We start from the raw sequence: 57,671 nt of genomic DNA on the forward strand, positions 1-57,671 counted from the left end.
CCTCTCCTCTCCCGTCCCCCCCCCACCCCGGCCCGCCTTCACCCCGAGCCGCGCACCCGGCGCGGGTGGACCGCCCGGCGCCCGGCCCGGCGGCTTCGCGCGGCCCCGGACGCCCCGGCCCCCGCCCACCAACGAGCAGATCCTCGCCCTGGCCGCCAAGGAGCACGTGCCGGCGCGCATCGCCAAGGGCGAGCTCGAGGGCAAGATGAAGTGCCGCATCTGGCGCAAGCTGCACGCCGAGGAAGCCAAGCGCTTCGATCAGGTGTACGCGCTGATGGGCCAGAACCCGGGCCTGTCGCTCGCGGACGGCTTCGGCGTGCTGCAGAGCGGCCTGACGGTGGCCGAGTTCCTCGCGCGCAAGGAGCGCACCCAGCGCAAGGCCGCCGTGAAGACGGCCCGCGGCGAGGTGGATGACACCTCCATCAGCGCCTTCATCCAGGGACTCGTCGAGGCGAAGACGGAGATGGCCATGGTGCTCGGCGAGCGCACCGTGCTCGACACCGTGACGAGCGTGGAGCCCATCTCCTTCGTGCTGGGCCGCAGCGGCCGGCAGGAGAAGCTCCAGGTCGTCATGATGACGCGCCGCTCGGACTGGGAGCAGCTCATGCCCCACCTGGAGCGTGACCCCAAGCTCACCCAGAAGCCCGCCAACGTCGCGCGCCAGCCCGACAAGCGCCCCTTCTCCGACCCCCGCCCCTTCCTCGCCCACCAGGGTCAGTCCGTGCGGCTGACGCTGCGCAACGGCATCCAGCTCGTCATGCCCCTGCGCGTGGTGGGCCGCTTCGACCTGCTGCTCGGCGAGGATGGACACGAGGTCTTCGTCCCCCTGCACGCCCTGGTGCGCTTCTCGGCCGAGGACTCGCTGGACGACCCCGGCGCCGAGCCCGGCGAGAACTCCTAGCCCCCAAGGAACCCGATGCCGTTCTTCTCGAAAATCATCAAGCCCCTGCTCGCGCTCGCCCTGTCCGCGGCGGTCCTCGGCGCCGAGCAGGGCTGTACGAAGGCCAGCGCGCCCTCCGCGTCCGCCGCGCCGGAGGCGAAGCCGGGTGAGCCGCGCACCATCGCCCTCACCATCACCGAGAAGGGCTACGAGCCCAGCCCCATCACCCTCCAGCAGGGCCAGCCGGTGAAGCTCGTGCTCACGCGCACCACGGAGCACACCTGCGCGACGGAGATCGTCCTCGACGAGTACAACATCAACACGCCCGTGCCCCTCAACCAGCCGGTGGAGGTGGCCTTCACCCCCACGAAGACGGGCAAGCTCGTCTATGGCTGCGCGATGGGGAAGATGATCAGCGGCGTGTTCATGGTGGAGTGACGCTCAACGCTCCGGGCACGAGCCTGGGGGCGTGAGCGCCGCGGCCCGGTGGCGCGCGAGATGGAAGGCGGGCCAGCCCCCCTGGTCCCGCTCGGGAAAGCGGCAGAACATCCCGTGAAGCTCCGGCGAGAAGACGCTGTCGGGAACCTGGGCCAGGTGCGCGGCCATCTCGGGCGCGGCGTCCTCGGAGAGTGACCAGGCCAGGTATGACGCATCCCAGGACGTGCCCTCGGTGGAGCGCGCCAGGTTGGCCCGCGCGATGAAGGCATCCGGGTTGAGCACGTTGAGCGCCGCGAGGCCGACGAGTGCCCCCGCGAAGGCGCCCATGGCGAAGCGCTCCGGCCGCCACCACAGCGTCACCACGCGCCAGACGAGCACCCCCGCCAGCGCCAGCATGAAGACGTGCGTGTACACGCGCAGGTGCGTGTAGCCATAGGCGGACTCGTAGAGCGCCATGCGCTGGACCGCCGAGGCGAGCAGCACCAGCACCAGCCCCACCATCGCCGAGCACGCCGCCCGGAAGGCGGTGACCTGCCCCGCCCCGTTCAGCCGCGTCCAGCGCTCCAGCACCAGGCTCAGCCCCAGCGTCATCACCGACACCGCGAGCAGCTCGAAGAAGCCTCGCCGGGCGTACTCGGAATAGGTGAGTCCCGAGGGCAGCCGCGCCCCGCCCCACATGAAGGCGAGTTGCAGGGAGACAAAGGCCAGGAAGAGCACGTCCACCGCGCCCAGGAGCGTGAGGCTCTCGATGAAGCCCAGACGACCCACGGCCGGAGCCGCCTCGAGCACCCCCGCCTCCCGCTCCCGCCGCCGCCGCAGCGCATGCGCGAGCAGACCCAGCACCCCGAAGGCACTGCCCGCGGCGAACACCCCTCGCGCCAGCGTGTCCACCGAGAACACGTTCCACACGAAGGAAAACCCCCGATCCACCGCCACCGAGAAGACCTCGTCCGCCGAGGAGAGCAGCGCGGTGAAGAGAATCAGGATCGGCAGGGACAGCAGGGCGCCCCGCGCCACCGGCAACAACTTCGGGAGCTGGCCGCGCAGCGGAATGCGCTCCACCTCCGAGCGCACCACCGCCGGAGGAAGGAACATGGCCTGCCACGCGCCGCCCAGCACGGTGGAGACATAGTCGCCCAGCCCGAGCCGCTCCACGCGGCCCGCCGCCCAGAAGTGCACCAGCAACAGCAACAGCAGGCCCGAGGCCAGGACGTTGAGCGACGTGAGCAGGGGGCTCGCGCGCACGAACACCATCCCGGAGAAGAACAGCCAGGGCACGAGCAGCCAGGCGTTGGGGCGTGCCCGCTGCCAGCCCTCGCGACCGCCCAGTGCGAGGAGCGCCCCCAGCAGCAGCAGCGCGAACAAGGGGAAGGACAGACCCAGTGCGGGTCCATCGAAGAGCACCTCGGCACAGACCCCCAGGCCGAGCGCGGCGAGCAGGGTCGCTCGCGGCCGCCGCAGACGGGGAACGGCCTGGGGCGAGGGTGGAGACACGACGGGCAGCGACAGTCCGGTGGCGGGGATCGACATGCGAGGGCTCCAGACAGGCAATCGAGCGAGAGTCCCCAAGATGGACTCCTGGCGGGCCGCCGTGCGGATCTTCACGGCGAGTGGTCGATTCCCCTCCACCAACGGTCGCTTCGCCGGACCCCACACGCCCGGTTTCTCGGCATCACCCCCGAAGGCAGGTAGGCTGGGCGCTTCATCCCATGAACGGCGCGGCGGAACTCTTCACCCGGCACGTGTTCCTGGACCTCGAGACCACGGGATTGGATCCCCGCGTCGATGAGGTCATCGAACTCGGGGCCCTCTTCATCGAGAACGGCCGGATCACCGACCGCTACGCCCAGTTCTTCGCCGCCTCGCGTCCCCTGCCCCTCACCATCCGTCGGCTCACCGGCATCGAGGACGCACAGCTCGCCGGGCAACCCCGCCTCGCCCACAAGGCCGCCGAGCTGCGCGAGCGGCTCGCGGGCTGGACGGTGGTCGCCCACAACGCCTCCTTCGAGAAGGGCTTCCTCCCGGACATCCTCGGCCCCCTGCGCGCCCCGGTGCTCGACTCGTGCGAGCTCATGCACTACCTGCACCCGGAGCTGTCCAGCCATTCGCTGGAGTCGCTGCTGCGCTGGGCCGGCAAGGGCCCTCGCGAGCGGCATCGCGCCATGACGGACTGCGAGGCCACCCACGCCGTGCTCGTCCATGCCCTGGAGGGCTGCGTGCGCGACGGGCGCGCCGAGGATCTCGCCGATCTGCTGGAGACGCTCGATCCCCGCGCCGCGCTGCGGCTGGCGCAGATCGAGGCGGGCGAGGCGGGCGACGAGCTGGAAGGCTCGAGCGACGTGGACGCCGCTCCGCTCGTGTCGCTGCTCACCGGACTGTGGACGCTGTGCCGCTCGCGTCCCGCCGCCCTGAAGCTCTCGGGCTCGGGATTCCTGCCCGGACGGCCCGAACGCCAGCGCGCCAATGGCTCCAAGCCCCCGGACGAGCCCCCCGGCGAGGACACCCCCGTGCAGCCCGTACGCCCCGAGGAGGTGACGGCCCTGCTCGGCCCCGACGGCGCCCTGCAACACACGCAGGAGGGCTTCGCGGTGCGCCCCGCCCAACTGGAGATGGCCCAGGCCGTGGCGCGCACCCTGTCCGAGGGCGGGCAGCTCGCGGTGGAGGCCGGCACCGGCACCGGCAAGTCGCTCGCGTACCTGACGCCCGCCGCCCTCTTCACCGTGCGCAACGGCCGCAAGGTGGGCGTGGCGCCTCATACCAAGACGCTCCAGGATCAGCTCATCGAGAAGGACCTGCCCCGGCTGCACCGCGCCACCGGGGGCGCCTTCTCCTACGCGCTGCTCAAGGGCCAGACGAACTACCTCTGCCGCCGCCGCGCGCTCGACATCACCCGCGTGGAGCCCGGCATGGGCCACGCCGCGCGCGCGCCCCGTGCCTACCTGCGCGCCCTCCTGCGCCGCGGCCCCGACGGAGACCTGGACCGGCTCAGCCATTGGTTCCGAGATCGCTTCCCCGTGCTGCTCGCGCTCGCCCCGGCGGTGCGCTCGGAGGCGGCCACCACGCTCGGCGAGCGCTGCCCGCACTACCACCGCTGCTACTACCACTCGGCCGTGGCCCAGGCGCGCGAGGCGGACGTGCTCGTCATCAACCAGTCGCTCGCCTTCGCCTGGCCCGCGCGCTACCCGAAGTTGGATCACCTGGTGCTCGACGAGGCGCACGAGGTGGAGGACGTCGCCACCACCGCGCTCTCCTCGGAGCTGTCGGACATGGCCTTCATCCGGCTCGCCGAGCGGCTGCACGGACGCGACGGTCGGCGCGGCCTCTTCGCCGAGCTGCGGCGCGCCCTCTTCGCCTCCCGGCGCGGGGAGGCCCGCACGCTGATGAGCGAGATCGAAAGCGCCCTGACCGCGGTGGGCACGGCCGTACGCCGGCTCGGCGAGAGCGTGATGCACCTGTGCGAGCCGGCCGCCGCGAGCGCCTCCGAGGCCGACGACGAGTCCTCCTATGCCCCGGAGCTGCGCATCACCCCCGAGGTGCGCTCGAGCGCGCCCTGGATGCCCGTGCGCGAGGGACTGCTCGAGGTGCGCGAATGCCTTCAGGCGCTGCACAAGCGGCTCACGGTGGGCGTGGCGGAGGTGCTGCCGGACCTGGGCGTGAAGATGCCGCCGCTGGAGCGAGAGCTCGCGGGAGGAGTGGCGGAGGTGCAGGAGTTGGCCACGCTGACCTCGGAGCTGTCCGACGATCCCGCCGAGGGCCGGTGCTACGCGGCCACGGCGGTGCCCCGCAAGCAACGCTGGACGCTCATCGCCCAGCCGGTGAACGTGGCGGCCTACGTGTCGCGGGACTTCGCGCAGCACAAGCGGGCGCTCGTGCTCACCTCGGCCACGCTGAGCACGGGCACCGAGCGCATGCCCTATGTGCTCGGGCGGCTGGGGCTGGACGGACGCAACGAGGGAATCTCCGCCCCCCGGATGATGCGCGCGCCCACGCCCTTCGATCTGCGCACGCAGGCGCTGGTGGTGCTGGTGACGGACGCGCCGCGCGCGCACGAGCCGGCGTTCATCGAGTGGGCGGCGATGCGCATGTCCGGCATGGCCAAGGTGATGGGCGGACGGGTGCTGGGCCTGTTCGCCTCCACGCGGCGCATGGAGCGCGTGGCGGATGAGCTGCGCCTGAAGCTGGAGCCCCAGGGCATCGAGGTGATGCGGCAGTCGCGCGGGCACGGACGCTCGCTCGCGGCCCGGCAGGAGAAGGACACCGGCACGGTGCTGCTCGGGACCAAGAGCTTCTGGCAGGGCGTGGACATCCCCGGCCGGGGCGTGGGCTGCGTCTTCATCGACAAGCTGCCCCTGGAGCCCGCCAGCCGCCCGCTCGTGGCCTCGCGCGAGGAGACGCTCGCCCGGGGACGCAACACGCACCTGGGCTTCCTCTCCTACCGCCTGCCCCGGGCGCTCCTGCAACTGCGCCAGGGCGTGGGCCGGCTCATCCGCTCGCATGGGGACCGGGGCGTGGTCATCATCGCCGACCCGGGTCACCCCAGCTACCGCCAGGCCCTGCTCGACGCGCTCGCGGGCTATCGCGTGGTGATGCTCCCCTGGAGCGAGGCCCGCGTGCGCCTGTTCTCCGCCATGGACGCGATGGGACTCATCCGCGGGCCGTGACGCCTTCGGCTCACCCCGCGCTCACGCCTTGTCCAACACGCCGTTCTGGTAGTCCTCGATGGCCTGGCGGATCTCCTCCCGGGTGTTCATGACGAAGGGGCCGTGCTGCACGATGGGCTCGCGCAAGGGCCTGCCCGCGGCGACGAGCACCGCGCTGCGCTGATTCGTCGCGCGCAGCCGCAGCCGCTTGCCCGACCCCAGCAGGGCGAGCTGTCCCGCGCGTACCGTCTTCGGCTTGCCCTCGGGACCCAGGTGCACCTCGCCCTCGTGGACGAACGCGAACGCCGTGTGCTCGGGCGGCAGCTCCACTTCGAACGGTTGATCATCCTCCAGGCGCAGCGTGAAGAGAATGGGCTCGGTCGGGCGCTCGCGCACGGGGCCCACCAGCCCGCTCACTCCGCCCGCGATGAGCCGCACGTGGCTGCCGGCGGCCGACAGCTTCGCCTCGCTCAGGCGCTCGGGCACCAGGTCCTGGTAGTACGGCGGGCACAGCTTCTCCTTCGCCGGCAGGTTGAGCCAGAGCTGGAAGCCGGACATCAGGCCCCGGTCCTGCTCGGGCATCTCCGAGTGGATGATGCCGCGCCCCGCCGTCATCCACTGCGAGCCCGCCCCGAGGATGAGCCCCGAGTTGCCCCGGCTATCCCGGTGCCGCATGCGGCCCTCGAGCATCACCGTCACCGTCTCGAAGCCCCGGTGCGGATGATCGGGGAAGCCCGCCAGGTACGCCCCCGGCTCGTCCGAGTGGAAGCGATCCAGCATCAGGAACGGATCGAGGTGGCGCAGCGCGGGCTGGCCGATGACGCGGGTCAACCGCACGCCCGCGCCGTCACTCGTGGGCATGCCTTCCAACGTCTGGAGCACGCTCCGGTCCGACGTGGCGATGAACGCGGGAGCGCGCGACTCACTTCCAGAACGGCATCCCGCCGCCACGGCCACCGTGGCCAGCATCGAGTCGACGAGGAACCGTCGGCGCGTCATCGTCATGGCGTGTCTCCCTGTCCATCCACGGACCCTGTCGTCGCACAGAGCATCTCAATGGACCGGACGAACTTGTCAAAGGACCTGGATTGCGAGCGTAAGAAGGCCACGTCAATGCCCCGAGTTTCACTCAACTGATGGGTCGTAGGCAGATAGCCGGGAACAAGGAGCCTCATGGCCTTCTTGGCATCACGGATCTTCTCTGGCTTGTAGATGCCCAGAGACCCCAGGTCGATCATCCCCCGCGCGAGAAGTAACCAGGTCTCATACTCACGGACCGCCATCACCGCGAGGCTGTTGGGCAGCAGCTTCCGCATGCGCTCCGAGGCATCGGGGCCCCACGTCGCGGCGCAATCATCATCCTCGTCACAGAGCAGGAGCGCCGCCTGGGCCTTGCGAGAGCGGACCAGCTTCATCGCACGGATGAGTCCTTCGTCCCGGGCGGGACGCTTCGGCCCCAGAGGCCGCCCGTCCACGAACTCCGAGCGTGGCTGACGAATGGGCTCCTTGTCGACGAACCACCCCGTCACCCCGAGATGGCCCATCACCAGATAGCACAGGCTCGGGATGGCCTCGACCTCACCGTGCCCCTCGACGATGCAGACAAGGCGGTTCACGACTCGGTGCCGGGAGAGCCGATCACATCGGGAGGTTCGCCCTCGATGCGCAGGGGCTCGCTCCTGATGAGTTCGGAGAGGCTGAAGAGCCCCTCGTTCAACACTTCGCGCTGAGCGTTCGCCAGCGGTCCTATCCGAGTCAGTCCATCCCGGTACCGGCAGACCAGGATCTCCTCGTCCCGCGCGGCATCGAGGAACTCCGGGCTGTGCGTCGTCACCAGAACGGCGCCTCGAGCGGAAGCCTCCTTGAGCACCTCATAGAGCACCGCAGCTGCGGCAGGGTGAACAGAGACTTCGGGCTCCTCGATGATCAGGCACCGACCCGGGGGCATCGTCCGTGCGGCGACGATGATGCCCAGCGCGCGCAGAGCCCCATCCGACATCTCGCGGATTCCAAAGCGAGCGTCTCCACCCGATTGCCGCTGAACGAACTCCACGAACAGGAACTGCCCGGCCTCGGAAACGGAGAGGTCCACCAACTCCGGAACCAGCCGTCTCATCGCGAGGAGAACCCCCTCGAAGGCAACTCCTCCCTCGGCCTTCAACCGCCGCAAGACCCCCGCCAGATTGCTTCCATCCTCTTCGAGTTCCGTGCTGGAGCTGACCAGATGGGGAGCCCGCATCTTGCTCAGATCCAGTTGGAGCCTGCGTGAGGCAGATGGCGAAGGCGTGAGCGGCTTCGACTGGCGGGCGAAGAGGGAAATGCTCGTGGTCGGAACAAACCCGTCCAAGCTCATCCACCCACTACCGATCCGCTCTTCTCCAAACCGGGGAACCAGTTCCTCGAGGTCTTCATCCTCCCTGACCAGAAGCTGCCCTCGACCCCCTTTGGTGCTGAATATCCACTCCGACCCAAACCGCCATTCCGTGCCGGAGTCTGGGAGCAACGAGAAAAACTGCTCCACGAATTCTCGATCCAGGTCCAAACGAGAATCCGCTCTACGAATCGTGACACTCGTCTCCTCGGTGTTGGGGATGCCCCACCGCCGGATCGAGGCGATGCCACCGCGCCGCTTGATGGCGGCCTCCGCGTCGAAGGAAATCTCGGTGGCGAGGAGCAGGGCGTCGGCGAAGTTGGACTTTCCGCTGCCGTTGGCGCCCACCAGGACCGTGAACGGGGCGAGCACCACGTCGGCCTTCTCGATGCTCCGGTAGTTGCTCAACGAGACGCGTTGCCACATGCGGCGTTCTTCGCGCCTCTCCCCCACCGAGTCAATCCAACTTCTTCACGTGTCCCACTCGAACGTGTCCGCGGCTTCCTCGATGATGCGGGGGGCCAGCACCTTGAGCAGATCCTCCGGCTTCGCCCCGCCCGCGTGGAGCTCCACGTCCCCGAGCAGCGTTTGATCCGGGTAGCTGATGCACGCCATCGTCACCTGCAGTCCTCCGCTCTCGGTGTCGTGGATCTCCGCCTGCAACCGGAAGCCGCGCACGCCGAACTTGCGCAGCACCCCCTGCGCCGCCGCCTTGTTCTCCCTCGCGGGGGCGACCATCGCGCCCATCTGCGCGAGCTTGCGCCTCATCCGCGCCTCGGTGGAGCGCAGCACTTCCGGCGACAACTGGCCCGTCCTGTCCTTCACGTCGACGAGCTGCACGTAGAACCGGGGAGCCTGCTCCTTCAACGACTGCAGCGTCTTGAGCGACGCCAGGATGGCCGCCCGTGCCGCCGAGTCCGGCTCGCCCTTGCGCGCCTTGAGGCACTCCACCCCGGCCACTTCCTTCAGCACGCCCAACGCCTGGGCCGCCGCCGCGCGCACCTGCTCGCTCGTGTCCTTCAAGCCCTCGCACAGGGGCCCGAGCGCCTCGGGATCATCCGAGGCCCCCAGTCCCGACGCGGCCCGCGAGCGCGCTCCCGGTTCCATCCCCTGCCCGAGCTGTCGGCTCAGGGAGGCCGTCCGAGCATCCACCTGGGCCACGGCCGTGGACGCGGCCCCCCAGGACAACAGCGCGATCAAAGACAGTGCACACCGCTTGACGGAATGACGCATTCGAGCCCTCCGTGCCCCGCGAGGTGCGGGGCCCCCCGGCTCGTCCAGTCTACCTCCATTTATATGCGGTCGCGGAATCGGCGATCACCCGCGGAACCAGCGCCGCGAGGATCTCTCCCGGCTCGCCCTCCGAGCCCTGGACATCCACGCTCCCCAGCAATTGCTTGCCCGGATAACGCAGGCACAGCACCACCAGCATCAGCCCTCCTGTGGGGCCCGGACGCACCTCGGGAACGAGCCGGTAGCCGGACAACTTGCGCTTGCGCAACACGTCACGCGCCCGCGCCTCGGTCTCCTTCTCCGGCGCCAGCTCCGCACCCACCTGGAACAAGGCGCGCCGCAGCCGGGCCTCGGTCAGCTTCACCAGCTCCGGCGACAGTGTGCCCGTCGTGTCCTTGAGCGGCGCCAGCATCACGTACAGCCGGGCGGGTCGTGCCTGGAGCGCGCGCAGCGCCTTCAGGGCGGACGTCAGGGCGGCCTGGACCTGGGGGTCCGTCTCCTCCTTGCGCGCCTCCAAACACACCACCGCGCCGGGCTCCGCCAGCTTCTCCAGGGCCGAGGCCGCCGCTGCCCGCACCTCGGGGCTCTCGTCCGCGAGCCCCGCGCACAAGGGCGGCATCGCCTCGGGATCATCCGACTCGCCCAACAGCCGCGCCGCCTGGAGCCGGTGCGCCACCACCGGGCCCTGCTTCAGCGTCTTCGCCAGCGAGGCGGTCTGGGCATCCGCCTGTGCCAGCACGGAGGGGGGAAAGGCGAGCAGGAGGAAGGCGACAAGGTGGGAGGAGAAGCGCATGGTGGGAAACCGAGCGTATCGCGGCCCGCAAGAAACACAGCGGCCCCGCCACTTGTGGCATATACCCTCACCATGTCCTCTGCCCTGTCCGCCTCCCAGATCCGCGAGGCGTTCCTCCAGTTCTTCGAAGGGCGCGGTCATCGCCGCGTCGCGTCGTCGTCCCTCGTCCCCCAGAACGACCCCACCCTGCTGTTCACCAACGCGGGCATGGTGCAGTTCAAGGACGTGTTCACCGGCCGCGAGAAGCGCGACTACAGCCGCGCCACCACCTCGCAGAAGTGCGTGCGAGCAGGCGGCAAGCACAACGACCTCGACAACGTGGGCTACACGGCGCGCCACCACACGTTCTTCGAGATGCTCGGCAACTTCTCCTTCGGCGACTACTTCAAGGCCGACGCCATCGCGTACGGCTGGGAGTTCGTGACGAAGACGCTGGGGCTGGACACCAAGCGGCTCGCCGTCACCGTGTTCAACGGCGAGGGGGGCGTCCCCTGGGACGAGGAGGCGTTCGAGCTGTGGGCGAAGCAGGGCGTGCCCCGCGAGCGCATCTACAAGCTCGGCCTCAAGGACAACTTCTGGGCCATGGGCGACACGGGCCCGTGCGGCCCCTGCTCGGAGATCCACTTCCACCAGGGTGATGACATCCCCTGTGCCGAGGTGACCGCGGGCCGCGCGTGTCAGGGCGTGGCGTGTGACTGCGACCGGTGGCTGGAGATCTGGAACCTCGTGTTCATGCAGTTCGAGCGCAAGGAGAAGGACGCGCCGCTCATCCCCCTGCCCAAGCCGTCCATCGACACGGGCGCGGGTCTGGAGCGCATCGCCTCGGTGGTGCAGGGCAAGCGCTCCAACTACGACACGGATCTCTTCCAGAGCATCATCTCGCGCGTGAGCGAGCTGGTGGGCAAGCGCTACACCCAGGAGGATGGCGCCTCCATGCGCGTCGTGGCGGACCACGCCCGCGCGGCCGCCTTCCTCATCGCCGATGGCGTGCAGCCCTCCAACGAGGGCCGCGGCTACGTCCTGCGCCGCATCATGCGCCGCGCCATCCGCCACGGCTCCATCCTCGGACTCAACGAGCTGTTCTTCTTCAAGGTCGTCGATCGCGTCATCGAGCTGATGGGGGACGCCTACCCCGAGCTGCGCGACAGCCGCACCTTCCTCATCGAGGTGTCGCGGCACGAGGAGGAGAGCTTCCGGCGCACGCTCGATCGCGGCATGAAGATGATCGACGAGAGCGTGGCGAAGCTGAAGCAGGCCGGCGAGAAGAAGCTGTCGGGCGCGGACATCTACTACCTGCACGGCACCTACGGCTTCCCGTGGGACCTGACGGAGATCATCCTGCGCGAGCGCGGCTTCGAGGCCGACGTCGAGGGCTTCTGGAAGGAGATCGAGAAGGAGGCCCTGAAGAACAAGTTCGCGGGCTCCGGCGACAAGGCGGTGGGCGCCGTCTACCAGCAGGTGCTCGAGCGCGTGGGCCAGAGCGAGTTCCTCGGCTACGAGGGCGTGGGCCACGAGGGCGAGGGCTCGGTGCGCGCCATCCTCAAGGGCGGCGCCGAGGTGCCCGAGGCCCACGCGGGTGACGAGGTGGAGCTGGTGCTCGACCGCACGCCCTTCTACGGCGAGTCCGGCGGACAGATGGGCGACACCGGCCGCATCGTGGCCCATGGGGGCAAGACGGTGGCCCAGGTGGCCGACGCGCAGCGCCCGGTGCCCGGCCTCGTCGTCCACAAGGCGAAGGTGACCGAGGGCACGCTCAAGACGGGCGACATGGTGCAGGCGAGCGTGGACGGCGAGCGCCGCTCGTCCATCCGCGCCAACCACTCGGCCACGCACCTGTTGCACCGCGCGCTCAAGCTGGTGCTCGGCGAGCACGTGAAGCAGGCCGGCTCCGTGGTGGCGCCGGACTACCTGCGCTTCGACTTCTCGCACTTCTCGCCCATGACGCCCGAGCAGCAGGATCAGGTGGAAGACCTGGTCAACGGCTGGGTGCGCGAGAACACCGAGTCCCAGACGCGCATCATGAGCCTGGAGGAGGCGAAGAAGTCGGGCGCCGTCGCCATGTTCGGCGAGAAGTACGGCGAGACGGTGCGCGTCGTCACCGTGCACCCGCAGACCACGGAGCTGTGCGGCGGCACCCACGTGCGACGCAGCGGAGACATCGGCCTGTTCAAGCTCGTGAGCGAGAGCGGTGTGGCCTCGGGCGTGCGGCGCATCACCGCCGTCACGGGCCTGGGCGCCCTCCAGTACGTGCGCGAGACCGAGCGCGAGCTGAAGAAGGTCGCCGAGATGCTCAAGACCTCGCCCAAGGACCTGGTCAAGCGCGTGGAGGCCACGCAGAAGCGCGTGAAGGACCTGGAGCGCAAGGTCGAGGAGGTGTCCGTGAAGGCCCAGACGGGCTCCAGCAAGGATCTGCTCGAGCAGGCGCGCGACATCCACGGCATCAAGGTGCTCGCCACGCGCGTGGACCAGGCGGACGCGAACGTCATCCGCGGCATGGCCGACCAGCTGCGCGACCGCATCAAGTCCGGCGTGGTGCTCATCGGCGGTGAGAAGGACGGCAAGGTCGTCCTGCTCGTGGCGGCCACCAAGGACGTGGTGGCCCGGGGCATCCACGCGGGCAACCTGCTCAAGGAGCTCGCCAAGGAGGTCAACGGCCGCGGCGGAGGCAAGCCCGACCTGGCCCAGGGCGGTGGCGAGGATCCCTCGCGCATCCCCGCCGCCTTCGACAAGCTCTACGAGCTGGTCCAGGGAACCACCCTCGCATGAGAGCCCCCACCCAGGCGCTCCTCCTGCTGCTCTGCGCGGCCGCTCCGTTGGGCGGCTGCAAGGAGAAATCCGTGGACGGTCCCTCCGAGGACCGCACCCTGGAGAAGTTGCGCCTGGAAGTGGACCGCGTGAACCAGGGCGGCGCCCCCTCGGCCCCGCCCGGCACGCCCACCGATCCCCACGCGCAGCTCGCCGACCTCGCCGCCGCGCAGGACTCGGACGCGGTGAAGCCGCTCGCGCTGGCCTCGCGCGAGGCCGTGAGCGTGGACACGCTCGAGCTCCAGCCCACGGGCCTGGAGTCGATGCACTCGCTGCGCGGCGCCGGCAAGGTGGCCCTCACCACCTCGGACCTCTTCGTGCGCGTGAAGCTCGAGGCGCGCAACACCGGCGCGAAGGCCGTGGACGTGCCGCTGTCGGCGGCGAAGCTCGTGGACGCCGAGGGCCAGGAGTACCCCATCCCCCGCGATGCACAGGCCGTGGGCGGCACCCGGAAGCTGGACCACACCTGGGAGCCAGGGCAGAGCGAGTCGCTCGACCTCGTCTTCGAGGTACCCCTGGCCGCCGTCACGCCCGGTCTGGTGCTCGTGTTTCCATCCCGCGGCGGCAAGGACACCCGCCTTCCGCTGCAATGAAGCCCTCCGGGAGACGGTGACGCACGGTGACGGTCGAGCCCAAGCTGCTCCCGCTGCGCATCCGCCTTCCGTACGCCACGGAGGAGGAGTTCATCGTCCGCTACGGCGCCTATGTCGCCCGGGGCGGCCTCTTCCTCGCCACGCGCGCGCCCAAGACCGAGGGAACCAGGCTCCTGTTCGAGCTGGTGCTGGCCGACGGCGGACGCCTCCTGCGGGGCGAGGGCGTGGTGGTGAAGTCCCAGGCCGACGGCCCTCGCGCGGGAATGACGGTGCGCTTCGTGCGCCTGGACGTGCACAGCAAGGCGCTCATCGACCGCGTCATGGACCGCAAGGGCCAGGGCCCGGCGACGGCGAAGCCTCCCTTCGCCCCGGACTTCCCCACGCCGGAAGAAGCTCCGGCCGCGCCCGCAGCGCCAGCCCCACCGCCCGCCGAGACGACTCGGAAGGGACGCCCCGTCATCTCCGCGGAAGCCCTGCGCCGGCAAGCCGAGCGCATGCCCATCCCGGGCTCCTCCAGGACCCCGTCCCGCGAGGGAATTCCCACCGTCGCTCCGGTCAGCGCGGAGCCACTCCCCGCCCCCGAGCCACCCGTTTCCTTCGCGCCCGAGCCTCTCGCGCCCGTGGCTCCCGAGCCGTCCATTGCCTTCGAGCCCGAGCCCCCCGCGTTCGTGGTCCCCGAGCCGCCCGTTCCCCTCGCGCCCGAGCCTCCCGCGCCCGTGGTTCCCGAACCACCCGTGCCCGAGTTCAAGGGCCGGCGGCGCGCCATCCTCGACGTGGTCCCCGTGGCCCCCGTCACGGCCGCGCCTCGCGACGTCGTGCTCGGCATCGATCTGGGCACCTCATGGGCACGTGCCGCCGTTCACCACCAGGGCACGCTCCAGCTCATCCCCGTCGGTGGGGCCCAGGCCCTCCCCGCGCTCCTCGCCGTGAACGAGTCGGGCCAGCTCCTCATGGGTGAGGCGGCCCGGGCCGAAGCCGAGCGCGCACCGGGCCACGCCCTCCCCGGGCTGCGCCGCCTCCTCGGAGTGCGCGCCCGCTCGCCGCTGATGCGCGCGCTGAGCGGCCCCCTGCCCTTCGCGCTGAGCACCAGCCCCCTGGGTGACGCGAGCATCGACCTTCACGGCCGCCAGTTCCTCCTGCCCGAGCTCGCCGCCCAGCTCCTGCGCGAGCTCAAGTCCGCCGCCTCCTCCTTCCTCGGCCACGAGGCCGCGCGCACCGTGCTGTGCGTTCCCGCCCACTTCGACGACCGGCAGCGCGCCGCCATGCGCGAGGCGGCCACGCTCGCCGGACTCGAGGTGCTGCGCATCCTCAACGCGCCCTCGGCCGCAGCGCTCGCCTTCGGGCATGGGCGGGGGCTGGCGCGCAAGCGGCTGCTGGTGGTGGAGCTCGGTGGAGGGGGGCTCGATGTGTCCGTCGTGCAGCTCACCGGCGACGACCTCGAGGTCATCACCACCGGAGGAGACCCCACCCTCGGCGGCATGGACTTCGACGCGCGCATCGCCGAGGCGCTCGCCACGGCCCGCCAGGCCCAGGGGCTGCCCCGTCCCGAGCACCCCTCCGACTGGGCCGAGCTGTTGCTCGCCGCCGAGACCGCCAAGGTGGCCCTGAGCGAGCGGGAGGAGGTGTCCCTGCCCATGCCCGGCGGCGCTCCGCCCTTCGTGCTCACGCGCCAGCGCCTGGACACCCTCACCGAGGATCTCGTGCAGCGCCTCACCCTCGTCGTGCGGCAGGTGCTCGAGTCCAGCGCGCTCACGCCCCAGGGACTCGACGAGGTGCTGCTGCTGGGCAGCCAGGGCCGCGCGCCCCTGGTGCGTCGCGGGCTGGAGGAGGCCCTGGGCGTGCCCGTGCGCACGGACGTGGGGGCCGAGCACCCGGCGGCGCTCGGCGCGGCGCTGCTGGGCCAGGGGCTGCTCGACGCCGAGAAGGGCAAGCCGGGCGCCACCGTCTCCGAGGTGCTCTCCGTTCCCGTGGGCGTCGCCGAGCGCGGAGGCGGGCTGCGGCGCGTCCTCGAGCGCGACACGCGCCTGCCCGCGGAGAAGACGCTGGTGATTCCCGTCACCGCCGGCCCGCTCGCCCTCGCGCTCTTCCAGGGGCCCTCGCTCGTGGCGGTGGAGAACGAGTACCTCGGCACGCTCTCCCTCACCCTCGAGCGTCCGGGCGAGGCCGAAGTGCACTTCAGCCTGTCGCAGGACGGGCTCCTGTCGCTGGCCGTCACCCTGCCCGGCGTCAAGCGTCAGCCGGTCACCCTCACCGCGCAGCCACCCGAGGACGCGGAGTGGGAGGCCCTGCTGTCGCGCTCCCCCTTCGAGGGCGAGCCCGGGACGCGTCCGGGCGGACTCCTGTCGGGTCTGCGCAAGCTCTTCGGCCGCCGCTGACGGCGAGTGCGGGGAGGCAGCCGAGCAGGGGCCTCTCGTCTGCCCCGGAGCAGGCACGGCCATGAGGCCGAGTGCGTCTCGTCAACCTTCCCATTCCAGGCGCGTGAGCAGATTTCACCTGGGAAACAGAAGTCGGCCTCGACGCCGACGTGATGGGGTGGATGACATGAAAGCTCGTTCCTGGATGGGTGGTGTCGCACTGGTGTCCCTCTGCATGTCGGGGGCGGCGCTCGCGGCGCCCGGCGCGGAGAACATCGCCGAGAAGCTCAATTTCAACGAGGAGGACACCCGGGTCGGCCTGGACGTCCGGCTGGGCGCGGGCGGTCTGGCGGGCAGCGGCGGAGATGTCACCCAGGTGGGTCCGATGGTGGGCATCGCGGCGGGTGCGCAGCCCTGGCGCTTCCTCGGCGTCGAGGCGGGAGCCGAGGGCCAGCGTCTGCCCATCGACGACCCGCGTATCGGTGAAGGCGAGGCCATGTACCGCTACAACGTCGGGCTCCTGGCCAAGGCGGGCCCCCTGCTCGCCCAGGAGAAGCTGCGGCCCTACGTGGGCGTGGGCGCGGGCGTGAGCTACCTCAACGCCACGAGCGGCGCGGAAGGACTCTACCGCAACGACTTCATCACCGAGGTGCCGCTCGCGGCCGGTGTGGACTACCGCTTCGGCAATGGCATCTTCGCGGGCGCGCGGGCGTCCTACCGGGTCCTCTTCGGCGAGGAGTTCGCGGACGCGGCCACCATCGACAACGACTCGGGCGGCAACCTGCTCAACATCGCCGCCACCGTGGGAGGGCGCTTCTAGCGTCCCGCCCGGACGTCACCCTCACAGGGTGAAGCGGGAGAGCAGGGCCTCGGGAGACGGGTTCTTCTCCCAGGCCTCCAGCACCGCCTGCGCGGGCGAGCGTCCCGAGGCGGCCACCTCGGTGAGGGGCTCGAGCAGGGGCGCGTCCTGGGGATCCAAGCGCTCCAGTCCCCGGCGGGCGATGGCGACCATCTCCCCGGCCAGGCGGTGCAACTCCTGTCCATTCCACCGCCCCGCCAGTCCCTCGCGGCGCGCGGTGTCGTGGAAGGCGAGCTGCTGCTCGTAGGAGAGCGGCGGCAGCAGGCGCGAGGCCTCGTCCAGCGCCGTGCGGTCATACAACAGCCCGCGCCACAGCGCCCCGAGCGCGCCCGTCATGGCCGCCGAACAACAGTCCGCGCCGCGCACCTCGACGACCTTCTTCAGCCGCGCCTCGGGAAAGAGCGTGGAAAGGTGGTCCGTCCAGTCCGTCAGATCGGCCGGAACGCCCTCGAAGCCGTCACGGATGAACTGCCGGAAGGTCATCTTCGGCCGGAGGTACTCCCCGCGCCGGCGCAGGAACAGGATGGGGGCATCCAGCGCCCACTCCGCGTAGGCCCTGTAGGAGAAGGAGCCGTCGAAGAAGGAGCGCAGGTAGCCACAGCGCGTGGGGTCCACCTCGTCCCAGACCCGGCTGCGGAAGGACATGTAGCCGGAGGGCTTGCCGTTACGCAGCGGACTGTTGGCGTAGAGCGCCACCAGCAGCGGGGTCAGCCGCGCGATGAGCACCGTCTTGCGCACACAGTCGGCCTCGTCCTCCCAGTCGAGCGACACCTGACCGGTGGAGGTCATCAACATCATGTGGTGCGCGAGCGCGCCGCGCTCGGGCAGCACCTGGCGCATGGCCACGTAGCGCGACTTGGGCATCCACGACACGTCCTCGGTCGTCCCGAAAGGCCGGTAGCCCAGGGCCACCAGTTGCAAGTCCAGGGAGGCCGCGGCGGCCTTCACCTCGGAGAGATGGGCGAGGTTCTCGGCATGGGCCTCGCGCGCGGTGGTGAAGGGCGAGCCGGACAGCTCGAACTGTCCGCCGGGCTCCAGGGAGATGGTGAGCATCCCCTTCTGCAGCGCGATGGTCGGGGAGGACGGGGTCTCCCGGAAGGGCTCATAGCCGCCCGGAGCCAGCTTCTCGAGCAGCGCGCCAATTCCCGAGGCCCCCTCGTAGGGCACGCTCCTCGCGGAGCGCAGCGGGTAGACGAACTTCTCGTGCTCGAGCCCCAGCCGATGTTGAGCGCGCGGCTTCTCGGCGGACCGGAAGCCGGCCAGGAGCATGTCGACGGAGGTAATGGGCTCGGAGGCAGTTCGCTGGAGGTCGAGGGACATGGCGGCCCTATATAACGGTCGTTGACCCTGCCGCTGTCATTTGCGCATGGTCTCCCCCCCATGAGTGCTTCTTCGCCGGTGCCCTCCTTCTCCGCCCGGTCCAACCCGGCGGATTTCCTCCAGGGCCTCGCCCTGATTGGCCGGGCCACGGGGCTCATCTTCCGGACCCCTCGCCTGCTCGCCCTGTCCCTGCTCTGTGGGCTCGTCACCCTGGTGGCACTCGGAGGCCTCTTCGCCCTGCTCTGGGTGTATGCGCCCGATCTCCTGGGAATGGTGTGGACGAGACCCGAGCCCTGGTGGGGCCGTGTGCTCTGGGGGCTCGTCTTCGTGCTCCTGTTCCTCGTGCTGTTCGTCGTGGGGGCCAGCGTGGTGGTGCCCCTGGTGCTCGCGCCCCTGCAGGATCCGCTCTCCGAGCTCACCGAGGAGCGCTGCGGCCACTACAGCTCGCCACCCTTCCGGCTCGGCGCCTTCTTCCGGGGCCTGGTCCTCGGCGTGTCACACACCCTGGCGCGCATCTTCTTCCTCCTGCTGGGCCTGGCCGTGCTCCTGCCGCTGCACCTGGTGCCAGGGGTGGGCAGCATCGCCTGGGCCGTGCTGGGCACGATCTGGACGATGCTCTGGCTGGCGGGCGAGCACCTCGCCGCCCCCATGACCCGGCACCAGTACCCCTTTGACCAGGTGCGCCGGGTGCTGCGCCAGCGCTGGCCGCTCTGCCTGGGCTTTGGCGCCGGGGTCTACGTCCTGCTCTGGGTGCCGCTGCTCAACAACTTCTTCCTCCCCGTGGCGGTGGTTGGCGGCACGCTGCTCTACCGAGGGCTGCTCGCCGTGGGCAATGTCCCCCCTCCCCCCGACGGGAAATAATCCTCCCGGCCGGTTGTCACGGTCCCACGCCCCGGCGCGGGAAGGAGTTTCCCGCAGGTGGCGTTCTCCAACGTTGCACGTGGGCGCACGCTTGAAGCACCGGGGGTCCATGGTTAGGCTTGCCCGGCTGCTTCCGGCCTCCCTCTTTTTCCCCGATTCAAGTTCTCGATTTCATTGGGTTTTCACGCATCACCCCGAGGCTCACGGGCCTCACCTGGATGAACCATGCCGCGATTCTTTCGCCGGATCACCGCCGTCGCCGTTCTGCTGGGCGCCTGGGCCCTCGTTGGCAATGACCGCGCCCCCCTGCCCCTGACCCTGGGGGCCGCGGAGGCCGGCCAGGCGGGCTCGGATGCCGCCCGTGCCAATGGGGAGAAGACCGGTGCGCAGCAGCACGATCTCTCCTCGCTGCGCGTCTTCACCAAGGTCATCCTCTACGTGAAGGACAACTACGTCGACCCCAAGCGCGTGCGGCCCAAGGAGATGATGATCTCCGCGCTGGAGTACGTGGAGAAGAGCGTGCCGGACGTGCTCGTGGACGGCAGCGCCGAGACGGGCAAGCTCAACGTGAACGTCAACGGCAAGCTGCGCGAGTTCGACCTGAGCCACGTGGACTCGCTCTGGAAGATGTCCTTCACGCTCAAGGACGTCTTCGACTTCATCAACAAGAACATGCGTCCCATGGAGGACACGCGCGACATCGAGTACGCGGCCGTCAACGGGATGCTCTCCACGTTGGATCCGCACTCGGTGCTCCTGCGCCCCGAGGTGTACCGGGAGATGAAGCTGTCCACCAAGGGTGAGTTCGGTGGCCTGGGCTTCGTCATCCAGATGCGCGAGGGCAACCTCACCGTGGTCAAGGTGCTGCCCAAGACGCCGGCGCACCGCGCGGGCATCCTCAAGGACGATCAGATCAAGAAGATTGGCGAGGAGTCCACGGTCAACATGGACCTCAACGAGGCCGTGTCCAAGCTGCGCGGCCCCGTGGACAGCCGCATCACCATCACCGTGGAGCGCAAGGGCTGGGAGAAGCCGCGCGCCATGACGCTCGCGCGCGGGATGATCTCCATCGACAGCGTGCAGCACAAGCTCTTGGCCGGCAACGTGGGCTACGTGCGGCTGAAGAACTTCCAGGGCAACACCACGCGCGACCTGCAGTCGGCGCTCTCGGAGATGCGCAAGCAGACCGAGGCCAAGGGCGGGCTCAAGGGCGTGGTGCTCGACCTGCGCGGCAACCCGGGCGGTCTGCTCGAGCAGGCCATCCAGGTGTCCGACACCTTCGTGTCCAACGGCACCATCGTCTCCACGGTGGGCCTGTCGGACAAGCTGCGCGAGGAGAAGAAGGCGCACGCGGACGAGGGCGAGGAGGCCTATCCGGTGGCGGTGCTGGTCAACGCGGGCAGCGCCTCGGCCTCGGAGATCGTCGCCGGCGCGCTCAAGAACCTCAATCGCGCGGTCATCATCGGCCGCCAGACGTTCGGCAAGGGCAGCGTGCAGGTGCTCTATGACTTCCCGGACGACAGCGCGCTCAAGCTCACCATCGCCAAGTACCTCACCCCCGGGGACGTCTCCATCCAGGAGGTGGGTATTGTTCCGGACATCGAGCTCGTCCCCTCCGCCGTCACCGACGAGCGCGTGGTGGTGTTCGCCCCCCGCAAGACGATTGGCGAGGCGGACCTGGACCAGCACTTCGGCAACCCCAACTCGGAGTCGGTGGCCAAGAAGCGCGAGGACGTGCTCGGCCGCGAGAAGCCGCTCGAGACGGTGAAGTACCTCAAGGTGGACCAGAAGCAGCTGCAGGCCATCGCCAAGAAGCAGGAGGACGCGGCCAAGAACCCCGAGGGCGCCAAGGAGGACCCCAAGGCGCACGCGGGCAGCCACCTCCTGGACGTGGACTCGGTGGGCTCGAGCGAGGAGCTGGATGACCAGCTCGACGCGGAGAGCCAGGACGAGGTGAAGGAGGACTTCGAGGTGCAGTTCGCCCGCGACTACGTGCTCCAGGTGCCCTTCACCGACCGCAAGCAGATGCTGCAGAAGGGCAAAGGCTACGTGGAGAAGAAGATCGCCGAGGAGGCGCAGCGCATCAGCTCGGCCATCGCCGCCCTGGGCGTGGACTGGAGCGCCGGCCCGACGCCCAAGGACGTGAAGCTCGCCACCTCCTTCAGCCCCACCGCGGACCAGAAGATCACCGCGGGCGAGACGTTCGACATGGCCTTCACGGCGGAGAACAAGGGCAGCGAGCCCCTCAAGCGCGTGCGCGCCTGGACCGAGAGCGACAACTACTACCTCGACCGCCGCGAGTTCCTCATCGGCAGCCTCGCCCCCGGGGAGAAGAAGACCTGGAAGGTGAAGGTGCGCCTGCCCAAGGATCTCACCTCGCGCCGCGATGACGTGACGGTGAAGGTGCTCGACGACAACGGCACGCTGCCCACCAACCTGGTGAGCGAGCTGAGCTTCGTGGAGCTGCCGCGCCCCGCCTTCGCCTTCAACTGGCAGGTGGTGGATGACTGCGACACGTGCAACCGCGATGGCGTCGCCCAGCGCGGCGAGGACATCAGCGTCCTGCTCGACGTGACGAACACCGGCAAGGGCAAGGCGCTCGACTCGTTCGCGCAGATCAAGAACGTGGGCGAGCCGAACATCTTCATCGAGAAGGGCCGCTTCAAACTGGGCGAGCTGGCCCCGGGCGAGACGAAGACGGCGCGCTTCCAGCTCGCGGTGAAGAAGCCCCTCAAGGACGACCACTTCCAGCTCAAGCTGGCCATCCTCGACGAGCCGCTCGAGGAGCTGGCCATGGAGAAGCTGGAGCTGCCGGTGACGGACGCCCCGGCCCTCAAGTTCGACGCGAAGAAGGGCTCGGTGAAGGTGGCGGACAAGGCGGAGCTGCTGGCCGAGCCTCGCGCGGACGCCACCGTGGTGGGCCGGCTGCCCAAGGCGGCCACGCTGGCCGTGGAGGCGGCGACCAAGGGCTTCTACCGGGTGGCGCTCGACAAGGAGCGCTTCGCCTTCGTGCGCGCCCAGGATGCCCGCGAGACGTCGGCCAAGGCCGGCCCCACGCCCGAGTTCGCGCACCTGTCGCGCCGCTCGCCGCCGGAAATCAAGCTCGACCTGGACCCGAGCCAGGGCGGACTGGTGGCCACGGGCGACAAGTACACCTTGAGCGGTGAAGTGAGTGACGCGCAGGGGCTGTTGGACATGTACGTCCTGGTGAACGACCAGAAGGTCTACTTCCAGGGAGCGGACACCAACGCCAAGGCGGGCACGCCGCACCGGATCAAGTTCTCCACCGAGTTCACCCTCAAGGAGGGCAACAACAGCGTCCTGGTGGTGGCGCGCGAGAGCTCCGACTTCGCCAGCCGCCGCGCGGTGCTCATCCGCCGCCGTGCGGCCGAGGTGGCCCAGAAGCTCGCGCCTCCGGGCACGGCCGCCAAGCAGTAGGCCAGCTGTTCGCTGTCTCCGGGCGGCTTTCGGCGGAGTCCACGGACTCCGCGGGAAGCCGCCCGTTTTATTGACGCTCCACTCTGGTGCACGCTAGCGTCGCCCCCGTTTGGCGCCGTCGGCCAGCACGTGCGCCTGGGAGGCGGTTCTGAGGATGCGGACGTTCAGCCGGTGGATGGCTCTCGCGGTGCTGGTGGGCGGTCCCGCCGCGTACGCGGCGGATCGCAACGACATCGAGCTGTCGAAGCTCGGCAAGCCCGGCGAAAACTCCGCCAGGACGGGCTTCAGTACAGACTCCGACTTTCGCGCCTTCGCGCGCACGCTGGGCGCGATGATGACCGCGACCAACCTGACGCCGCCGGAGACGCTCGGGCACGCGGGCTTCGCCGTGGGCATGGAGTTGGGCGTCGTCGGCATGCCCGATGAGGTGAAGCTGCCGATGGTGAGAGCGCTGGAGGGCCCGGCCCTGGTGCCCTCCATCCACGTGCGCAAGGGCCTGCCCTTCTCCATCGACGTGGGCGCGCGCGTGGGCTGGCTCGACCGCAGCAACCTGTTCGCCGCCACCGGCGAGGTGAAGTGGGCCGTCAACGAGGGCTTCATCCCGTGGCTGCCGGACATCGGCCTGCGCGCGCACGTGACGCACCTGCTCAACACGCGCGACTTCCACCTGACCGCGGGCGGTCTGGACGTGAACGTGGGCAAGCAGTTCCCGCTCGGCGGCATGATCAGCCTCACCCCCTACGGTGGCATCGACTTCGTGGGCGTGGCCGCCAAGTCGGAGCTGCTCGGCTTCACGCCGAGCGGTGCGACGGGGCCGCTGACGGTCGCCGCCTACGAGCCGGTGAACGGCTGGGACAACATCAACACCCGCTTCTACGCCGGCGGACGCTTCATCGGCGGCGCGCTGCAGCTTGGCGCCGAGGTGTCACTGAGCAGCCAGGGCACCATTCAATCCATCGAGGGTGGCCCGAACAACCGCGCCCTGGCCCCCGTGTTCGCCTTCAGCACCACGCTCGGCTTGGACTTCTAGCGCAGGGCCTCGCGCACGGCGCGCGGCCGGTTGGTGATGAGGTAGGAGACGCCCATCTCCTTCAGCTCGCGCGCGCGCCGGGCGTCATCCACCGTCCACACCGCCACGCGCAGCCCCCGCTCGCGCCACGCCTCCACGCGCTCCGGCGTGCACTGCTCGTGAAAGGGGTGCACCGAGTGCGACGAGACGAGCGGCACCAGGCCGTGGGCCTGCGGACCCCAGCGCTTGTCCGGATCGATGAGGAAGCCACGCCGCAGCGAGGGCGCGGCGGCGGCGGTCCGGAAGAGGCACACCGGATTGAAGCTGGAGATGATGACCCGCCCGGCCAGCCGCCGCTCCGTGACGAGCCGAGCCACCTTCACGGCGAGCCCTCCATCGTCGAAGTGGTCGCACTTGAGCTCGATGTTGACGAGGAAGTGCGCGGGCAGCGCGTCCAGCACCTCCTCCAGCAGGGGGATGCGCGCGGGGGCGAAGCCGAGCCGGCTTCCCACGTCCGCTCCCTGGAGCTTCCACCAGGACGTGGTGCGCACCTCCCACGGCAGGCCGGCGAGCCGCTCCAGGTGCTCGTCGTGGCACACCACCACCTCGCCCGAGCCACACACCATGGCGTCCAACTCCACGCCATCGGCCCCCTGGGTCACGGCTTGCTGGAAGGCGGCGAGGGTATTTTCCGGGGCATCGGCGCTGGCACCTCGGTGGGCGAGCAGGAGCATGGCGCGGAGTGTGCGACAGCCCGGCCCGGGGCGCGAGCCCTCCGGTGGGGCGCCCGGACGCCGACACGTGGCTTGCCTCCCCCGGGGCATTGCTGCACTGTGCGCCTCATGTTGGGACTGCGGCTCGGAGAACTGTTTTTCATCGGCTTCATCCTGGTGGTGGTGTTCTCCGCCGCGCGGATGGGCCAGCTCGGCAATGCCGTGGGCCGCTTCGTCTACTCCTTCAAGAAGGCCTCCAAGGGCGGAGACATGGTGGACGCCAAGCCCCTGCCCCGCAACAAGCGGGGCCAGGACGTGACGGACGCCGACTACCACCACGACTCCGGCCCCAAGCGCGGCTAGCCGCCCTTGAGCAGACGCGCCGCCTGCTCGCGCAGGGAGGCGTGCACGGAGGCATCCGCGGCGAGTTCCGCCAGGTCATTGCCGTTGAGCAGGGGGACGATCTTCACCCCCACCTCCGGCGGCAGGTAGGGATTGAAGACGAGCGCGCGGCGCACCGCGTGCCGCACGGACCAGCGCGTCGACTTCCAGATTTCCACCAGGGGCTCGGGCCGGGCGGGGCGGCGGGCCGCCATGCGCACCACGATCTCCTCGGTGAGCCGGGGGTTGAGCAGCGCGTTGCGGATGACGGCCGGGTTGCTCACCGCGGACAGCCGCGCGAGCACGTCTGGATCCCTCGTGAGGCGGGCCTGCTGCTTGCTGTGGCCCAGCGACTGGGTGAAGGCCTTGGCATCCGCCCGGGCCGCCGCGCCCTCGTCGAACTCCTTGTGCGCGGGCGCCGTCTGGAAGAGGTCCGCCACGGACTCCAGGGACTGCACCTCGGCCATGCGGCGCAGCGAGTCCGCGTAGGGGATGCTCGCGGACTCCCTGCCGAGCGCCGCCACGAAGGAGGAGAGCACGCAGGTGGCGGGCTCCCAGCCCCCCCGGGCGAGTTGGATGACGTGGTGGATCAGCTCGTTGGCGTCGAGCGGATCCATCCGGGCGATCTCCCGGGCGGCGGCCTTGCGGACGATCTCCCCCCCACCCCCGCCCAGGGCATGGAGCCTGCGGACAACGGCCTTGGCGTCCTCACGGCTGGCCATTGCCCGCGCTTCCCTCCCGAACGCCTCCCGTGGTGGCCGCCACGCCCTGGGGTTCGAGCGTCACCTCCAACCGGAGATCCGCCAGGTTCTCGGGGTACTCGAAGAAGAAGACGACGAAGGGCATGTGGGCGCCGGGAGCCACCGCCTCCGCGGCCGAGTCCAGACGGGTGCGCAGCGCGGCGGCGTCTCCGGCGGTGCGCACCGAGTAGAGATCCTCGGGCGTCGGCGGCGGGCCCGCGAGCCCTTCCGACGACAACACCCGCCGCTCCCCATCGAACAGCGAGACCCGGGCCTTCACCCGGATGGGCGTGGCGCCGCGATTGACCACCTCGCCCCGGACGAAGAAGAGGGGCTTGCCACCCGTGGCCTCATAGAGCCCATTGGAGACGTCCTTGGCCACCAGCGGCGTCGTGGGCGACAACCACTCGCGAATGCGCGAGACGGACAGATCGGACAACTCCACCCGGCCCTCGTTGAGCGAGGCAAGGGCCACGGCGAGCAGCCCGGCCAGGAGCACCACGACCACCACGAACTGGACGGCCGCCGCCGCCAGTCGCTGAACGAGCCTGGGAGCGGGGCGCGCCGCCGCTGCCGCCGGGGCCTCGGGCGGGGCCACCACCGGCGGCGCGGGCTTGGGCGTCGGCGGCTCGGCGAGAGCACCCCGGCCCGAGGGCGCGGCATCCTGCCCGCGGAAGTCCTGGAATGGAGAAGGCCCGCCCGGGGCATTTCCCTGTCCGGCGGGGGCGCCCCAATCCGGAATGCCCGAAGGCGCGCCCTGCTGCGCGGGAGCCCCCCAATCCGGAATGCCCGAGGGCGTGCCCTGCTGCGAGGGGGCACCCCAGTCCGGAATCCCCGAGGGCGCGCCCTGCTGCCCGGGGGCACCCCAGTCCGGAATCCCCGAGGGCATGGACGGAGCGGGAGCCGCCGCGGCCGCCGGAGGCAGCGCGGACACGGGATCGAACGCGGCGAACGGGTTGTCGCTCTCGAACCCGCCCATGCTGGCGGGAGCCGGAGCCTGGGCCGCGACGGGCGCCGCGTTCCGGACCGGCACGGGCACCGGAGCGGGAGGAGGCGGCGCGGCCGCCGGAGGGGGGACGAACGACACGAACGGGTTGTTGCCCTCGAGCCCCTCCATCTCCTCGTATACGGGGGCCGCGGGCGCGCTGTCCGACGACAATGCGAACGGATCCGCCGCCGGGGCGGCATCCGGATCGAAAGTCGTCACGTCGGGTTCATCGTCCGGAGGCAGCGAGAACGGATCCGGTTCCTCGACGGGAAGGGGAACCGGAGCGGCGCGCACGGGCGCTGGCGCCGGACTCCTGGCGGGAACCTGGACCGGCGCGGGGGGCGCGGGAGCCGGGGCGGGCTTCGGCGCCGGAGCGGCGCGCATGGCCACCGGCGTGGGACTCCGGGCGGGAACCTGGGCCGGCACCGGAGGCGCGAGCCCCGGAGCGGGCTTCGGCGCCGGAGCGGCACGCCCGGGCGCCGACGGCCTGCCCACTGCCTGCTTCGGCGCGGGCGCATCCACCGTCGCGAACGGATTCTTCTCGTCGAACGACAGCGACAGCGCGGGGGTCAGTGGCCGATCAGCCAGTGGCCTGGCGGACGCCGATGACGTCTCCCCCGCGAACTCCATCAGCGGATCCAGATCGAGCGTCGCGGGGGTCCGCGGCGGCTCCATGGACGTGACACGAGGCAGCCCGGGGGCACCGCCGCGAGCGGCGGCGAGACCCGGCGGGGCGGCGGCCTGCGCGGGCTTCACGCCAGGCGGGACGGGCCTCGTCGAGGGAGCCGCGGGAGCCGGGGCGCGAGGGACCTCGAGGGGCGTCCCCACGCGAGCGGCCATGGCGGGCTTCGCCACCGGCACGGGCGCGACCACGGCCGGCGCGGGCACGGCGGGAGAAACCTCCTCGCGCACCACCCGGAACGTATGCTGACACTTGGTGCAGCGGACCTTGACCCCCTTCTCCGTCACCTTCTCGTCGGGGATCTTGAACCGCGTCTCGCACTGCTCACACTTGACGATCATTAGGGCTCGGCCTGAGCCGGAGTATAGAGGCACGAGCACACCATCGCGAGCAACCCGTCGCGTGGCTTGCCCGCCCCCCCCCCCTCTGCTACAGGCTGACGACCCACCCGAGTACGCAAGCAACACGATGCGTCGCGGAGACACCAAACTATGAGCGAGCCAGAGCAGGCAGGCGTGCCGGCGAAGGAGCCTAAGGTCATCAAGCGGTACACGAACCGCAAGCTCTACGACACCGTCGAGAGCCGGTACGTGACCCTCGACGAGATCGCCGCGATGATCAAGGACGGCGTGGAGGTCCAGATTGTCGATAACAAGACGAAGGAGGACCTCACCTCGGTCACGCTCGCGCAGATCATCTTCGAGGAGGAGAAGAAGCGGAACCGGATGCCCCTGACGGTGCTCCGGGAGATCATCCGCCACCCGGGCGAGTCCCTCACGGACTTCATCCAGAAGGCCGTCACGCCCCGCGTGGCGTCCATCCGCGAGGAGGCCGAGTCCCGGCTCGACAAGCTGCTGCGCCGCGAGGAGGCCACGCCGGACGGTGAGCCCGCGGCCCCCCAGGAGGACGCCAGCGGCGGCGCCACGGCGCCCACTCCCAGCGGAGCGGCGGAGCTGCTCAAGGCCAGCCAGCGCGCGCTCGAGGACTGGCAGCGCCGGATCGACGAGCGGGTCAAGCAGGCCGTGGAGAACCTGGCCGGCAACCTGCCCGCGATGGGCCGTGACATGCAGGTGCTCACCCAGCGGCTCGAGGAGCTCGAGAAGAAGCTGGATGAGATGGACAAGAAGAAGCAGTCCTGAGCCGTGGAGGGGGTGATGCCCCCGCGCCCCAACCGGGCACGGGGGCCTCCTCACACAGTTCCGGGGGGTATCAGATCGGCTCGAGCAGGAATTGCTGGCAGTCGTTGTTCGACCATGCCCACTGCTGCAGCTTCGTCCCATCCCCACTGCTCGTGCAGCTCGTCACGTCGAGCACCTTGCCGCTGTGGCGCGCCTCGATGCGGACATAGCCGTTGCCCAGGGAGACGGTCTTGAACTGCTGATTGGAGCCATTGGACCAGGTCCACTGCTGCACGGGCGCGCCGTCCGCGGTGCTCACGTCCGCCACGTCGAGCGCCTTGCCGCTGTGGCGCGAGACGATCTGGGAGTAGCCGCTGTCCGTCGGCTGGAGCGTCCACTGCTGGCTCGAGCCCGTGTGGCACGCCCACTGGTGGATCTTCGCGCCATCCGCGGTGCTCTGCGCCTCGACGTCCACGCACTTGCCGGTGGCCTTGTTCACGAGGCGGTAGGCGGTGGTGGTGCCGCCCGAGGAGCCCGCCTTCCACTTGAACGAGGCGACCGAGCGCGGCGGCAGCGAGTAGTCGAAGGACTGGCCGTTCCAGCGCACCTTGAAGGTGAGCGTCTGGCTGCCGTTGGAGTTGAGCGCCACCAGCGCCAGCGAGCCGTCCGGGTTCTTGAAGGCCACGGTCTCGATGTTGCCATTGCCCAGGCTCGTCGAGCCGATGCGCACCGCGCCCGCGCGCGCCACCTTCCCGAAGTGCGCCCAGGAGTAGTAGTCCTCGTTCTTCGTGTAGGTGCCCGTGGTGTTGTTCACCGTCAGCATGCCGCGGCAGTCGACGCAGCCGCCCGTGTAGGGGCCGTGGTTCGGATCCAACGCGATGTTCCAGTACAGGGAGCTGCGCGCCCAGTTGCGCAGCGGGCCCATGATCACGTTGCGCACGTTCCACGTGAAGTTGGCCGCCGCGTCCTTCGCCCACTCGCCGCCGGTGCACTCGGTGAAGTGGATCTCCTCGTTGGGATAGGCGTTGTGGAAGTCGTTCTGGACGGCGGAGCCGGTCTCGGGGCTCTCGTAGCAGTGCCAGGCCACGCCCGCGATGGCCGCCTGGGCCTGGCCGTTGTTGTAGGCCAGGGTGTCGTAGGCGAAGCGCGACGGGGCCCCGCCCTCGTACCAGTTGTGATCCCAGGCGAAGATCTTCACCGAGCCGAAGCCCGCGTTGTTGAGCGCGGGCCGCAGGTTGTTGGCCGCGAAGTTCGCCTGGTCCGCGGGCTCCATCTGCATCGTCGCGTACGTGCTGTTGGCGTTGTGCGGCTCGTTCTGCATGCTCACCGAGTGGATGGGCACGCCCTGGGCCTTGTAGCCCTGGAGGAACTTGACGAAGTAATCGGCATACATGCCGTACAAGTCATTGCGCAGGTAGCCGCCGCCGGTGAACGAGTTGTTGAACTTCATCCACCCGGGGGCGCTCCACGGCAGGGCGGTGATCTTCAGCTCGGGGTTGAGCTGGAGCGCCTGCTTGAGCAGCGGGATGATGTAGGCCGTGTCGTGGTTGATGGAGAAGCCATTCAAGTCACAGCACGTGTCGTCGTAGCTGTAGTTGTTGCGCGCGAAGTCCGACGCCCCCATGGGCAGACGGACCATGCCGTAGCCCCCGCCCGCCGACACGCTGAACAGATCGTTCATGATGGCGTTGCGCTGGGGTGAGTTGTAGATGAGCCACGCGGACGAGTCCGTGAGGGCCCCCCCGAACCCATCGATGGTCTGGTAGGTCGTCGACTCGGTGATGTCGATCGTCGTCGACGTGCCGCTCTGCGTTCCGAAGGTCTTGTTCGCCTCGGCGTTGAAGCGCTTGGACAGGGAGCTGCCCGAGGTGGTGGTCAGCCAGACCTGGACGGACTCACCCGCCGCCGAGGCGAGCGAGGGCACCAGCCCGCACAGGCCCCACAGCGCCAGGGAGACACCCGTCCGCGTGTTCTTCTTGAAGAGAGTCATGAGTCGATCGATCCCGTGTGATGGAAACCCAGGAAGAGGGAACGGCGACGCCCAGGTCCCCTGGGAGGACCTGGGCGTCAGGACAAAAGCGAGTGGGTTTCAGCCCGCGGGGCAGAACGTCACGTTGAGCTGCCGGCCGCCGTTGCAGGTGTAGAAGCCGGCCTGGTTGGCCGCCATGGGGTAGTCGTCGTAGGCGAACCCGTACACCGCGCCGCACTGGTCATGCACCCACTTGGCGTACTGGTTGTAGGGCTTGCCGGTGTTGTAGTACTGGGCCACGTTCGTGCTGTCGGGGTTGTCCACCATGCCGCGCGTGATGGCCGAGCACCACTTGGCGCTCTGGTCGAAGAAGGGCGCGGAGCAGGCATACACCTGCGGCGTCTTCGCCGTGCCCGGGTTGCACTGGCCGGGGTACTTGCTCGCGCACCGGGCGATCTCGCTGTCCAGGCGGTTGCACACCGAGCCGCGGCGCGGGTCGCTCGCGTACTCCCCGTCGAGGCAGAAGGAGCGCGGCGCGAGGCAGATGGTGCCGCCCCCCATGTTGTAGCGCAGCCCGTCCGGGCACGCGTTGGCGATGGCCGAGCTCAGCGCGCTGTAGCTCTTGTTGCACTGGGCCATGTTGCAGCCGTTGTTGCCCACGGTGGAGATCTGCATGGGCAGACCCACGTGGTCCACGTACGTGAGGTTGTAGTAGATGTTCTGCACGCCGTTGCCGTCGGGTCCGAGCGTGAACTCGGCCTTCTCCAGCTCGCGCGGCGAGGAGGGCGAGGGCAGCGTGCGGTAGGCGCTCACGCGGCCGCTGGGGTAGTTGCTCGGCGCGTAGTAGGTGTAGCTGCCCCCGGTGCCGAGGTTGCGGAAGATCCTGTTGCCCGCCGAGTCCTTCTCCAGAGGGATGTCGCCCACACCCGACAGGACGACGTTGAGGGCGAACGGGCACTTGTTCGTCACCACCACCGGCACCGTGCCCGACGTGGGAGGAGGCGTCGTGCCCCCGCCGCCCGTGTTGTGCAGTTCGAAGTAGTCGAACTTGAACAACCAGTCACCGCCCGTCGCCACGCCCTTGAAGAACAGGTTGTGCGTGCCGCTGATCGTGGGCGTGGTGAGCGTCAGCGTGGTGAAGGCATTCCAATCACTGCCCGTGGCGGCGGAGATCGCCACCGTGCCGAGCTTCGTGCCACTGCCCACCGCGTCGGCCCAGATCTCCGCCTTGCCTCCCGCGTAGGGCGCGCCCACGCGCACCTGGATCTGGTTCACGCCGCTGCCGAAGTTCACTCCGCTGTAGCCGATGACCTCGTTGACCTGGAGGCCGGCCACTGACTGGCCGTCACCGCCGCCCTCGTTGAACACGGCACCGGCCGTCGTGAGCGAGGAGTTCCAACCTTCCGCCTGGATGCGGTTGCCCACGATGGCCGTCTGCGCCTTGCGCACCAGCTCCTCGTGGCTGTTCGTCTCTGGCATCTGGCCACAGCCCAGGGCCGTGGCCAGCATCAACCCCGCGCCGCTCGCGAGCAGCAGGCTCCTGCCTTCCATTCCCGCGAAACTGAAATTCCCGAAAAAGTCGTCGGACATGGCTTCTCCTTGAAATAAGCGAAAATAGGAGAAGCGCACTTAATGATTCGGGTCAGGAAAAAGCGAGAACCTTGTTGGGACGCCCCAGACGAAGTCGCCGCCCGAAAGACATGACACGGGGCGTCCTCACCCGGCGTCAGGGTTCACGCCTCACCACGAGTTCAATTCCTTGCTGAACCCCCTGTTCAGCCAACCGCCGTGAACAACTCCGTGGAGTGCTCGAACCATGCGGTGGCTGGGGACCGCCCGGCGAGGTGTCCAGTGAGGTCTGGCTCGCCGAGCGGAGCTGCTCGAACTGCGTCTTCTGCTACTTCTTCTTGGCGGCGGACAGCGCGTCCACCTTGGACTCCACCGACGTGAGCAGGCGCTCCAGGTCATCCACCTTGGCGCGCAGCTGCTCCAGGTCCGCGGTGGACGGCAGGTTCATGGCCGACAGCGCCGTGCGCAGCGCGCTGTCCAGCGTGCCCTTGGCCGCCAGCGAGCGCGTCACCAGCGACTGCACCGCCGCGACGAACTTCTCGTTCGACATGAGCTGCTGGGTCAGCTTGCCCACGCGCTCCTCGCCCGTCTCGACGATTCTCTTCACCATCGGGTTGTTCATGATCATGGGGTTTCCTCGATCCGCGAATTGTCGGGGGGGACGCGGCAGGCCCCGGGTCCAGCCGCGCGGACTCTGGAAGCACACGACGCGACGTGTCAAGTGTGTGTCGGACTCGCGACGGAGCGCGTTGACAGGTGGGGGGGCCATCCCTAGGGTCCCCCCTCCCCATGGGCGCGCTGTTCGACAAGCGGTTGTGGATCGTTTCCGGCAAGGGTGGCGTGGGCAAGAGCACCGTCGCCGCCGCCCTGGCCCTGCGCTCGGCACGCGCGGGCCGCCGCACCCTGGTGTGCGAGGTCAATACCCAGGAGCGCATCAGCGGCCTGCTCGGCCACCCTCCCGTGGGCCCCCAGGTGACGCTCCTGGAAGCCAACCTGTGGGCGGTGGACGTGCGCCCCCAGGAGGCCATGCGCGAGTACGCGCTCATGGTCCTGCGCTTCGAGACCCTCTACAAGACGGTCTTCGAGAACAAGGTCGTGCGCTACTTCCTGCGCTTCATCCCCTCGCTGCAGGAGCTGGTGCTGCTCGGGAAGATCCTCTACCACGCCCAGGAGAAGCGCCCGGATGGCCAGCCCCTGTGGGACACGATCGTCATGGACGCGCCGGCCACGGGCCATGCCATCACCTTCCTCCGGGTGCCCCAGGTGCTCATGCAGACGGTGCCCCCCGGGCCCATGTCCCGCGAGGCCCTGAAGATGAAGGATCTCCTGGAGGATCCCGCGGTGACGGCCGCGGTGCTGGTGTCCCTGCCCGAGGAGATGCCGGTGAACGAGACGCTCGAGCTGCACGCCGCGCTGCGCGACCAGGTGCGGGTGCGCACCCACGCGGCGGTGCTCAACGCCACCTTCCCCGAGCGCTTCACCGAGGATGACCTGGAGGCCCTGGTGGACCAGCCCGAGCTGCTCCAGGTAGCCCGGGCCCACCATGCGCGGGCGAACCAGACGGTGCTCGCGCAGCTCAAGCTGGAGCGCAACCTGCACGTGCCCGTCCACTCCGTGCCGCGCATCTTCACCCCGTGCTTCGACCGCTCGGCCATCGAGCAGGTGATGACCCACCTGGAGCCGCTGGTGACGGGGAAGGCGGCCCCATGAACGCGCTGTCAGAAGCCCTCGCGTCCAAGCGCGTCCTGGTGTCCGTCGGTTCCGGTGGCGTGGGCAAGACGACCATCTCCGCGACCCTCGCCCTGCGCGCCGCGGTGGATGGCCGCAGCAGCCTCGTGTGCACCATCGACCCGGCCAAGCGGCTCGCCAACTCGCTCGGGCTCAATGCCCTGGGCAACGTGGAGGCCGAGGTGCCCGCCAGCGCCCTGGAACCGCTGGGCGTCAGCGCCCGCGCCCGCCTGCACGCGATGATGCTGGACATGAAGCAGACGTGGGACGATCTCATCGTCAAGAACGCCCCCGCCGACAAGCGCGAGAAGATCCTCGCCAACCGCTTCTACCAGTCCCTGTCCAGCGCGCTCGCCGGCAGCCAGGAGTACGTGGCGATGGAGAAGCTCTGGGAGCTGCGCACCCAGCGCGACTACGAGCTCATCGTGCTCGACACGCCGCCCACCGCGCACGCGCTCGACTTCCTGGAGGCCCCCAACCGGGTGCTGGACTTCCTGGACAACGAGGCCGCCCGGTGGCTGCTCACGCCCGCGCTCGCCGCGGGCAAGGTGGGCCTGTCCCTCTTCAGCCTGGGCAGCAGCTACATGACGAAGGCCATCTCCCGCTTCACCGGCACGGAGACCCTGCAGGAGCTGGCCGCCTTCATGCTCTCCATCGCCCCCATGAACGAGAGCTTCCGGGTGCGGGCGCGCGGCGTGCGCGAGCTGCTGGAGGCGCAGCAGACGGGCTTCGTCCTGGTGACGAGCCCTGGCCGGGAGCGCCTGGACGAGGTGGTGCACTTCCACAAGCTGCTCAAGCAGAACGGGATGGAGATCGTGGCGGTGGTGGTCAATCGCGTCCACCCGATGCCGCCCCCCGCCCTCTGGGAAGAAGCCCGGAGCCTCATTCCCGCCCGGCGCGCGAAGGTGGAACAGACACTGCGCGAGATGACGCTGCTCGCCGAGCAGGACGCCCGCGGCATCCTTGAGCTGCAAGCCGCCTGCGAGGGCACGCCCCTGGTGCAGGTGCCGCGCTTCGAGCTGGACGTGCACGACATCGGCGCCCTGTGGCGCACCGGGCGCTTCCTCATGGGCGAAGAGGTGATTCCCCTGCCTCAGCCCCAACTCACGGCCGGCGCGGGAACCCCATGACACGCGGCGTTGTCCTGGGACAATGGACCTGGAGGGGCCCCGCGGGCCCCCAGAAGCGGAGGACATGGATGTCGGCCACCTGGCGCAAATGGGTGTGGGTGGGAGTGCTGGGTCTCGTGGGGTGCCGGACGACGGGGTCCGCGGGCAGGGAGGCCTCGGACGGACAGCCCCGTCAGGAAGTGCGCTTCGACACGGAGCGGGTGACGGGAAACGCGGAGCTCGCGGCGCTCAATGACGAGGAGCTCTTCGCGGCTGGGACGTCGGCCTTCGCGGCCAAGGATTTCGTCCAGGCGACGCTCTACTTCGAGCGGCTGGCGGACTTCCATCCCCAGAGCCCCCACCGGCGCGAGGCCATCTACCAGGCGGGACTCGCCCACGAGCGGCTGGAGCAGTGGGAGGCGGCGGAGCGGCGCTTCTCCGAGCTGGCCGATGCGAAGCAGGGCACCGGCGACGCGCTGGAGTCCGTCTTCCGCCTCGCCGAGACGCACTACCACCTGGAGCGCTACCTGGAGGCCGCGCAACTGCTGGCCACGGTCGCGGCACGCGAGGATCTGCCCGTGGGCAAGCGCCTGGAGGCCCAGGTGCAGCAGGGCGTGTGCGAGCTGGAGGCCGGACAACCCGAGAAGGCGGAGGCCACGCTGCGCCGCGCCGTCTCCACCTACGAGGGGATCGCGGACAAGGACGAGGTGCAGGACTACTACCCCGCCCAGGCCCACTTCTTCATCGGGGAGATCTACCGGCTGCGCTACGCGGACGTGGCGCTGGACCCGGGCAAGGGCGCCGATGCGCTCGCCAACGACTTGAACGACAAGGCCGAGCTGCTCCTGTCCGCGCAGGGCCACTACCTGCGCGCCATCCGCGTGGGCAATGGCCACTGGGCCACGGCCGCCGGCACGCAGATCGGCTCGCTCTACGAGGACCTGTACGAGAAGCTCGTGAACTCGCCCGCCCCCAAGGAGCTGGACGCGGAGCAGGCGGAGATCTACCGCGAGGAGCTGCGCCAGCGCGTGCGCGTGCTGCTCACCAAGGCCATCGACGTCTACGAGCAGACCCTGGAGGCGGCCGAGCGCATCGGCTCCCACAACACGTTCGTCGACAAGACGCGCCAGAGCCTGGAGAAGATGAAGGCCCTGCTGCTCCAGGACTCGGAGAACGCCGCCCCCGCCGGCACCCCGCCCCACTCCTGAGCTGGGAGCACGGAGGCTCCACCGGGTAGGCTCCCCCCATGGAGCCCCTCTTCACGCCCGAGCAGCTCGCCGAGATCAAGGCCTACCACCAGCCGCTCTACCTCGGCAGCGCGGTGAGTCCGCTGGTCTACCTCGGCGTCCTCGCCCTCATCCTCGGCGCGCTGGTGCGGCCCTTCCACCGGGGCGCCGAGGCCTGCGCGGCCTGGCTCTCCCGCCAGCTCGCCTTCTTCAGGACGGCCCCCGTCAGCCGCGTCATCCTCCAGGCCCTGGACCGCATCTGGGGTGAGCCGGGCTGGGGCACCGCGATCCTCTTCGCGCTGTTCGTGGACCTCTTCATCCAGCTCGTCCACACCCCCTCGAACATCTACTTCGACTACGTGCTGGAGCACCGCTACGGCATGTCCACGTACACCCCGCTGCGCTACGCGCTGGACGAGCTCAAGGGCCTGGCGCTCTCGGCCATCGCCACCTCCATGCTGGTGCTCGGGTTGTATGGACTGGCCCGCCGGGTGAAGCGCTGGTGGCTCGTGCTGGGCATCCCCTCGGCGCTGCTGCTGCTGGTCGCCTCGGCCCTGGATCCCTTCCGCGCACAGCTCTACTTCGAGCAGGCGCCCCTGGAGCCCGGCCCCCTGCGCGAGCGCATCACCGGCCTCATGGCCCGCGCGCACGTGCCCTTCGAGGACGTCCGGGTGGAGAAGACGTCCGTGGCCAGCAAGCGCCTGCAGGCCTATTTCGCCGGCCAGGGCCCCACGCGCACCATCGTGCTCAATGACGTCATCGTGAAGGAACTCTCGCCCGAGGAGATCCTCGCCGCGGTCGCCCACGAGGCGGGCCACGTGCACGAACCGAAATGGCCGGGGCGAATCGCCTCCTCGGTGGCGTTGATCGCGCTCCTCTTCGCCATCGACCGGCTGCTTCGGCTCGCGGCGAAGCGCGGATGGTTTGGCACCACGCGCTTCGCCGACATCCGCACCCTGCCCCTGTTGTGGCTGCTCTCCTTCCTCGTCTTCTTCCTGAGCACCCCCGTGTCCGCCGCCTTCTCGCGCGAGCGAGAACGCGAGGCCGACCGCTACGCCCTCCAGCTCACCCAGGACCCCGCCGCCTTCCGGCGCATGCTCATGAAGGCCGCCCGGGTGAACAAGATGGACCCCGATCCCCCCCGCTGGGCCGTCCTCAAGGGGCACAGCCCCCCGCCTCTCAGCGAGCGGCTGGCGGCCGTCCCCCCCGCCCCTTGAGTCCGAACGGAGCCCCCCCGCTCCACCCAGCCCCCCCCACACGCGGACGGATTACGCCCGCGCCGCTTCTCCCTTCATCTTCTCCACCGCCGCCAGCGCGATGGCCTTCACCAGCGCCCGGGCCCGCCGTCCCGCCAGGGTCACGCCCTCGGGGTCCACCTCCACGGCGTTGGCGATGTCGGTGAAGCCCTGCCGGTTGCCCTGCCGCAGGTACAGCTCACCCCGGTTGACGAGCGCCACCGGATTGCCCGGATCGCGCTCCAGCGCCGCGCTGTACTCGGTGAGCGCCTCCTGCAGCCGGCCCAGCTTCTGGTACACCGTGCCCAGCGCCGCCCGGCTCGCCGCGTCCTGGGGATTTCCCGCCACCAACCCCTCGAAGAGGATGCGCGCCTCCTCGTGGCGCCCCGCCCCCGCCAGGTCACACCCCACCCGGGCGATGGCCTTCGCCTCCTCGAAGGTCATCCCCTCCACCTCCGCCCACGTCGCCTCCCCCCGCACGAACGCCTCGAGCTTTTGCACCGTCGCCGTGTCCATGGCCGCTCCCTCGTACTTGATGACCCGTCCCATCGCCCGGCTCACGCGCTGCGCATGTTGGAGAGGGCCGTCTTCGCCATCTCGTTGAACTTCATCGACATCGTGCTCATCATCTCGAACATCGTCTTGCGCTTCTCCACGAGCTGCTGCAGCCGCATGGACAGCCGGTCGATGTCGCGCTGGGCCTCGGTGAGAGACTTCTCGTTGCCCTTCTCGTTGGAGATGCCCGCCTTCTTGTCCTGAGCCGCGGCGAGGCTGTCCATCGTCTGGAGGATCTCGTCGTCCATCTTCTCCGTGAGGTTCATGAGGATGGCGTTGATCTTCTCCTCCAGGCTCATGTTCGGATCGTTGATGATGCCCTTCACGCTCGAGCTGGCCGTGGAACCGGACGTCGAACCCGGCGTCGAGCCCCCCGGCGTCGGACACGACTGCCCGGGAGGAGGCCTCGCCGTGCCACCCGCGGCCAGCTCCGCCTTCACCTTGCCGATCTCCCCGCGCAGGTCCCGCACACTGAATGCGTTGTCGTTCTTGATGGCCCGGAAGGGCGCCTCCATGAAGCCTTGCGCGTCCGTCGAGACGTCGAGCCGCTCGAAGTAGCCCGGGTTGGCCACGAGGAAGCGCGCCGCCTCGCGCAGCTCGGGCGACACCCGGCGATCACCCGCGATGCGCTGGAGGTCCGACAGCCGCAGGTACCCCTCCATCTTTCCATCCGCCGCGTCGAGGTACTGGAAGTTGCGCTCCAGCGTCTGCAACGACTGGAGGTAGTCCTTCATCTTGGGGTCCAGCCGCCCCTCGCCCCCACCCACCGGCGAGCTCCCATGCGTCGGCCGCGAATGGCCCCCGCCCACCGGAGAACTCCCATGCGTCGGCCGCGAATAGCCCTCGCACGCCCGCGTGCTGTCCCTCGGCGGGCAGTACTCGGTGGACGCGGGCGGGTTCTTGCCCAGCTCCTGGGCCACACCCTTCGCGCCATCCATCGCCAGCAGCACATTGCCCGTCGCCGCCCCAACAATCGCCTTGGCGGCGTTGGTGATGACGGGGGGCAGACCCAGTGCGTTGCCCAACGTGTCGACGAGAAAGCCTCCCGACAGCACGTTCGTCAGTCCTCCAAACAACTTCCCGATGCCTTCCATGGTGCCTCCCGCGCGGGACGAGGGCTCCGTGCCCCCGAGCACCGCGTCGTGTTGCGCGCCCGACGCATTGCAGCGGCGATGCCGCGTCCCCAGCGCCTCACCAGACCAACGAATTCAGCGGGTTGGCCTGGCCCGTGCGCCAGGCGGCGTCCTGGGCATCGGACGGGGCGGTCCACGGGCAAGGATTGGGGCTAGATTGCGGCGCGCATGCGCACCCTGGGCCTCGACGTGGGCACCAAGACGATTGGCGTCGCCGTTTCAGATCCCCTGGGCCTCACCGCCCAGACGGTCACCACCATCCGCCGAAGCAACCTCAAGGCGGACCTCGCCGCGCTCAAGGCGCTGGTGGAGGAGTACGAGGCCCAGGCCTTCGTCGTCGGGCTGCCCCTCAACATGGATGGGAGCGAGGGACCGCGCGCCGAGGCGACTCGCAAGTTCGTGGACGTGCTCACCCAGACGTTCGGCCTGCCCGTGGAGCTGTGTGACGAGCGCCTGTCCACCGTGGCCGCCCAGCGCACCCTGCTCGAGGCGGACCTGTCGCGCGCCAAGCGCCGCGAGGTCATCGATCAGATGGCCGCCCAGTTCATCCTCCAGGGCTGGTTGGATGCCCGGAGCATCGCGCGGACCACGAACTTCCACGCCGGGGATGGCGACGAGCCGGAGGAGTGAGCCCACCTCGCGAGCGTCTCGTTGATCGCTCGCCCGAGGTCATCCCCGAGGGGACGAGGAAGCAGCGGGGAGGGCCGCCCTTTTCCGGGCATGCGCATGTCCATCTTCACAGGGACAGGGGATTCCCCTGTCTTTCGACGAGGTGGGCCATGGCGGTGACAACTCAAGATGGGGTTCGAGTCAGCATGATGACGAGCGCTCCCGTGAATGTGCGCTGGGGAGCGATCTTCGCGGGAACGGTGACCGCGCTCGGTTTGTGGGCACTGCTGTACACGCTCGGGTTGGCGTTGGGTTTGTCCTCCATCAACCCGGCGGACGCGGGAAGCGCGAAGTCCTCCGGCGTCTTCACGGGCATCTGGGGGCTGCTCTCCCCCCTCATCGCCCTCTTCGTGGGCGGCATCGTGGCCGGGCGCGGAGCGGGAGTCATGAGCCGGTCGAGCGGAGGCATGCACGGACTCGTGATGTGGGGACTCACCACGCTCGTGGGCATCTGGTTGCTGAGCAACGTAGTGTCCTCCGTCGCCGGGGGGTTGTTCTCCGTGGGCAAGACGGCCGTCCAGGCCACCGGAGCCGCCGTGACGGCGGGCGCATCCCAGGCCGGCAACCTGGAAGGACTGGCGCGCAGCTTCGGCCTCGACGCCAATGATGCCCTGCGCCCCATCAACGAGCGCCTGGCGGCCGAGGGCAAGCCCACCGTGACGGCCGAGCAACTCGAGGCTGCGACCCGGGACGTGGTGGGCACCGCGGTGCGCGAGCGGCAGATCGACCGCCAGAGCCTGCTCCTGGCCATCACCAGCAACACCGACCTCTCCCGCTCCGACGCCCAGGAGGTCGCCATCCGCGTGGAGAACCAGTTCAACGCCTTCCAGGACAAGGCCGGCCAGGCGGCGCAGAACATCCAGACGGGCGCGCTCAAGGCCGCGGATACCACGGGCAAGGTGTTCTGGGGTGTCTTCGGCGCGATGTTCCTCGGCCTCGTCTCCGCCATCCTCGGCGGCATGGTGGGCATGAGCCGGCACCACCAGAAGGATCTCATGGAGGGCTCGCGCATTCCGCCCGAAGGCTCGCCTCCGCCCACCCGCCGGGAGGTCTACCCGTAGCGCGCGCCCCGAGGCCCCGCGGCGCGCGGCGACTCAGTGCCGCGCGCCACTGGACTCGGGAACCTGCCGCGCCCGCCGGGGCAGGCGCAGGGTGAAGGTCGTCCCCGCCTCCTCCGTGGAGCGCACCTCGACGGAGCCGCCGTGGGCCTGGGCGATGCGCTGCACGATGAAGAGCCCCAGCCCCAGGCCGGAGCTCGGGGACGCCTCCCCCGACACGGCCCGCCGGAAGGGCTCGAAGATCTCCGGCAACAGCCTCGCCGGGATGGGGGGCCCCTCGTTGTGCACCTCCACCCGCACGGCGTCCGCCTCGGCGTGCAGCACGAAGTCCACCGGGGTGCCCGGCGGGCTGTAGTCGAGTGCGTTCTTGCCCAGGTTGCCCAGCAGTTGGACGAGCCGATCCGCGTCCCAGACGCCCTGGAAATCGCCCTCCGCCGACAGGCGCAACCGCCGGCCCGGGTGGCTGCTCTCCAGTTCCTCCAGCACCTGCTGGCAGAGGTGGCGCAATTGGGCGGCTCGAGGCTGGATGGGAATTCCCCCGCCCAGCCGTCCCCGGGTGAAGTCGAGCAGCTCGCCAATCATCCGCCCCATGCGCTCCGCGCTGGTGACGATGCGGCGCACCCGCTGCACATGACCCGAGGGCATGCCGTCCAGCTTCAACAGCGCGCTGGCCGACAGGAGGATGGCGTTGAGGGGGTTGCGCAGATCGTGCGAGACGATGCCCAGGAAGCGCTCGCGGAACTCCGCCGTCTGGCGCATCCGCTCCTCCTGCTGCTTGCGCTCGGTGATGTCCGACACCACGCAGCCCACCCCGAGCACCCGTCCGTCCGGTGCTCGCACCGGAAAGTAGTCCCCCACCCAGTGCGCCAAGACGCCGGAGGAGGGAACCTCGAACTCGTGCCCCTTGAGCATCTCCCCGGTCTCCAGCACCCGCCGCAGGAGCGGCTCGATGCACGCCGCCTCGTCGCCGAGCACCTCGGTCAGGGTCCTGCCCGGAAAGGCCTCCACGGGATGGCCATGGGCGGCGGCCACCATCTCGTTGACGCGCACGTAGCGCAGCTCGCGGTCCAGGAAGGCCAGGCCCACGGGAGCCGTGGCCAGCAGCGCGTCCAGCAGCGCGAGCGTCTCGAGCCGCTCCTGCTCGCGGCGCAACCGCTCGGTCTCGTCCCGGGCATTGAGCACGGCCCCCGCCAGCGAGCCATCCGGCCGGCGCAGCGGCGACGCGGTGCCGCTCAGGGTGCGCACCGAGCCATCCACGTGCCGCACCTTCCACCGGGCCTCCGTCACCACCTCGTTGCGCAGGGCGCGCAACAGCGGCGTGTCCTCGGAGTGCAGGGGCCGCTCGTCCAGGGTGAGCAGTCCGTAGGCCTCGCCCCACTCCGACGGAGGCACGTCCTTCAGACCGAAGCCATGCATGCGCGCGGCCGCGGAGTTGAAGACCCGCAGCACGCCCCGCGCATCCGCCATGACGATGGCGTCACTGCTCTGCTCGATGAGCAGTTGCAGCAGTTGCCGGCCCTCCTCCGCCTCCACGCGCGCGGCGTGCTCCCGCGCGGCGAGCCCCGCCTGGACGATGAGCGCGGTGACCCGGCTCACCATGGCGCGAAAGAGCAGCTTGTCCTCGTTGGAGAACTCGAAGGTGGTGCGGCTGCCCATCTGGGCCACGCCGATGACCTCGCCGCCGTACATCAGGGGCACGCCATACAGGGCCCGTGTTCCCCGGGACCGGAGCGCCTCGCAGCGCACCCGGGGATCCGTCGCCGCCGAGCGCACCTCGAACGGGCGCTGCTCCGCCGCGATGTGCCCGCTGAAGCCCTCGCCCAGGCGCTCGCGGAAGTCCCGGTCCCCCGCCCCCTCCAGGCCCACCGACGCGCGCATGCGCAACACGTCGTCCTCGCGCAGCAGCAGGGTGACGGAGTCCACCGCCTCGGTGGTCTCCAACATCACGCGCAGCAACTTCGGCAGGAAGACGTCCAGCTCCTCCGTCCCGAGCGCCGCCTCGGAGATGCGGTCGAGCGCCACCAGCGTGCGCTCGCGGGCGCGGGTGTAGCGGGACACGGCGGCGGACACCGCCTCGTCGAACGTGCGGTTGAAGGACACCATCTCCCGCATGGCCACCCCCAGGGACGACGCCCCCACGGACGCGAGGTGCTCGCCATAGAGCTGGAGGATGCAGGCGCGCAGCAGCGCGTACTCCTCGGCCACCTCGTCCAGGTCATAGCCCGAGTCCAGCCGCTCCAGGGCGTGCACCTCGGGCATCTCGTCGAGTGACGACTCGCCACCGGTGTGGACCGTCTCCACCACGTTGGCGATGCGATCCAGCAGGTCTGGCAGGTGATCGAGCAACCGGGGCCGGGAGAGTCCTTGAGCGTAGGGAAGCTGGCGAACGGCCCCTTCCCAATCGTCCAGGATCCGAGATCGCTGTGCGCGGATGAAGCTGCCCAGATGCAACTGCTCTGTACCGACAGTGCCGTGCTTGACCATCCGCGAAGCAACGTCTCGCACGGCCCTCATTCAGCCCGGAGCTTCGACGCCTCGTCCCCCTGGCGGTTCCCCCGAGAGGAGGAGGAGCGCCCGTGACATGGCCGAGCCCCGGGCGAGCGGGCCTCCCAGCGCTCAGCGACGCCGGTACACGTGCAGCGGGGGGGAGAAGCCGTCGAGCTCGCCGTACTCCACGCCATCGAGCACCAGCGTGCGTCCCCCGTCCCACTTCACGCCCGCGTCCTTCACCAGGCGGCCATTGTCGAAGCGCACGAGGTACTCCGGCTGGGCGCGGCGCAGGTGATCGCGGAAGGTAGCCCAGCGCACCCGGGCGAGCCGCTCATCGTCCAGGCCGGAGAAGAAGGCGAGCTGGAGGTCCATGTAGCTTGGATCCTCGTCGAGCACGGCCGCGCCGCCCTTGGCGGCGACCTCCTCCTTGAGGAAGCGGGCCACCTGCATCAGGGGCACCGGGTTGGTGGAGGTGGGGCTCACGGGCCGCAGGCTGTCGCGCATGCCGCCATCGGCGCGGAACGTGTAGAGGCCCATGGCCACGGGCACCGCCACCGCCAGCACCGTGCACACGCTGGCCAGGGCGCCGCGCACCCCGGCCCCGCGCGAGCCCACGCACGCCACGAAGCCGGGCCCCACGAAGGGCAGCAGCAGCGCGAGCTCCGTCACCGTGAAGCGCCCGAGCGGCTGGAAGTCGAGCAGCACCGCGGCCCGGAAGGTGAAGTACGCGGTGGGCACCAGCGCCGCGAGCGTCAACCAGCGCACGTCCGGCCGCGTGCGCCACGTGCGCCACATGCCCACCATGCCCAGCAGGGCCACTCCGGGCGACAGGGTGAGCAGCGCCATGCCGGGCCAGAAGGCCAGGCTCTCCAGGCGGTAGCGCCACGGGCCCACCCGGGCGATGCCGTCCTTCACCCAGGCGTCATGGAACTGCTCCACCGCGCGGATGGGGAAGAAGGGATCCCCATGCGCCATCTCGTTGCCCTGCATCCACAGCAGCGGAAAGGGCAGGCACACGATGCCAAAGCCCACCGCGCGCGTGAGGCCGGCGATCCGGTCCGGCCCCCAGAAGAGCAGCGCCAGACACAACAGCGGCATGAACAGCCAGGCGTCGTAGCGCGTGGCGCACGCGAGGTTGAGCACCGCCGCCGCCCCGAAGAGCGGGCCCATGCGGTTCTCGTCCAGCCCCTGGGCCACCAGCGCGAACACCCACAGCATGAGGAAGAGCGAGAGCGCCTCGCTGGCGGCCGTCGTGGACATCTGCAGGTGCATGCCCCAGACGCTCAGCGACAGCCCCGCCACCATCCCCGCGCGCCAGCCGAACAACCGCCGGGTGAGTGAGAAGAGGGGCAGCACCGCCAGCACGCCGAACAGCAGGCTCACCAGACGGCCCGCGAGCGCCTTGTCCGGCACCGCCTCGAGCGCCGCTCCCACGAGATAGATGTGGAGCGGACCGAACTGGTAGGTGCCGTCTCCGTAGGAGGTGATCACGTGCGGCTCACGTGCCCAGCGCTCGGAGAGCTCCGTGCGCGCCACCGCGTCCCCGTAATAGTTCTCGTTGAAGGGCATCAACAGCAGACGAGGCAACAGCGCCGCGGCGATCAGCAGACCGATCAGCAGCCGGGTCGAGGGCTCCGGCGAGGCATCGGGCACCGCGGAGAGGGGGGACGAGGCGCCCGGAAGGCGCGAGGTCGGGGAGGGAACGGGCGAGGCGGACGACATGAGGCCGCGGAGAATACGCAGGCGCGGCCCAAAACCAAGGGACCACCTCCCCGGAGTGGACCTTTTCTCACTCCCCTACCCGGTGGCCGGGCGGCGCCCATGTGCGTGTAGAAGTTCTCCCCTGGGGTTGCCCGGCGTTGTGTTCCATGGCGCGCATGCCCGGGAGCAACCGCGTCTTTTCACGTGGCGATGTGTTAGGCAGCGCCCCGTGCGACCCGGGCCCCATCGCCGCTCCCGGCCCCTGGAGCGGCGAATGGGAACCCAGCACTCCGACCAAGGCATGGACGCCACCCCTCCACAGCGCCCCGGCTCCCCCTCCCCTCAGAGCCCGCCCACCCGGAGCCCGGGTTGGCCCGCGCTGCCGGCACTCGCCGGGTACGCCGCGGCATTGCTCTCCGTGGTCCTCATCGCCGGCCTCTTCCTGCGCTCCAGCCATGCGCTGACCCAGGCGTCCTTCCGCCTGGCGCGCACCCTGGACTTCATCAACGAAGCGGACCACCTGCTCTCCCTGGTGAAGGAAGCGGAGACCAACCAGCGCGGCTATCTGCTGCTGCGCGAGGAGCGGGGCCTGGCCGCCTACCAGGAAGCACGGCGGCTCATCGACCCTTCCCTCGACCGCCTGCGCACCCTCGCGCCGGACGACCCCCGCCAGCGCGAGCGGCTCGAGCGGATGGCCTCGCTCATCCAGCGGGAGTTCGCGTCGATGGAGCGGCCCCTCGCGCTCATGCGGGCCGGCAAGTCGGAGGCCGCGCTCCAGGCGCTGCGCGCGGAGACGAGCCAGCGCGGGATGGACGAGTTGTGGAAGGTCGAGCGGACGATGGACCAGGAGGAGGAGCGGCGCCTCGCGCAGCAGAACGCGGAGCTGATCCGGACCTCCGAACAGGCCGACCTCATCGTCCTGGGAGGCAGCGGCTTCCTGCTCGCCTTCCTCGGCATCGCCGCGTTCAGCTCCAGGCGGGACATGCGCCTGCGGGAGCGGGAACAGCTCGAGCGCGAGCAGGCGCGAACGCGGGAGCACGAAACCCGGATGGCGGCGGAGGGCGAGCGGCAGCGCCTGTACTACCAGCGCATCATCCTGCAGGCGCCCGCCGCGGTGGGCCTGTTCCGGGCGTCCGATCAGCGCTGCGAGCTGGCCAACCCGGCGCTCGCGAAGCTCTACGGCGGCCGTGAGCTGGTGGGCCGCACCGTGCGCGACGTCCACGCCGAACCCCCGGGCGGCCGCCTCGTCGAGATGTTCAACACGGTGCTGAGCACCGGCCAGCCCTATACGACCAACGGCTACCGGCTCGTGCTCGAGCGCGCCGCGGATGGCCGGAGCACCGAGGCCTTCGTCAACCTCACCTACCAACCCTTGCAGGATGCGCGCGGACAGGTGGATGCCGTGCTGCTGTTCGCGGTGGAGGTGACGGAGCAGGTGGGCGCGCGGCGCGCCGCGGAGGAGGCCCTGTCCCAGCGCCAGCGAGCGGAAACGGCGCTGCGTGAGAACGAGGCCCACCTGCGGCGGACCCTGAAGGCCTCGGACGTGGGCTCCTGGGAGGCGGACCTGCGCACCCAGCGCGTGGTGTGGTCCCCCCAGGCCGAGGCGATGTCCGGCATGGCGCCCCACACGTTTCCGGGCACCGTGGACTCCTTCCTGGCGCTCGTTCATCCCGAGGACCGACAGCCGCTGGCCCAGCGCCTGGCCCCCTCGAGCAACGATCCGGGTGAGTTCCGCCTGGAGTACCGCGTGCTGCGCGCGGACGGTGGCATCCGCTGGCACGAGAACCGGGGCCGCCTCCTGTTCGACGACGCCGGGCAGCCGGTGAAGCTCGCGGGCGTGCTCCTGGACATCACCCCGCGCAAGCTCGCCGAGCAGTCGCAGCGCGAGTCGGAGAACCGCTTCCGCATCCTCGCGGAGACCCTCCCCCAGCTCATCTGGATGTCGCGCGCGGATGGGGCGGCCGAGTACTTCAACCCGCGCTGGTACGAGTACACGGGGCAGAGCGCCGAGCAGGCCCGGGGAGATGGCTGGATGCGCGCCCTGCACCCGGACGATGTCGCGCCCACGCTCGTGACGATGCGGCGCGCGGTCGCCAGCGGAGAGCCCTACGTCGTCGAGTTCCGGCTGCGCCGGGGCGCGGACGCGGCCTACCGCTGGTTCATCACGCGGGGCCTGGCGCTACGCGACTCCGCGGGCAACTGCACCCACTGGATTGGCACCTGCACGGACATCGACGACCAGAAGCGCGGCAGCGAGTCGCTGCGCTTCCTCTCCGAGATGAGTGGCGTGCTGGCGACCTCGCTGGAGCACGCGGAGACGCTCCGGCAGGTGGCCCGCCTCGCCGTGCCCACCCTGGCCGACTGGTGCATCGTGGACGTGATGGACGAGGACAACCGCCTGGAGCGGGTCGAGGTGGCCCACGCCGACCCCGCGCTCGCGGACCTCGCCGACACCCTGCGGCGCTTCCCCCTCCGCGGCCCCTCCATCCCCGACTCCCAGACGGTGCGCACGGATCAGACCATCTACCTGGCCGAGGTGACGGGCGCGCACCTGCAGCAGTACACCCGCGAAGCCGAGCACCTGCGCGTCGTGCTGTCGCTCAAGCTGCGCTCGGTCGTGTCCGTGCCGCTGCTGGCACGAGGCCGCACGCTCGGCGTGCTGACGTTCTGCACCACCTCGCTCTCCGGACGCCGCTACGAGCGCGGTGACGTGCTGCGGCTCGAGGAGGTGGCGCAACGCGCGGCGCTCGCCATCGACAACGCGCGGCTCTTCTCCCTCGCCCGCACGGAGCGCGAACGGGCCGAGGCGGCCAACCGGCTCAAGGACGAGTTCCTCGCCACCGTCAGCCACGAGCTGCGCACACCGCTCACGGCGATGATCGGCTGGCTGAAGTTGCTCCGGGATGGCCGCCTGCCCCCCGCCAAGCATGCGCGCGCGCTGGAGACCGTGGACCGCAACGCCCACGCCCAGGCCCAGCTCATCGAGGACCTGCTGGACGTCAGCCGCATCGTCTCCGGCAAGCTGCGGCTGGAACCCCAGCCGGTCCACCTGGCGGGCATCATCCAGGCGGCCATGGAGTCCATGCGCCCCGCGGCGGAGGCCAAGGGCATGCGCTTGAACGCCGAGCTCGACACCCGGGACGACGTGGTGATGGGAGACGCGGCCCGCCTGCAACAGGTGGCGTGGAACCTGCTGTCCAACGCGGTGAAGTTCTCCCCTGGGGACCACGACATCTGGGTGCGGCTGCGGCGCGAGGGCGGCGCGATGGAGCTGACGGTGGAGGACGAGGGCCCGGGCATTCCCGAGGAATTCCTGCCCCACCTCTTCGAGCGCTTCCGCCGGCTGGAAGGAGGCAGCACGCGCCAGCACGGGGGCCTGGGCCTGGGGCTCGCCATCGTGCGCCACCTCGTGGAGCTGCACGGGGGCACGGTGCACGCCACCAGCCGGGCGCCGGGCCGGGGCGCCCTCTTCACCGTCCGCCTGCCCCCCGCGCCCTCCGCGCTCGCGCCGGAAGCCTCCGGGCCCCCCGCGCCCTCGAGCGCCCCCGCGCCCAACACCTGGCCCGCCCTCGCCGGGCGGCACATCCTCGTCGTGGATGACCAGGACGACAGCCGCGAGATGCTCCGGCTGGTGATGGAGGACCACGGGGCGCGCGTCAGCACCGCCGCCTCCGCCCAGGAGGCCCTGCGCGTGCTCGTCGCCGAGCGGCCCGAGCTGCTCGTCTCGGACATCGGCATGCCCGGCGAGGACGGCTACGCGCTCATCAACCGGGTGCGCGCCCTGCCTCCCGCCCAGGGCGGAACCATCGCCGCGGTGGCCCTCACCGCCTACGCCCGCGTCGAGGACCGCACCCGGGCGCTCACCGCGGGCTTCGACATGCACGTGTCCAAGCCCGTCGAGCCCGACGAGCTGCTCTCCGTGCTCTCCAACCTCGTGGCCCTCTCTCCTCGCGGCTGAATTCCCCCGGATGTCCGGCACCAGACACCCTCTCGGTCCCCTGCCTGTCCGTGCAGTGCCGACATGTAGCGCGGGAGGGGACGCGGCCCCACAGCCGAGCGTTCAATATCCGCCCATCCGTCCACCTGGCCGTTCAATGATGACCTGCCGGAGCCCCCCCCCCTGCGCGCGCCGGGGCTCGCGCGTATAATCATCTGTGCCTTTTCACCCCGTGGAGGGGAAGCGCCGCGGTCACGACGCGCCCTTCACGTTCTTGCCTCGCGGTCCCACCCCGCGGCGGGGTCCCGAAAGGGCTGGTCGCACGGTCGTGTCTTTCTGGGACCCGTCACGGGTGGGAATTGGAATGGCCCAGTACCCCCCCAGGTTCAATTCTTGGCCTTCCGAGAGGTCGCGGGAATTCCGCGCGTCTGGACGGCCCGAGGGAGCGTCATGAAGGACGTGGAAAACAAGGGGTCGTCGTGGATCGCGCGCATCGCCGCGCTCCAGGACGTGAAGACCTACGCGGAACTCCACTGGGAAGGGTCCTTCGAGGACTACCTGGAGATCGTCCGCAAGAACCCCAAGGTCACTCGCACCGCCTTCCAGAGGATCTACGACATGATCCTCTCGCACGGGAAGACGGAGTACATCGACAACAAGAAGAAGCTCATCCGCTACCACTTCTTCTCCGACGAGAAGTTCGGCGGCCGTGACGCCATCTTCGGCCTGGACGTGCCGCTGATGAAGCTCGTCAACGTCTTCAAGTCCGCCGCCCAGGGTTACGGCACGGAAAAGCGCGTCATCCTCCTGCACGGCCCCGTGGGCTCCTCCAAGTCCACCATCGCGCGCCTGCTCAAGAAGGGCCTGGAGGAGTACTCCAAGACGCCCGAGGGCGCCTCCTACACCTTCAGCTGGACGCTGGACAAGAAGAACCCCGAGGGCACGGGCACCATCCGCGAGAAGATGAAGTGCCCGATGAACGAGGAGCCGCTCAACCTCATCCCCCGCGAGTGGCGCGGCAAGGTCCTCACCGAGCTGTCCCCGCCGGAGAGCGGCTACACGATTCCCGATGGCAGCGAGCTGTGCCCCGCGTGCCGCTACGTCTTCAAGGACCTGATGACCCAGTACAAGGGCGACTTCGCCAAGGTCATCGAGCACGTCACGGTCAACCGGCTCATCTTCAGCGAGAAGGACCGCGTGGGCATCGGCACCTTCCAGCCCAAGGACGAGAAGAACCAGGACTCCACCGAGCTCACCGGCGACATCAACTACCGGAAGATCGCCGAGTACGGCTCGGACTCGGACCCGCGCGCCTTCAACTTCGATGGCGAGTTCAACATCGCCAACCGCGGCCTCATCGAGTTCGTCGAGGTGCTCAAGCTCGACGTGGCCTTCCTCTATGACCTCTTGGGTGCCTCGCAAGAGCACAAGATCAAGCCCAAGAAGTTCCCCCAGACGGACATCGACGAGGTCATCATCGGGCACACCAACGAGCCCGAGTTCAAGAAGCTCGAGACCAACGAGTTCATGGAGGCGTTGCGTGACCGTACGGTGAAGATCGACATCCCGTACATCACCAAGCTGTCCGAGGAGGTGAAGATCTACGAGAAGGACTTCAACTCCCGCGCCATCAAGGGCAAGCACATCGCGCCGCACACGCTGGAGATGGCGGCCATGTGGGCGGTGCTCACGCGCCTGGAGGAGCCCAAGAAGCACAACCTGTCGCTCCTGCAGAAGCTCAAGCTCTACAACGGCAAGACCCTGCCCAACTTCACCGAGGACAACATCAAGGAGTTGCGCAAGGAGGCCAGCCGCGAGGGCCTCGATGGCATCAGCGCCCGCTACATCCAGGACAAGATCTCCAACGCCCTGGTGAGCGACAAGGGCGAGGGCTGCATCAACCCCTTCATGGTGCTCAACGAGCTGGAGGCGGGCCTCAAGGGCCACTCCCTCATCAACAGCGACGACGCGCGCAAGCGCTTCCGCGAGATGCTCACCAGCGTGAAGCAGGAGTACGAGGACATCGTCAAGAACGAGGTCCAGCGCGCCATCAGCGCCGACGAGGACGCCATCGGCAAGCTGTGCGGCAACTACATCGACAACATCAAGGCCTACACCCAGAAGGAGAAGGTCAAGAACAAGTACACCGGCCTCTACGAGGAGCCGGATGAGCGCCTGATGCGGTCGATCGAAGAGAAGATCGACATCCCCGACAGCCGCAAGGACGACTTCCGCCGGGAGATCATGAACTACATCGGCGCGCTCGCCGTGGACGGCAAGACCTTCAACTACCGGACCAACGAGCGGCTCCACAAGGCGCTCGAGCTCAAGCTGTTCGAGGACCAGAAGGACAGCATCAAGCTGAAGAACCTGGTGTCCACGGTGGTGGACAAGGAGACCCAGGAGAAGATCGATCTGGTGAAGGACCGGATGATGAAGAACTACGGCTACTGCGAGATCTGCTCCACGGACGTGCTCAACTTCGTGGCGAGCATCTTCGCGCGCGGTGACGCCAAGGAATAGCTCCCGGGAAGGGGTTGACTCGTGTCTTTGCGCATCCACCAGGACCACTCACGCTTCAAACAGATCGTCCGCGGGAAGATCAAATCCAACCTGCGCAAGTACGTGCAGAAGGGGGAGATGATCGGCAAGAAGGGCAAGGACACGATCTCCATCCCCATTCCCTTCATCGACATCCCCCACTTCAAGTACGGCCACAAGGAGCAGGGGGGCGTCGGGCAGGGGGATGGCGAAGTGGGGCAGCAGCTCTCCCCGGGCGCGGTGCAGCCCGGGGACGGGCACCAGGCCGGCCAGGGCGAGGGCGACCACTCGCTCGAGGTCGACGTCACGCTCGACGAGCTGGCGCAGATATTGGGCGAGGAGCTGCGCCTGCCCAACATCGAGCGGCGGCAGAACGAGAAGATCGTCACCCAGAAGATCAAGTACACCGGCGTCAACACCACCGGCCCCGAGTCGCTGCGCCACTTCAAGCGCACCTACAAGCAGGCCCTGCGGCGGCAGATCGCCATGGGCACGTATGACCCGGCCCGGCCCGTCATCATCCCCACGCGCGAGGACCGGCGCTACCGCAGCTACAAGCTCCAGGAGCTGCCGGAAACGAACGCCGTCATCATCTACATGATGGACGTGTCCGGCTCCATGGGCGACGAGCAGAAGGAGATCGTCCGCATCGAGAGCTTCTGGCTCGATACGTGGCTGCGCCACCAGTACAAGGGCCTGGAGGCGCGCTACATCATCCACGACGCCGTGGCGCGCGAGGTGGACCGCGACACCTTCTTCCACACCCGCGAGTCCGGCGGCACGATGATCTCCAGCGCCTACAAGCTGTGCCGGGACATCATCAAGTCGGACTACCCCAAGAGCGCGTGGAACATCTATCCCTTCCACTTCTCGGACGGGGACAACTGGAGCGCGGATGACACGCGCCAGTGCATCGAGATGCTCCGCGAGGACATCCTGCCCGGGGTGAACCAGTTCGCCTACGGCCAGGTGGAGAGCCCCTACGGCAGCGGCCAGTTCATCAAGGACTTGCGCGAGGCCGTGGGGGACTCCACCAACGTCGCCCTGAGCGAGATCGCCGACAAGGACGCCATCTACGCCTCCATCAAGGACTTCCTCGGCAAGGGCCGCTAAGGCCCCTCGCCTCCTCCCGCCCGCCGCCCCCCGCTTCCGGAGTTCGCGATGCCCAAGAGCCTCACCCCGCCGCTGGCCAAACTGAACCAGGAGATCGAGGGCCATGCCCGGGAGTTCGGCCTCGACTTCTTCGAGACCATCTTCGAGGTCGTCAGCTACGACGAGCTCAACATGGTGGCCGCCTACGGCGGCTTCCCCACGCGCTACCCGCACTGGCGCTGGGGCATGGAGTACGAGCAGCTGTCCAAGGGGTACGAGTACGGACTGAGCAAGATCTACGAGCTCGTCATCAACAACGACCCCTGCTACGCCTACCTCCTGGAGAGCAACTCGGACGTGGACCAGAAGCTGGTCATGGCGCACGTCTACGGGCACTGCGACTTCTTCAAGAACAACTTCTCCTTCCGCCACACCAACCGCCGGATGATCGACGACATGGCCAACCACGCCACGCGCGTGCGCCGGTGGATCGACAAGATTGGCGTGGAGAAGGTGGAGGACTTCATCGACCGGGCGCTGTCGCTGGAGAACCTCATCGATCAGCACGCGCCCCACATCCGCCGCAATCCGGACCCCCAGCGCGCCGAGGACGAGCTCAAGAGCAACGAGCGCGTGGAGGGCTTCAAGGTGAACCGCGAGTACATGCGCGGCTTCATCAACCCCTCCGAGTTCCTCGACAGCCAGCGCAAGAAGGTGGAGGAGGAGAAGGCGAAGACGAAGAAGTTCCCCGAGCGCCCCCAGCGCGACGTGCTCGCCTTCCTGCTGGAGCACGCCCCGCTCGAGCCGTGGGAGTCGGACATCCTCTCCATCATCCGCGACGAGGCCTACTACTTCGCGCCCCAGGGCCAGACGAAGATCATGAACGAGGGCTGGGCCAGCTACTGGCACTCCACCATCATGACCCGGCGCGCGCTCAAGGACGACGAGGTCATCGACTACGCGGACCGGCACTCGGGCACCATGGGCACCCGGCCCGGCGCGCTCAACCCGTACAAGCTCGGCATCGAGCTGTGGCGCGACATCGAGGAGCGCTGGAACAAGGGCCGCTTCGGCAAGGAGTGGGACGAGTGCGATGATCTGCGCGCGCGCCGCTCCTGGGACAAGAAGCTCAACCAGGGCCGCGAGAAGATCTTCGAGGTGCGCAAGCACTACAACGACATCACCTTCATCGACACCTTCCTCACCGCCGAGTTCGCCATCGACCAGAAGCTCTTCGTCTATGGCTTCAACGACAAGCGCAACTCCTGGGAGATCCTCGACCGGGAGTTCCGCAAGGTGAAGAACAAGCTCCTGCAGCAGCTCACCAACTTCGGCCAGCCCATCATCGAAGTGGTCGACGGCAACCACGACAACCGCGGCGAGCTGCTCATGGCGCACAAACACGACGGGCAGGATCTCAAGGGCGACTACGCGCGCGAGACGCTGCGCAACGTGCAGTCCTTGTGGCGCCGCCCCGCGTGCATCATCACCCGCTACGACAACAAGGGCGTGCTGCTGCGCTTCGACGGGCAGAACCACACCGAGAAGAAGATCGATCTCTGAGGCGCCCTGCCCGCCTCGTTTTCGCCCCGCGGGAAAAACACCGCCTGGCTGGACTCAACAACCCACCAGGCGGCCGAGTTCTCGCCGGGGATGAGAAGATGAGGGGCCGGAAGTTGGGAACAACCCTGTAGCTCCCGTACACTGCGCGAGCCCCATGAGACTCGCCTCCGTCGTCCTGTGCCTGGGTGTGCTGTTCGCCGCGCCCCTCGTCGAAGCCGCCCCCACCACCTACAGCGTGCGCAACCGCCGCATCGAGCCCAACCAGCCGCTCGCGGTGGCCCTGCAGGAGGCGGGACTGCCGCCGGAGCAGGTGAGCGTGGTCATCGCCGCGCTGGAGGGCGTGTTCGACTTCCGCAAGTCGCGCGTGGGCGATCAGTTCCGCCTGGTGCTGCGCGAGGGCGAGCTGGACTTCTTCGACTACCGCCAGAGCGCGGTGGACGAGTGGCAGGTGCGCCGGGATGGGGAGCGCTTCGTGGGCAGCAAGCGCGCCATCGAGGTGGAGAAGCAGGTGACGGTGGTGGCGCTGGAGGTCAGCTCCTCGCTCTACGAGGCGGCGCTGGCGGCGGGGGAGGATCCGCTCATCGGCATGGTGCTGGCGGACGTGTTCGCCTGGGACATCGACTTCTACCGGGACGTGCGCCGGGGGGACCGGGCGCGCGCGGTGGTGGAGAAGTTCGTCTCCAAGGGCCGCTTCCTGCGCTACGGCGAGGTGCTGGCGGCGAGCTACCAGGGGGAGTCGGTGGGGAGCAAGCGCGTCTTCCGCTACGAACTGCCGGACGGCAAGCCGAGCTTCTTCCAGGAGGACGGCGCGAGCGCGCGCAAGGCCTTCCTCAAGAGCCCGCTCAAGTACGCCCACGTGACGAGCACCTTCGGCAGCCGCTTCCACCCGGTGCTCCAGTACGTGAAGGCCCACAACGGCGTGGACTACGCGGCGAGCGTGGGCACGCCCGTGTGGGCCGTGGCCGATGGCACCGTCACCGTGGCGGCCAACACGGGCGCCGGCGGCAACACCGTGTGCCTGCGGCACAACAATGGCTTCGAGACGTGCTACCTGCACCTGTCGCGCTTCGGCCAGGGCGTGCGCGCGGGCGCCCGGGTGAGCCAGAAGCAGGTCATCGCCCTGTCAGGCAACACGGGCCGCAGCACCGGCCCCCACCTGCACTACGCCCTCAAGCGCAGCGGCCACTACGTCAACCCGCTCAACCAGAACTTCCCTCGCACCGAGCCGCTCCCCAAGGGCCTGCTCGCGGACTTCCGCGCGAAGGTGGCCCCCCTGGCGCAGCAGCTCGACGCCGTCTCCGTGGCCCAAGCCAGCGCCGGGAACTGAACACTTCCAGGAAATCATCCTACTCTACATGTAGGGTCGCCGCGCACCTCTCCTCGGAAAGAGAGGATTCACCCTGGAGTCCAGGGCAGTACGGAAAAGGGAACCTGTCTGATAGGATGAACAGATTCCCGTCACGTCCGTCACGCGCCGCCTCCTCCTCCCCCCCCCCTTTCGTATGCCCTCTATTTCCGACTTCATCCAAACCGCCGAGGAGATCCGCAAGGGACTCAACGAGCTGAGCGACGAACTCCAGCATGGGCTGCCCGAGCGCCTCGCCCGGTTTCCGAGAGACCCCGCGCTGCGCGCGGTCATGCAGCAGGAGCAGCAGGACATCCTGCGCCAGCGCGTCCCCATCGTGACCGGCTGGCTGGATCGCCACTACGCCCGGCTCAGCGCGCTGGATGCCGCGATGAAGGAGGATGAGAGGGAAAGCGCGATGGAGCACCACCGCGCCGCCGTCCAGCCGTTCTTCCTCCAATGCCCCCTCATTCGCCGCTGCGTGGACAAGCCCCTCGGCTATCCCGGTGACTACGTGATGGTGGACATGCTCTTCGGCACCGAGGAGCACGGGGTGTCCACCATGGCGCGCATCCTGTCGCACTACGCGCTCAACGTCGGACCGGCCCAAGCCCACCGCGCGCGCGTTCCGTGGATCATCGGCCACCTGAACAAGAAGGAGGAGGAGCTGGGCCGGCCCCTGCGCATCCTGTCCTTCGCCTGTGGCCCCGAGCACGCCCTGCGCGAGCACACCACCATGGGAGGCACGGGCCAGTTCACGCTGTGCGACTTCGATCCCGCCCCCCTGGACTTCTGCCGCCGGCAATTCGAGAAGCTCGCTCGCATGCCCCGGGGGGGAATCCCCGCCCCCGACGTGCGCTTCATCCAAGTCTCCACCTACCAGCTGCTGCGCTACCGGGACACCCTGGAGAAGCTGCGCCATCCGGACGGGCCCATGGACGTGGTGGTCGCCGCGGGCATCCTCGACTACCTCAAGGAGAACGTCATCTCCCGCTTCCTGGACATGATGAGTTCCCAGCTCGCCCCGGGCGGCTTGATGCTGCTCACCAACCTGCACAGCAACAATCCCTGGCGCGCGGTCATGGAGTACGTGTGTGACTGGAACGTCATCCACCGCGACAAGGAGCACTTCCAGTCCATCTGCGAGGGAGCGCCCGAGCGGGGGATGAAGACCGTCGAGACCATCACCGACAGCACGGACACCAACATCTTCTGGGCGGGACAGAAGCGCTGAGCCCAGGCACCAGGCAGGACGTGCTCAATGCCACTCGAGCACGTACTGCCCGTAATCCAGGGCCATGGCCGTCCCTCTCGCGGTGCCGTTGCCCCGCAGCACCTTGAGCGCCTCACGCAGGGCGCCCTCGTGGAAGGCGATGGGCTGCATGTCGCCACGGTAGTGCAACCGCAAGCTCGTGGGCCCCAGTTCCTCTGACGTCCGCTTCCCGTAGCTCACCAGCGTCGAGTAGATGGTGTCCACGGAGGCGAAGACGCGCTTGGGGTCTCCCAGCCCCACCAGCTTCATGAGGGTGTTGCCGACATAGGAGTTGAAGAAGCCCGTCACCGTGGCCCCGCCACACGCCCGGGTCGCCTCCTCAACCGAGTCATAGTAGGGTTCCAGCATGTCCACGGCCGTGTAAAGCATCCGCAGGAAGTCCGCCGCTGGGTAGGAGAAGAAGTCGACCGGCATCTTGTTGATGCGCAACTGCACCAACATGCGATCCGTTCCCGAGGAACCCACGCGCTGTTCCACCAAGCCATAAACGGCCTTGAACAAGAATCCGCGCACGGTGTCCCCGGGCTTGCAGATGGCGATACGTTGCGCGAGGTCGTTCTTGTCACTCGGCATGAAGAAAGAACCCTTTGGGTCTCTGGCGGGGGGCAGGACCTGAAGCACAGCTTCCTAGCAGACTCCTCCCCTGCTTCGCGAGCGTTCCCCACCCAGGGGGCAGGCGAGCACGGGCGCGCGTTGCCTCCAGCCACCGGGACACTCGGCAACTCCCGATCAACCGGCGCATGGAAGAGACCTCGGCGGGGGAGCGGCCACGGGTTTCTTTCGGTGCGGTCCAACGTGGGTCGGTCTACCCTAGCATGCTCCACACACGGCTGGCTCAGAGGGCCGTGCGTCTCACGAGGAACCCCTCGAATGTCGAACGCCTCACCCATCCTCACCCCGACAACCCCCGCCTCGCCCGATACGGCGCAGGAGTCCAGCCGCACCGGGCTGGATCCCCACAGCGTGCACCGTGGCTTCCTCGAGCACGTGCGCTACTCGCGCGGCAAGAACCCGGAAAACGCCACCGCGCACGATCACTTCATGGCCCTGGCACTGGCGGTGCGTGACCGGCTCGCCAACCGGTGGGTGCGCACGGCGCGCACCTACTACGAGCAGGACGTCAAGCGCGCGTACTACCTGTCCGCGGAGTACCTGCTGGGCCGCGCCCTGGGCAACAACCTGCTCAACATCGGCATGTACGAGGCCGCCGCGCAGGCCATGCGCGAGGTGGGCGTGGACCTGAGCGCGCTCGTGGAGATGGA

General features: G+C 69.2%; 43 protein-coding genes (1 of these 43 running past the window's edge). 25 read left to right on the forward strand and 18 right to left on the reverse strand.

Translation table 11 applies throughout. The annotated features are described in order from the left end of the window. Together D187_RS30300 and D187_RS30305 are read left to right on the forward strand one after the other, a co-directional pair. Positions 1–901 (forward strand): hypothetical protein (locus D187_RS30300; protein WP_051256620.1); only part of this gene is annotated, 901 nt, incomplete at its 5' end. A 15-nt stretch (positions 902–916) separates the two neighbouring features. Next, positions 917–1,318: a cupredoxin domain-containing protein gene (locus tag D187_RS30305; protein WP_002629749.1), complete on the forward strand. Its 402-nt coding sequence runs from the start codon at positions 917–919 to the stop codon at positions 1,316–1,318. A 3-nt stretch (positions 1,319–1,321) separates the two neighbouring features. Here the strand turns inward: D187_RS30305 and D187_RS30310 are convergent, their stop codons facing one another. After that, complete coding sequence (locus D187_RS30310) at positions 1,322–2,848, reverse strand: DUF4153 domain-containing protein (RefSeq protein ID WP_020918382.1); 1,527 nt, start codon at positions 2,846–2,848, stop codon at positions 1,322–1,324. A 179-nt stretch (positions 2,849–3,027) separates the two neighbouring features. On the opposite strand from D187_RS30310, the gene D187_RS30315 reads away from it, so the two are divergent. Then, positions 3,028–5,979: a helicase C-terminal domain-containing protein gene (locus tag D187_RS30315; protein ID WP_002629746.1), complete on the forward strand. Its 2,952-nt coding sequence runs from the start codon at positions 3,028–3,030 to the stop codon at positions 5,977–5,979. A 21-nt stretch (positions 5,980–6,000) separates the two neighbouring features. Here D187_RS30315 and D187_RS30320 read toward each other — a convergent pair whose 3' ends face one another. From D187_RS30320 to D187_RS30340, 5 genes are read right to left on the reverse strand one after another with little or no spacing between them, the layout of a single operon-like run. Next, positions 6,001–6,963: a pirin family protein gene (locus tag D187_RS30320; RefSeq protein ID WP_002629745.1), complete on the reverse strand. Its 963-nt coding sequence runs from the start codon at positions 6,961–6,963 to the stop codon at positions 6,001–6,003. Further along, the gene (locus D187_RS30325) at positions 6,960–7,574 is read right to left on the reverse strand and encodes a DUF4276 family protein (RefSeq protein ID WP_002629744.1); all 615 of its coding nucleotides are present in this window, start codon (positions 7,572–7,574) and stop codon (positions 6,960–6,962) included. The genes D187_RS30320 and D187_RS30325 overlap by 4 nt, the downstream gene beginning before the upstream one ends. After that, complete coding sequence (locus D187_RS30330) at positions 7,571–8,755, reverse strand: AAA family ATPase (protein WP_002629743.1); 1,185 nt, start codon at positions 8,753–8,755, stop codon at positions 7,571–7,573. The genes D187_RS30325 and D187_RS30330 overlap by 4 nt, the downstream gene beginning before the upstream one ends. A gap of 45 nt (positions 8,756–8,800) precedes the next feature. Then, complete coding sequence (locus tag D187_RS30335; RefSeq protein WP_043432134.1) at positions 8,801–9,562, reverse strand: HEAT repeat domain-containing protein; 762 nt, start codon at positions 9,560–9,562, stop codon at positions 8,801–8,803. Positions 9,563–9,611: 49 nt separating this feature from the next. After that, positions 9,612–10,355, reverse strand: coding sequence for a HEAT repeat domain-containing protein (locus D187_RS30340; protein WP_002629741.1), 744 nt, complete (start codon positions 10,353–10,355; stop codon positions 9,612–9,614). 72 nt (positions 10,356–10,427) lie between these two features. On the opposite strand from D187_RS30340, the gene alaS reads away from it, so the two are divergent. The 4 genes from alaS to D187_RS30360 all read left to right on the forward strand — a co-directional run bounded on the left by alaS (position 10,428) and on the right by D187_RS30360 (position 16,927). Beyond that, entirely contained in the window at positions 10,428–13,121 is a 2,694-nt protein-coding gene (gene alaS / locus D187_RS30345; RefSeq protein WP_002629740.1) for an alanine--tRNA ligase, read from the forward strand. Further along, on the forward strand, positions 13,118–13,753 hold the full coding sequence (locus D187_RS30350) for a DUF4352 domain-containing protein (protein WP_002629739.1): 636 nt from the start codon (positions 13,118–13,120) through the stop codon (positions 13,751–13,753). The genes alaS and D187_RS30350 overlap by 4 nt, the downstream gene beginning before the upstream one ends. A 26-nt stretch (positions 13,754–13,779) precedes the next feature. After that, the gene (locus D187_RS30355; protein ID WP_002629738.1) at positions 13,780–16,128 is read left to right on the forward strand and encodes an Hsp70 family protein; all 2,349 of its coding nucleotides are present in this window, start codon (positions 13,780–13,782) and stop codon (positions 16,126–16,128) included. 166 nt (positions 16,129–16,294) lie between these two features. Next, positions 16,295–16,927 carry an outer membrane beta-barrel protein gene (locus D187_RS30360; RefSeq protein ID WP_051256626.1) on the forward strand — a complete coding sequence of 211 codons (633 nt, stop codon included), beginning with the start codon at positions 16,295–16,297 and terminating at the stop codon, positions 16,925–16,927. Positions 16,928–16,948: 21 nt separating this feature from the next. Here the strand turns inward: D187_RS30360 and D187_RS30365 are convergent, their stop codons facing one another. Further along, a complete protein-coding gene (locus tag D187_RS30365; RefSeq protein WP_002629736.1) occupies positions 16,949–18,286 on the reverse strand; it encodes a glutamate--cysteine ligase in 1,338 nt (445 codons plus the stop codon). A gap of 60 nt (positions 18,287–18,346) precedes the next feature. Here D187_RS30365 and D187_RS30370 point away from each other — a divergent pair, with 60 nt between their 5' ends. The 3 genes from D187_RS30370 (at position 18,347) to D187_RS30380 (ending at position 23,615) form a co-directional block, all read left to right on the forward strand. Continuing rightward, positions 18,347–19,147 (forward strand): EI24 domain-containing protein, encoded by an 801-nt coding sequence (locus D187_RS30370; protein ID WP_002629735.1) that lies wholly within the window; start codon positions 18,347–18,349, stop codon positions 19,145–19,147. A gap of 225 nt (positions 19,148–19,372) precedes the next feature. Continuing rightward, on the forward strand, positions 19,373–22,585 hold the full coding sequence (locus D187_RS30375; RefSeq protein ID WP_002629734.1) for an MXAN_5808 family serine peptidase: 3,213 nt from the start codon (positions 19,373–19,375) through the stop codon (positions 22,583–22,585). A 154-nt stretch (positions 22,586–22,739) separates the two neighbouring features. Continuing rightward, the gene (locus tag D187_RS30380; protein WP_002629733.1) at positions 22,740–23,615 is read left to right on the forward strand and encodes a hypothetical protein; all 876 of its coding nucleotides are present in this window, start codon (positions 22,740–22,742) and stop codon (positions 23,613–23,615) included. Here the strand turns inward: D187_RS30380 and D187_RS30385 are convergent. Then, positions 23,612–24,328 (reverse strand): glycerophosphodiester phosphodiesterase, encoded by a 717-nt coding sequence (locus D187_RS30385; protein WP_002629732.1) that lies wholly within the window; start codon positions 24,326–24,328, stop codon positions 23,612–23,614. The two genes, D187_RS30380 and D187_RS30385, sit on opposite strands and share 4 nt — an antisense overlap. 108 nt (positions 24,329–24,436) lie before the next feature. Here D187_RS30385 and D187_RS30390 point away from each other — a divergent pair, with 108 nt between their 5' ends. Then, positions 24,437–24,670 (forward strand): twin-arginine translocase TatA/TatE family subunit, encoded by a 234-nt coding sequence (locus D187_RS30390; protein WP_043432196.1) that lies wholly within the window; start codon positions 24,437–24,439, stop codon positions 24,668–24,670. Here D187_RS30390 and D187_RS30395 read toward each other — a convergent pair. Beyond that, positions 24,667–25,410: a hypothetical protein gene (locus D187_RS30395; RefSeq protein WP_002629730.1), complete on the reverse strand. Its 744-nt coding sequence runs from the start codon at positions 25,408–25,410 to the stop codon at positions 24,667–24,669. The genes D187_RS30390 and D187_RS30395 overlap by 4 nt on opposite strands. Continuing rightward, the gene (locus D187_RS50585) at positions 25,397–27,439 is read right to left on the reverse strand and encodes a zinc-ribbon domain-containing protein (protein ID WP_002629729.1); all 2,043 of its coding nucleotides are present in this window, start codon (positions 27,437–27,439) and stop codon (positions 25,397–25,399) included. Before D187_RS50585 ends, D187_RS30395 begins: the two co-directional genes overlap by 14 nt. A gap of 150 nt (positions 27,440–27,589) precedes the next feature. Between D187_RS50585 and D187_RS30405 the strand changes: the two genes are divergently transcribed. Next, a complete protein-coding gene (locus D187_RS30405) occupies positions 27,590–28,237 on the forward strand; it encodes a polyhydroxyalkanoate synthesis regulator DNA-binding domain-containing protein (protein WP_002629728.1) in 648 nt (215 codons plus the stop codon). Positions 28,238–28,307: 70 nt separating this feature from the next. On the opposite strand, the gene D187_RS30410 is transcribed toward D187_RS30405, so the two are convergent. The 3 genes from D187_RS30410 to D187_RS30420 form a co-directional block, all read right to left on the reverse strand. Next, positions 28,308–30,206, reverse strand: coding sequence for an RICIN domain-containing protein (locus D187_RS30410; protein ID WP_002629727.1), 1,899 nt, complete (start codon positions 30,204–30,206; stop codon positions 28,308–28,310). A 99-nt stretch (positions 30,207–30,305) separates the two neighbouring features. Further along, positions 30,306–31,775, reverse strand: coding sequence for a beta-1,3-glucanase family protein (locus tag D187_RS30415; protein ID WP_155893697.1), 1,470 nt, complete (start codon positions 31,773–31,775; stop codon positions 30,306–30,308). A 307-nt stretch (positions 31,776–32,082) separates the two neighbouring features. After that, positions 32,083–32,382, reverse strand: a complete 300-nt coding sequence (locus D187_RS30420; RefSeq protein WP_002632664.1) for a hypothetical protein — start codon at positions 32,380–32,382, stop codon at positions 32,083–32,085. Between the two features lie 161 nt (positions 32,383–32,543). Here D187_RS30420 and D187_RS30425 point away from each other — a divergent pair, with 161 nt between their 5' ends. The 4 genes from D187_RS30425 to D187_RS30440 all read left to right on the forward strand — a co-directional run bounded on the left by D187_RS30425 (position 32,544) and on the right by D187_RS30440 (position 37,034). Next, entirely contained in the window at positions 32,544–33,464 is a 921-nt protein-coding gene (locus tag D187_RS30425) for an ArsA family ATPase (protein WP_002632663.1), read from the forward strand. Next, on the forward strand, positions 33,461–34,612 hold the full coding sequence (locus tag D187_RS30430; RefSeq protein WP_002632662.1) for an ArsA family ATPase: 1,152 nt from the start codon (positions 33,461–33,463) through the stop codon (positions 34,610–34,612). Before D187_RS30425 ends, D187_RS30430 begins: the two co-directional genes overlap by 4 nt. Before the next feature lie 68 nt (positions 34,613–34,680). Further along, complete coding sequence (locus D187_RS30435; protein WP_002632661.1) at positions 34,681–35,799, forward strand: tetratricopeptide repeat protein; 1,119 nt, start codon at positions 34,681–34,683, stop codon at positions 35,797–35,799. 38 nt (positions 35,800–35,837) lie between these two features. Beyond that, positions 35,838–37,034 (forward strand): M48 family metalloprotease, encoded by a 1,197-nt coding sequence (locus D187_RS30440; protein ID WP_020918386.1) that lies wholly within the window; start codon positions 35,838–35,840, stop codon positions 37,032–37,034. Positions 37,035–37,085: 51 nt separating this feature from the next. Here the strand turns inward: D187_RS30440 and D187_RS30445 are convergent, their stop codons facing one another. Both D187_RS30445 and D187_RS30450 read right to left on the reverse strand, forming a co-directional pair. Further along, positions 37,086–37,601, reverse strand: a complete 516-nt coding sequence (locus tag D187_RS30445; RefSeq protein WP_002622348.1) for a tetratricopeptide repeat protein — start codon at positions 37,599–37,601, stop codon at positions 37,086–37,088. Positions 37,602–37,609: 8 nt separating this feature from the next. After that, complete coding sequence (locus D187_RS30450) at positions 37,610–38,701, reverse strand: hypothetical protein (protein ID WP_002622347.1); 1,092 nt, start codon at positions 38,699–38,701, stop codon at positions 37,610–37,612. A 207-nt stretch (positions 38,702–38,908) separates the two neighbouring features. Between D187_RS30450 and ruvX the strand changes: the two genes are divergently transcribed. Together ruvX and D187_RS30460 are read left to right on the forward strand one after the other, a co-directional pair. Beyond that, on the forward strand, positions 38,909–39,370 hold the full coding sequence (gene ruvX / locus D187_RS30455; protein ID WP_002622346.1) for a Holliday junction resolvase RuvX: 462 nt from the start codon (positions 38,909–38,911) through the stop codon (positions 39,368–39,370). 185 nt (positions 39,371–39,555) lie between these two features. Then, entirely contained in the window at positions 39,556–40,470 is a 915-nt protein-coding gene (locus D187_RS30460; RefSeq protein ID WP_002622345.1) for a hypothetical protein, read from the forward strand. Between the two features lie 33 nt (positions 40,471–40,503). On the opposite strand, the gene D187_RS30465 is transcribed toward D187_RS30460, so the two are convergent. Together D187_RS30465 and D187_RS30470 are read right to left on the reverse strand one after the other, a co-directional pair. Further along, positions 40,504–42,972: a GAF domain-containing sensor histidine kinase gene (locus D187_RS30465; protein ID WP_002622344.1), complete on the reverse strand. Its 2,469-nt coding sequence runs from the start codon at positions 42,970–42,972 to the stop codon at positions 40,504–40,506. Between the two features lie 111 nt (positions 42,973–43,083). Then, entirely contained in the window at positions 43,084–44,679 is a 1,596-nt protein-coding gene (locus D187_RS30470) for an ArnT family glycosyltransferase (RefSeq protein WP_002622343.1), read from the reverse strand. A 253-nt stretch (positions 44,680–44,932) separates the two neighbouring features. Between D187_RS30470 and D187_RS30475 the strand changes: the two genes are divergently transcribed. The 6 genes from D187_RS30475 (at position 44,933) to D187_RS30500 (ending at position 56,370) form a co-directional block, all read left to right on the forward strand. Next, positions 44,933–48,616: a PAS domain-containing protein gene (locus tag D187_RS30475; RefSeq protein ID WP_051256621.1), complete on the forward strand. Its 3,684-nt coding sequence runs from the start codon at positions 44,933–44,935 to the stop codon at positions 48,614–48,616. 429 nt (positions 48,617–49,045) lie between these two features. Continuing rightward, complete coding sequence (locus D187_RS30480) at positions 49,046–51,118, forward strand: PrkA family serine protein kinase (RefSeq protein ID WP_002622339.1); 2,073 nt, start codon at positions 49,046–49,048, stop codon at positions 51,116–51,118. A gap of 21 nt (positions 51,119–51,139) precedes the next feature. Continuing rightward, positions 51,140–52,249 carry a DUF444 family protein gene (locus tag D187_RS30485; RefSeq protein WP_002622338.1) on the forward strand — a complete coding sequence of 370 codons (1,110 nt, stop codon included), beginning with the start codon at positions 51,140–51,142 and terminating at the stop codon, positions 52,247–52,249. 48 nt (positions 52,250–52,297) lie between these two features. Then, a complete protein-coding gene (locus tag D187_RS30490; RefSeq protein WP_002622337.1) occupies positions 52,298–53,791 on the forward strand; it encodes a SpoVR family protein in 1,494 nt (497 codons plus the stop codon). A gap of 154 nt (positions 53,792–53,945) precedes the next feature. Continuing rightward, complete coding sequence (locus D187_RS30495) at positions 53,946–55,118, forward strand: peptidoglycan DD-metalloendopeptidase family protein (protein WP_002622336.1); 1,173 nt, start codon at positions 53,946–53,948, stop codon at positions 55,116–55,118. Between the two features lie 175 nt (positions 55,119–55,293). Continuing rightward, complete coding sequence (locus tag D187_RS30500) at positions 55,294–56,370, forward strand: class I SAM-dependent methyltransferase (RefSeq protein WP_002622335.1); 1,077 nt, start codon at positions 55,294–55,296, stop codon at positions 56,368–56,370. Between the two features lie 24 nt (positions 56,371–56,394). Here D187_RS30500 and D187_RS30505 read toward each other — a convergent pair whose 3' ends face one another. Then, positions 56,395–56,982, reverse strand: a complete 588-nt coding sequence (locus tag D187_RS30505) for a TIGR02265 family protein (protein WP_020918388.1) — start codon at positions 56,980–56,982, stop codon at positions 56,395–56,397. 297 nt (positions 56,983–57,279) lie between these two features. Between D187_RS30505 and D187_RS30510 the strand changes: the two genes are divergently transcribed. Then, positions 57,280–57,671 carry the beginning of a glycogen/starch/alpha-glucan phosphorylase gene (locus tag D187_RS30510; RefSeq protein ID WP_002622333.1) on the forward strand. 2,116 nt of this gene lie beyond the right edge of the window, so only the first 392 of its 2,508 coding nucleotides appear in the window; its start codon is at positions 57,280–57,282; its stop codon lies beyond the right edge, outside the window.

The organism is Cystobacter fuscus DSM 2262 (assembly GCF_000335475.2).
Taxonomy (GTDB): domain Bacteria; phylum Myxococcota; class Myxococcia; order Myxococcales; family Myxococcaceae; genus Cystobacter; species Cystobacter fuscus.

Excerpts from the sequence above, each read along its gene's own strand:
- D187_RS30305 (WP_002629749.1), top strand. The coding sequence starts at position 917 with ATGCCGTTCTTCTCGAAAATCATCAAGCCCCTGCTCGCGCTCGCCCTG.
- D187_RS30310 (WP_020918382.1), bottom strand. The coding sequence starts at position 2,848 with ATGTCGATCCCCGCCACCGGACTGTCGCTGCCCGTCGTGTCTCCACCC.
- D187_RS30315 (WP_002629746.1), top strand. The coding sequence starts at position 3,028 with ATGAACGGCGCGGCGGAACTCTTCACCCGGCACGTGTTCCTGGACCTC.
- D187_RS30320 (WP_002629745.1), bottom strand. The coding sequence starts at position 6,963 with ATGACGATGACGCGCCGACGGTTCCTCGTCGACTCGATGCTGGCCACG.
- D187_RS30330 (WP_002629743.1), bottom strand. The coding sequence starts at position 8,755 with ATGTGGCAACGCGTCTCGTTGAGCAACTACCGGAGCATCGAGAAGGCC.
- D187_RS30335 (WP_043432134.1), bottom strand. The coding sequence starts at position 9,562 with ATGCGTCATTCCGTCAAGCGGTGTGCACTGTCTTTGATCGCGCTGTTG.
- D187_RS30340 (WP_002629741.1), bottom strand. The coding sequence starts at position 10,355 with ATGCGCTTCTCCTCCCACCTTGTCGCCTTCCTCCTGCTCGCCTTTCCC.
- alaS (WP_002629740.1), top strand. The coding sequence starts at position 10,428 with ATGTCCTCTGCCCTGTCCGCCTCCCAGATCCGCGAGGCGTTCCTCCAG.
- D187_RS30350 (WP_002629739.1), top strand. The coding sequence starts at position 13,118 with ATGAGAGCCCCCACCCAGGCGCTCCTCCTGCTGCTCTGCGCGGCCGCT.
- D187_RS30360 (WP_051256626.1), top strand. The coding sequence starts at position 16,295 with ATGAAAGCTCGTTCCTGGATGGGTGGTGTCGCACTGGTGTCCCTCTGC.
- D187_RS30365 (WP_002629736.1), bottom strand. The coding sequence starts at position 18,286 with ATGTCCCTCGACCTCCAGCGAACTGCCTCCGAGCCCATTACCTCCGTC.
- D187_RS30370 (WP_002629735.1), top strand. The coding sequence starts at position 18,347 with ATGAGTGCTTCTTCGCCGGTGCCCTCCTTCTCCGCCCGGTCCAACCCG.
- D187_RS30375 (WP_002629734.1), top strand. The coding sequence starts at position 19,373 with ATGCCGCGATTCTTTCGCCGGATCACCGCCGTCGCCGTTCTGCTGGGC.
- D187_RS30380 (WP_002629733.1), top strand. The coding sequence starts at position 22,740 with ATGCGGACGTTCAGCCGGTGGATGGCTCTCGCGGTGCTGGTGGGCGGT.
- D187_RS30385 (WP_002629732.1), bottom strand. The coding sequence starts at position 24,328 with ATGCTCCTGCTCGCCCACCGAGGTGCCAGCGCCGATGCCCCGGAAAAT.
- D187_RS30390 (WP_043432196.1), top strand. The coding sequence starts at position 24,437 with ATGTTGGGACTGCGGCTCGGAGAACTGTTTTTCATCGGCTTCATCCTG.
- D187_RS30395 (WP_002629730.1), bottom strand. The coding sequence starts at position 25,410 with ATGGCCAGCCGTGAGGACGCCAAGGCCGTTGTCCGCAGGCTCCATGCC.
- D187_RS50585 (WP_002629729.1), bottom strand. The coding sequence starts at position 27,439 with ATGATCGTCAAGTGTGAGCAGTGCGAGACGCGGTTCAAGATCCCCGAC.
- D187_RS30405 (WP_002629728.1), top strand. The coding sequence starts at position 27,590 with ATGAGCGAGCCAGAGCAGGCAGGCGTGCCGGCGAAGGAGCCTAAGGTC.
- D187_RS30410 (WP_002629727.1), bottom strand. The coding sequence starts at position 30,206 with ATGACTCTCTTCAAGAAGAACACGCGGACGGGTGTCTCCCTGGCGCTG.
- D187_RS30415 (WP_155893697.1), bottom strand. The coding sequence starts at position 31,775 with ATGTCCGACGACTTTTTCGGGAATTTCAGTTTCGCGGGAATGGAAGGC.
- D187_RS30420 (WP_002632664.1), bottom strand. The coding sequence starts at position 32,382 with ATGATCATGAACAACCCGATGGTGAAGAGAATCGTCGAGACGGGCGAG.
- D187_RS30425 (WP_002632663.1), top strand. The coding sequence starts at position 32,544 with ATGGGCGCGCTGTTCGACAAGCGGTTGTGGATCGTTTCCGGCAAGGGT.
- D187_RS30430 (WP_002632662.1), top strand. The coding sequence starts at position 33,461 with ATGAACGCGCTGTCAGAAGCCCTCGCGTCCAAGCGCGTCCTGGTGTCC.
- D187_RS30435 (WP_002632661.1), top strand. The coding sequence starts at position 34,681 with ATGTCGGCCACCTGGCGCAAATGGGTGTGGGTGGGAGTGCTGGGTCTC.
- D187_RS30440 (WP_020918386.1), top strand. The coding sequence starts at position 35,838 with ATGGAGCCCCTCTTCACGCCCGAGCAGCTCGCCGAGATCAAGGCCTAC.
- D187_RS30445 (WP_002622348.1), bottom strand. The coding sequence starts at position 37,601 with ATGGGACGGGTCATCAAGTACGAGGGAGCGGCCATGGACACGGCGACG.
- D187_RS30450 (WP_002622347.1), bottom strand. The coding sequence starts at position 38,701 with ATGGAAGGCATCGGGAAGTTGTTTGGAGGACTGACGAACGTGCTGTCG.
- ruvX (WP_002622346.1), top strand. The coding sequence starts at position 38,909 with ATGCGCACCCTGGGCCTCGACGTGGGCACCAAGACGATTGGCGTCGCC.
- D187_RS30460 (WP_002622345.1), top strand. The coding sequence starts at position 39,556 with ATGATGACGAGCGCTCCCGTGAATGTGCGCTGGGGAGCGATCTTCGCG.
- D187_RS30470 (WP_002622343.1), bottom strand. The coding sequence starts at position 44,679 with ATGTCGTCCGCCTCGCCCGTTCCCTCCCCGACCTCGCGCCTTCCGGGC.
- D187_RS30475 (WP_051256621.1), top strand. The coding sequence starts at position 44,933 with ATGGGAACCCAGCACTCCGACCAAGGCATGGACGCCACCCCTCCACAG.
- D187_RS30480 (WP_002622339.1), top strand. The coding sequence starts at position 49,046 with ATGAAGGACGTGGAAAACAAGGGGTCGTCGTGGATCGCGCGCATCGCC.
- D187_RS30490 (WP_002622337.1), top strand. The coding sequence starts at position 52,298 with ATGCCCAAGAGCCTCACCCCGCCGCTGGCCAAACTGAACCAGGAGATC.
- D187_RS30495 (WP_002622336.1), top strand. The coding sequence starts at position 53,946 with ATGAGACTCGCCTCCGTCGTCCTGTGCCTGGGTGTGCTGTTCGCCGCG.
- D187_RS30500 (WP_002622335.1), top strand. The coding sequence starts at position 55,294 with ATGCCCTCTATTTCCGACTTCATCCAAACCGCCGAGGAGATCCGCAAG.
- D187_RS30505 (WP_020918388.1), bottom strand. The coding sequence starts at position 56,982 with ATGCCGAGTGACAAGAACGACCTCGCGCAACGTATCGCCATCTGCAAG.